We start from the raw sequence: 57,671 nt of genomic DNA, 5'->3' as shown, positions 1-57,671 counted from the left end.
AGCTCTACAGTTGGTTCACGGAGTTTCGTCGTCAGCATGCGGAGGGCGATGCTCAACGTCGTTATCTGAATTTCATCGATTGGCTGAGCCCGCGCCTTCACGATTCGTTGATTCGGCAGTACTTCATTGCGGCCTTGGATTGCTTCGAGCAGATCTGTGGAAAGATCACGGCCCACGGGCTGGCCGACTGGAAAAAGGACTGGCGTATCCTTACCAGCCTGCAAAGCCCTGCCTGGTACGCCAGTAGTCATTCTGGCGATCGCCGGCGCTTGATTCTCGGTTTTAACAGCCCGTTCTACCCCAACGTGCTGGTAGCGACTTCGGTCTTTCAGGAGGGTGTGAACCTGCATCTTCAATGCAGCAAGGTGCACCACTACGGAATTGCCTGGACACCCGGTGACAACGAGCAGCGTGTCGGGCGTGTGGACAGGTTGTTCGGCCGGGTGAACCGGCAATTGCAGGAGAAGGGCGAGGCTGAGCTGGCGATCCACTATCCCTATCTCGCGCAGTCGTTCGACCAGGAACAACTGGCTTCATTCGTGCTGCTCAAATACGCAGTCGAGGCGCGCATGGATGCCTGCCGACATACGTCGTTCGATGATGAAATCGACTTGCGCCATGTTGCCGATGACTGGAAGCGATACCTGCGAACGCCAGTGAAGGGGATGAATTCGGCGGACCCGTTCCCAGCGTGTTTTGGCACGGGATCGGTTCCATTGGAGGCCTATAATCCGAGTGAGTGAGGTTGGGAAGGTAGTTGCTGAGCTGGGCATACGGACACAGCATGCCCAATAAGCGCGGTCTTCCCGTTACTCCCGCGTACGAAGCCTTTCAACGCCCATTGTCGACCACAACCTCACCAAACCCAGGCACCTTCGCCTGGGTTTGCGCTGATCATGCGTCCTGACTGTCGGAAATTCTGGTTATGTGGATCGCGTTCGCGCCATCGTCGCCGGTCAGATAAAGGCGCAGGGCAAAAAGCAGGTCCGGGGTATGATCACCTTCGGGTTTTTCGATATTGATCTGTACCCGGCAAGACAAAGCGACAGTCGATTGTGCAACGAGTTCGCTCACCCGCTCGACGCTGCGGGCCAAGGCCTTGGTAATCTGCTGATGAGGCTGGAGCAACATCCTCAGTTGCATATCCGCTGCATCTCGCGTTCGAAGCACACCCAGCAGGAGTTCAAGTAACTCGGTGGTTGTGCGCATCCAGTTGACAGCAGCTCTGTTGTCATCGGCACCTTTTATCCCCGGGCATGGATTGATCTGCCCCAACGCCAGATTGAGAGACTTCAGCACCATTGTCATTTGGGTCGCTTCGAATTGTTCAACGAAGTGCCGGTCTCGCCAGATCGCACAAGCGAAGGTGCGCAGAACGCTTTCCGTGATGTCGCGCATGAGGCCCGAGAAAAGCGCCCGCTGCCAGGGTTGATCCAGGCGTCCCAGGGCGAAGCCAATGGCTTGTGGGTTGCGAATGCTGCCGTTCTCGAGCTGCCCGGACAGATGCTGGATGAAGCCACGTGGGACGTCCTTGTGCATGCAACACATCAGCACGAGAATTACGCTTTTCACCGACGTTGGAAAATCGTTTTCCTGCAGCAGAGAAATGAGGTAGTCGATATTGCTGCGGGCTGCTTTGGCAAAAGCACCGGGGCAGTCGATATCGTCGATGGAGCGACCATCGCGCCATATCTGGATGATGGGGTAATACACAGATTTGCGGATCTGGATAACGAGATTCTTGCTGGTTGTTTCGTCGAACCGCTTGAGTCGTTCCACCTCCTCGTGATACTCGCTGGCAACCCGACGGCCAGAGCATTTGCCGCCCTGCTCATGGCGTTCGTATGAAATGTTGTCGCCAACGCCGAAGTCCGTGTACACATGTCCGTCCAAGATATTTTTCTGATGGACGAACACTCGTTCCTGAGTGGCTCTGGTGGTAGCGAACGTGAAATAGCCTCCGTTCTTGTCAGGGCGCCACTCCTTGTTGATCACGGCCTTGGCCCTGACCTTGGGACGAATGTAGATATCCTGGTCCAGTCGTGCGATCGCGCGGGTTATCCAGTTGAGCAAGTCAGTGGTTTCACTGCTGCCGGGTTTTGGCAAATGACGCAGATCGGCCCAGGCCATCGGAGCGGGGTACTCCGGAGCGGGGGCATCGGTGACGACCAGGTCCCTGGTACGTCGCCAGGTAGCCTGCACCTGTGCAAAAGCGCCATTGCGCGGTATGAAGGTCAGCTGATAGGGGGCGTCCGCACCGTATTCGAACGTCAGGTGGAGCGCACAGTCGACACTTTCCTTAAGTGGAAACGCGCAGGAGTCCAGGCGGGCCGAGTAGCCCAAGTTTTCGCGGCTGTCGCCCAGGAAGAGGGGGAACTGGTAGAACGGCCTGTCCGCCGGGAGGGTGAAATCTTCCTTTACCTCTATGCTGACTGGCCTGCCACGGATCGGCGTGACCGTCGTGCCACGGGACACCAGTTGGAAGCGCTGAGGACGTCCGTCCTTGAACACCTTGATCGTTAGTTCAGGTATCTCGTCGCGCCACAGGGGGATATCTCCCGCACGTTGTTGCAGCGTATGAAAATGAAGGCCTCCGGATACCGGGCTTTGCGTCAAGGTGATGGCGAAGGCGAAGCCGCCGATGCGCGGGTCCTGTTTCAGCACCGAGTTGTCGAGGGCGGGAGGCCTGGCGACGATAGCTGGCGGTTGCCATTGGTTCTGGCCATCGATGGACGTAATGGCGCAGCCGGGTTCCGACTCATCCGCTGGGGTGTCCGAAATGATCACCGAAGGATGCCGCTCCCAGTAGAAACCTCTCGTTTCCGGGAGTTTGTCCTTAAGGGCCGGGTCGAGCCTGGCGACCAGTTTCGTGACGCAGGTTTTGCCGCCGACATTGTCGATCACGACTATCGGATAGCCAGCGCTCACTTTCGAGTAGTCCACGTGTTGAATCGCAGCGGCAATACTGCGCGGCAGGGGCACTGCGCCCTGGAAGCGAGCATTGAGATTGCGTCGGGTGACGTCGAGTTCGAAATCATTGAGGACATCGGGCACGAGCCAGATCAGCGTGTCGTGCCTGAACATCTCCTGCAGCCTGCCGGTGAAGGCGTGTGCGGCGCGCTCCAAGTGCTCGTGCGCGGCTTGGGAGAAGAACAGGTCCGTCGGGAATAGGGTCGTCACCTGCGGGTGCCGATAGATCGCGTCGGAGGTAAACAGGTCGAGTGCTACCTCCGCATCCTCGCCTTGCCATAGTTGCCATGCAAAAGAACCAGGTAGGTGCCTGGCCATTTTGCCCGCAGCATAGCGTGGGAGTGAGGTCGCCAGATCGACGCACACCGGTGTATGGATTTCGATCCTGGCGCCGCGCTTGATCTTTTCCTGTACCGACTGCATCGCGACGCTGTTGAACCAGGGACGGATCTCGAAGGTATCGAAGTCGAAGAAAACCGGCATGTCCGCCAGGCAGTGGCGGCCCTCGCTCCATATACGGCTGTAGGTGATCCAGCGATGCCGGGTCTGGCGACGTGCGTGGACCTCGGACAGGTCGCGAGCAGTGTCATCCTCCAGGGACTGCAGCCAACGCCAGGCGTCCCATACCTGTCGGTAATCGCGATGTGACAAAAGCGTGTTGTTGGGCGGCAGGTTCTCCCAGCGGCCAATGTCCCGCGCTTCGCCGGAGCGCAGCCAGGACAGAATCGTCAACAACAGGTCGTTCTGGTGTTCATGGCGCTCGGCGCACAGCTCCAGGTATTGCGCCAGACGCACCATGCATGCCTTGAACAGGCGGTTCTCCGGCAGGTCGACGGACTGGGAGCGCCGAACGCCTTGCAGATAGGGGTTGCCTGCCAGCTTTTCCCTCAGTGTGCGTCCCGGGCGATTGCTCAGCTTGATGAAGCTGTTGGCATCGAGTTCGCGTACCGCATGGGCGGGCAGTAAAGCGTGTTCCCTGCGAGGAGCCTCGTTGAGGCAGTGGACAAGCCGATCCACCGCCTCGCTGCAATGTTCGGTGATGCGCCACAGGCGGTCGCGGTACGGGGACCCGGTCTCGGGCGGTGAGTACCCTTCGATCCTGGCCAGAAACACCGACAGCGATTGCGGCAGCGCCTGCCCGCTCCTGGGGTCGAAGTCGACGGCATGGCAGAACCAGTCCGACTGCTCGAGCACCTCGCTGCTGGCGGTTCTGTCGTGCGCCTTGTTGCGGGGCACGGAGTCAAGGCTCGACAGGTGCTCACTGGTCATGGCCGGTGATTCCCCCTTTCCTGGCGTTCTCCTCCAACGTCTTGCGCAGTTCGTCTCGTTTCTCCGGGGACCTCAGGTTCCAAGCCCTACGGCGCTCGTCAGGATCTGTCAGGCCGATGTTGAACAGTGACGGCGGTTCTTCCTGGGTGTTCGAGGCTGTGGGGGCAGGGTGCTCGACTTGTGTCGGCGCCGTTGACGAACCAGGCGCGTTGAGGTAGTTCGCCGATTGCCAGATGAACTGGCCGTAGCCCAGTTCGCAGGCAATATCGAAGTCCTCGGTGAGGTGGAAAGGACGGCCAGCGATGCCCCTGTCCAACTGGTGGCGGATCTTGTCGAGGCAGTCGGTCTTGCTCTTGCCGCGGGTGTCGATGCCGCGGAGCTTGGGCATGACCTTCTGTACCAGCTGGTCTTCGAACGCAGTATGCATCGCCTCGGCAAGTCGGGATGGGGAGTTGTCATTCTTCGCCGCCCGGACCTCCGGGTAGTTGGCCATGTAGTACTCAATGGATTGCCATACCCGATGGCCAAGTGCCCGGCCAGCCACGCAGAGTGCTCCATTCAACGCCTCTATGAAGGCCATGTACGGCTTGACTTCGTCTTCCGAGAAGCTGCTGCCCTCTGCCAGCCAGCTTTGCCAGACGGATTTGTGCAGCGCCGGGCCGCGATTGCGCTCATCGAGCGGCAGCAATTTCAGGCGGCGTTTCAATTCGGTCGGCCGCGGGAAATTGACGATGATGGAGCGGTCCAGCACCTTGTCGGAAAGAGACTTGGTGGTTTCATCCTGGTTCATCGTTCCAGTCCACAACACATTCCGGCCCAGCGGTAGTTTGTAGGCTGGCATGCCTGCGCCGACCTTCACCAGCAGCCAGGGCACGTCGCTGCCCTTCCTGCCACGGCGCAGTTCGAGCTTGCTCAGAAATTCGGCAAAGTACAGCTCCGGATGGGCAAGGTTCATCTCGTCGAGCAGGACCAGACACATGGCCTCGGACAGGCCGGGGTAGTCCTCGCTCCAGGGCTTCTGGCTCTGTGCGAGGAAGTTCAGCACCGGTTGGGCGTCGAATTTGTTGTCGATTGAGTTGAAGAAGCCGAGCATGGACTCCTGCGAGTCCCAGTTTGGCTGCACCGACAGCGGCTCGAAGAAAATGCCGCCGAAGTGGGCGTACAGGCGCGGCAGTTCGGACTTGCCGGTACCGGAGACGCCCGAGAGCACGGTCAGGGGCGACCACTCTGCGGTCTTCAGGGCCGTGTGGAAGGCGTTGAGGATCCGTGGGTTGAAACTCAGGCCGTAGTGACTGCACGCATTGCCGATACCTTTGAGCCAGGTCAGCTCGTCGATCTGCGTCTTCACCGGCGGCCTGGCTCGGTCCACGGCAAAATGTGGTCGTTCGATTTCCTTGTGCCGCGCCTCGACCTCGGCAGGGCGTTCATAAGCGGCCCGCAGCCGGTCGAGCTCGACTTGCGCTTCGTTTGCCGCGCCTTCGAAGATCGAAGTCTTTTGCATCAATGACTGGTTTTCCGCAGTGAGCTCGGAGTTCTTCCGGCGTAGCTGAGCGACCTGCTCATACTCCGCTTCCCTGATCGCGATCTGTCGCTCAAGCTCATCCGCCCGGGCCTTGTGGGCCTTGGTTTCGCTTTCAAGCGCGCGGGTTCTGTCGCGCATCTCCTCGGTGGGCCGGTTGGCGAGCTCTTCGCGCAGGCGCGTCAGCTCATCTGTCTGGCTGTTCAGGTCTCGCAGGATCTCGGATGGGTCCGTGTCCCCGAGCTGGCGTTTCAGCAGCTCGAACACGCCCAGCAAGTCGGCCTGTGTGGAGACGGTATCACGCAGACGCCGGTTGTCCTCGATGCAGGACTGCTTCTGCATTTCCAGTGAACGGCGCGCTTCCTCCAGGTTGCTCTCGAGTTCGTCCGCGAATTTGTCACTACGCCGCCTGGCTTGCTCTTCGAGCCGTTGCTCCTTGCGTTCCAGGTTGCGCTCGGCGGATTCCAGCTCCATCGCTCGCCCGTGCACTTCGCCCTGCAGCGCGGTCAACGCCCCCTTCTGCCTTGCCAGCTCGGACACTTCTGCATCCAGTCGCGCGCGGGCCTCGTCCTGTTGTCTGGTCCAGGCCTCACGCTGCCTGCTGAGTTCGTCTCGGATGCGTTCGCGCTCGGCGTCGCCGGCCGCGGACACCTCCGACAGGCGCCTGGCCCGTAGCTTGGCAAGCTCTTCTTCCAGAGCCGATAGCTGCTGCTCCCGGATTTCCGAAATCCTGCGCTCGCCCTCGGCGCGTTTCTGGCGTAGTTCCGCGCTCAAGGCGACGCGCTCTTCGTCATGGATCGCTGCGCGTTGCCGTTCGGCGGCCTTGAACTGATCCACTTGCTGGCGGAGATCTGCAGCCTGGTTGGCGAGCTTCTTGCGCTCCGTAGCTATCCGCTGTTTTTCTTCCTCCAGGGCATGCTGGCTCTTGGCAACGGTGGCTTCGCGGAGCGCGATCTCGGTGTCGCGCAGCAACTGAGCGGCGACATCCTGCTTCAAGACGTCATCCCTGTTGTCGGAGTGCTCCATTTCCTATACCTCAATCAGTGCTTTGATGATTTTGTACGATGCCTTGCGCAGCTTCGCGACATCCTTGCTTGCCAGTGGCAGTGGCTCATTCCCGTGCCCGCGTCTGGCGATTAGCGCGGCTACATCGTCGACGAAAGACGGTTGGGTCGCCGAGATGGACTTCAGGGTCTGATCGTCGGCCATCAGCAGGAACGCGATCATGCAGGCCCCGAGCGACTGGCCGTTGCCTTGCAGCGTCTGGCGCACAATCGAAGACCTCACAGTGTGCAGGCTTGACGGCAGTCGATGGCACAGGCCGGCCTCGATGGCCCTGTCTTGTGCAGCCTCGATCAGCAGCGCATCTGCCATGTCCGGTGGCAGCCAACGGTTCAGCGATAGCTCGAGGACGGACTGCATTGCCGCATATAGGTCACGGACGAACGCCAGGGCATCGTCTCCTTCATGCCAGGAGAGAAAGACCCGTTCCGCATGGACGAGCCGCTCTTTCACGTTCGTCCCGAGGCGATTGAACGCGCCGAAGCCAAACGCGTCCTGGATGCCGGCGCGGGCATCCAGCAACACGTCCGCATAGGTATCTGGGTTGCTACTGGCGGTCGGCTCGCGGGAGAAGGTCACCTCCGGCAGCATGGTTTCGATGATCTCGCGCACCAGCGGTTCTGCCAGCAACTCCGATTCCGGGGCGTCGGCACTGCCTTTCCCATGTCCCTTTTCGTCACGTGCCCTTTTGATTTCGAGCAGATGGCTGATCAGTGCGGGATCGAGCGCGGCCAGGCGTCGCAAGGGATGAGAATCATCGCCCTGCGCGCGAAGGATGCTCAGGGCGAGCAGTGTTTCCAGCTCCGCCTTTCCCTTCATGAAGTCCTGTAGCTTACCCTCCCGAACAGGCCTGAAACCGGCTCCAGGTGGTAGCAGCCCGACCTCGCTGGCCGCGAGGCCAAGCAGTTGCGCGTGCTCCGCCTGTGGGGTGAACTTCAAGCGCTGGATATCGCCTTCGAAGGGACGCCTGGCACAGGCATGGAACAACGACCACTCCACGGCGGCATAGAGCTGGGCGATGGAGCGGAACGCGGCGTTCGGCAGCAGCCGCAAGTTGCTGAGAAGCTTGGGGTAGTGCAGCTGGTTGTAAGGCGTATCGAAGGGTTCTTTTACACGCTGATCGGGAGAGGGCGAGCGTGGCTGATGCAGTGCTGCCTTCCACCTGCCCAGCCAGTCAGCCGTGGGTTCGTCCTGTTCGAGCAACTGTTCGAATGCCCGTTCAAGTACCAGAGAAAAGCCGTTGCCGAAGGGGTCAGCGATGCGGAACTCGCCGTCGCGTCTCTGAATGGCGATAGGGCAGTCCAGATAGTACCGTTCCGGCTTGTCCATGATCACGATCTGATGCAGTGCAGGTAATGGCTGCTCCTTCCCGAAAATCGCGGATCTTCGCTGCATCGTTCGCGCCACCTTGATCACATCACGCTGGGTGAGCGGCGTGGATTCGGCACTGGCGGATGGGATCTTGTAGACGGCCGGCTTTTGTTCCTGCTTGCGCAATGGCTGGTGCTCCAGCACTTGCATGAAGGGCAGAACCTGCCCGCTGACCCGTTCGCGAAACAGCAGCGCGGTAACGAATGCGGGGCTGTCGACGCCGCTTGCCGTGTTGCTGTCGGATGCTTCGAGGACGCTATTGAATTCGTCGATCAACCCCTTGTCCCGAAGGCGCAACAGAATGCTTTCGACCAGGTCGCGCGGAATGCACGTGTCCTCGGCAAGTGCCTGCGAGTTCATCTTACCCAGGGCGAGCAGACTGAGGATGACCTGCTCGAACGGGTTGAGCCTCAGGCCATCTTCTTCAGGTCTGGGCAGGGTGATCCGGTAGGCATCGACGGGCCAGGACAGATTGCGGCGTCGGCCGACAATTGCTCCGAACGGATCAGGGGTGCCGTAATCCAGAAGTTTCAACATTCCAGTACGACTCCTTGTTCGCGGCAGAGCTTATGGAAATCAACGAGCCCGGGAATGAACTCGGCTGCAAGATCGCCCTCCAACAGTCTCGGGTCGCCGACCACCACCAGTAGTTTCTTCTGGCGGCTCATCGAGACATTCAGGCGGTTGTAGAGGCAAAGGTGACCGTACAGTGATTGCGCCTGTTTTTCGCGGTCATCGGTAGCGGATTTCCACGACTGCGGCACGGTCCTCACCGTCGATAGGAACACCACGTCGAACTCCATGCCCTGGAACGAGTCAACCGTGCCTATACGCAGTCGTTTGTCATTGTCGCCGAGCGTGCCGAGCTGCTGCCTGATGTAGTCGGCCTGCGCCTTGTAGAAGGAAATCACCCCGAAAGTCAGGTCCTTACCTGCCGCGCAATTCATCCATGCGAGCAGTTGGTGCACGATCACCGTGGCCTCGATCGGGCGAATCCAACTGGTCCCGCTGCGTCGGTGCTTGCCTTTTTCCAAGGGTACCTCTAACCACGCGGCGGGTTTTCCGCCTGTATCGGGGAGGGCGTGGGCAAAATTGACTGCTGGCCTTGCTGAGCCGAACTTCTCGGAGGGGTCGAAGCGCTCGTAGAAGTTGCGGCTGATGAAGTCGCCCAGCAGCTCATGCATGCGGTACTGCCTGTCCAGCGTGACCCGGCGAGTGATCTTGTCGCCTTCCTCCAGGGTTTTCAGGCGTTCCGAGAACAGGTAGTGGAACATCGATTTCTTCAGCCAGTCGGTTTCCGACGGGCCGTTTTCGCCGTCTTCCATCCGGCGTGCGACCTCGTCATCGATAATATGCGGCAGCTGGCGGTGGTCGCCGACAAGGATGATGCGCCTGCCCTGTGCCATCGGCACCATCAGGTCACGTGGCGAGACGCGAGCGGCTTCGTCGACGATCACGTATTCGTATTCCAGGCGCTGCTGGTTCAGGTTGGTGTCACCCCCCTTGATGCCTTTCTGGAATTGCATCCTGCGGTTGACACTTTGCTGGCACGTCGCGGCGAAGGCGAAGCTGTAGTCGGATACAGCCTCCAGCATGGCGCGCGGATTGTTGCCGAGCTGGGCGAGAAACTCCGCCAGCGCGGCGGATTTCTTGTCCCGGCCCGAGTGCCCCTTGCGCTTGATCTGCTCGATCGCCACGTCTGCCAGGGCGACGATCTCGTCGTTGGCTTTTTCGATGCGGAAAATCGGGGGAGCGCTGAAGCGGGCGAGCAGCGTCCTCTTCAGTGTCGCCAACCGCTGCAGGAACGGCGGAAGGCCATTTTCGTTACGCCACAGGCTGGCATCGTCGAGCAACGCAAGGTCCTCGCTGTCCAGCACCTCACCGAGATCGGCCAGCGCATCGGCGGCGCGTTCGGGACCATCGTCGGCAAAGCTTTCCGGCCGGCAACGAAGGCGACGCACAACGTCGAGCCACTGGTGGCTGGCATCATTGAGCTTTTCTTCCAGGCCCATTTTCTTCTTCAGGTTTTCAGCCTGACGTACCTGCTTCTCGCCCAGGATAGCAATGCCGAGCGCTGCGATCCGGGAGGCAAGGCTGGCGGCGAGTACTCGTGTCGGTGTCTGGAGGTACTGCAGGTACAGGTGCCTGATCTCGGTTTCCTGCTCGATTTCGGCGATCTGCGGGTTTCGGTCACGCAGCTCGGTGGCGAGCTTTCCACACCAGCGATCGAGCCGTTCTTCGAAGAGGCTAGCGTCATCCGTGGCGGCATTGGAGCGCTTGCCGAATTTCGGAACGGGAAGGCTGTTGAGCGACAGGCGCTCGATCATGTTCTCGACTGCGTCGTGCTGAAACCCTGTCAGCAGCACCTGGCCCTTGATGGCGATGCCACGCTTGTCCGCCATTTCGTTCAAACGCTCGAGAATGGCCGCGATGACCGTAGTCTTGCCGGTTCCGGGAGGTCCCTGGATAAGGGCGATGTCCGGGGTTTCCAAGGCACAGCTGATGGCATCCAGCTGTTTTGGCGTGGGCGTGTTTTTGAAGACCTTGCTCAGGACGAACGCCGTCAGCGGCTTGACAGGTGACGGCCTACGGGTCTGGGTAATGACGCCTTTTTCCTCGATCAGCAGGCCGAGCTGGGGATTGGCGGCCCGGCCTTCGAGAATCATTCGGCGCGCCACCAGGCGGCGCTTGATCTGGGCAACCTCGCCTGCTAGGGAGAGGATGAGCTTGCCGGACTTTTCCGGCAGTCTTTCAGTCTTGAGCTTGAGCGTGTTCGATGCCTTGTCGAACTCGCCCACCCCGTAATGCCTATTTCTGACCTGTGTTTCTTCCTGGGCGGGCGCGGGTTCCCGTTGCTCCCTGTGCTCGATGCCGCTGGCGAAATCCTTGAAGTGCAGGGCGGGATCCAGCAGATAGTCCGGGAGCTCCTCTACCCACCGGAGCTCGCCGACCTGGCCTTTGTCCAGGGCCTTGAGTGCGGCCTCGGAGGCTTGGGTCACGCGTACGGCCACGGTTCCGTCCCTGTTCTCGACGCCGCCGGCGACGTGCAGTACTCCCACCACGCGCGCCTTGTCCAGCAGCAGTTCACCTTCGAGATCGCCGAACTCATCCCATTTCCTCAAGTAGCTGACGTGGTCCTGAGTCAAGGCTGTCATCTGGGCTTTGGCAAGGAGACGGATATGTCCGGCCCGGCTCCAGTCTGCGAAGTGAAGCTTGCCTTTGACCAGGCGTAGTGCACGGTCCGGATGCTTGCGGGCCTTGGTCATGCGGGTGGTAAGGAAAATCGATTTGCCTTGGGGCAAGGGCGTCTCTGTCGCCACGAAGCGCAATCCGTCCCCGCTGATGCAGAACGAGTTGCTGCGGGTTGGTTGCTGGATTCGAGCGAGCTGCACGTCGCTGGGCGCTGGCTCCTGGCCAGCTTGCGATTCCGGATCCGGAATCAACTCCTCAGGGTCTGCTACTTCCTCTTCCGGGACGGGGTCGGGCTTGAGCATCTCGTCGATGGCCGGACCTGCGGTCAGAAAAAAGAAATCGCTGTCGCCTTGTCGAAAGCAGAAATGGCGCTCCAGCAGCTTGTAGAGTTGTTCACCCTTGGGGCCGTTCCTGCGGTGCTCGAGCTCTGCAAATGCTCGTTCGGCATAGTCGTCCACGCCGATTTCCAGTTCACCCATCTCCAGGCACGGTCCGGAGAAAAAGGCGATCTGTAGCTCCATGCTGCCGTCGGCAGCACGATTGGCCAGTTGCGCGAGCAGTGCGCGGCCAATGGCGAGTTCGGCGCTCAGTCGCCGGTTATCGATCGGTGTGACGGTCTGCACGGCGATCATTGCGACCTTGAGACGCAGGTCGAACTCATCGGGGCGCGAGAGATCGTTCTCGATCGAATAGACGGCCTGGTCGCGCCACTCTGCCGAGCCTTGACCAACCGGTCGGACGCGGATGGTAAGGATATCGGCTGGTATGTCCTGGAACTTCATTGCACGCCCGCCTCGAAGGTGAAGGTCAAGCTATCGGGGAAAGCAGGGGTGCCTCGGACAGGACGTGCCGTCCTGGCGGTGAAGTCGAGGTCGACTTCGTACGCCTGCGTCTCGTTATGCTCGAATGAAAAAGGATGGAAAAGACGGTGCGGCAGGGTGAAGTGCCGGGTGGTGGCGGGAATCACGATCTCGCCCCGCGATGTCCGGGCGCAGGCAAAGGGTGGACGAGGTGCTCGGCAATAAGGGCATTGGGTGTGTTCGTCGAACAGGTAGCTCATCGCGCAGGTATCGCAGTGCAGCGAGTGGTCGAGCGCCTTTTTCAGTTCCAGTGCCCAGAAGGCCATGCTTGGACGGCGATGCGGCTGTAGTCTTCCTGCCCCGAAGGTTTCCTGGAAGAGCCGGCGAAGCCCGGCCGTGGCGACCAGCTCACGCGGCAGCCCTCCAACCCCGGCGTTGGAGTCGTCCTTCGTGTCATCGATAAAGGGCAGGTAACCCGCGTACGCCTGTTCGTCTAGGTCAGCAGTCTGGCCGTCGGTCTCTGGCTCGGAGTCCCAGCCGCTGTCATCTTCCTCGGGTTCGAGCACGGCCTTGCCGATGAATGGATGGCAGAGGGCAAGGGTCTTGAAGGCCATCACCGCAAATGCCCAGCAGTCCGACCGCGGGCGCGAAGTATCGGTGCCCCGCACCACTTCCGGTGCGCCATAGGCCGGCGTATAGACCGAGATGCCTCCACAGGGCATTTCAAATCGCAGGTTGTCGGCATCGATGAGCCAGACATCGTTCGATTGCGCACCGAGGAAAGCGTTGTTGCTGGAGATATCGCCGTAGACCATCCCCGAGCAGTGCAGGCGGGCGAGGATAGCAGCGCACTCAGACAGTGCGAACAGGCGACGGCGGGTCGAGCCCGTACGAGCGTAATGGACCAGACGCAACGCCAGGTCCTTGTCAGGGACGTCCACCAGCCACCCAGGAAGGATGAGCTGCAGCTCTTCGAGGTCCTTTTTCGTCTTGCCGTCGAGATCGAAGACGCTGAAGGGCGTCATGTCGTTGAGCAGGCGCATCACGTACCCTGGCTGATCCCGCAGGATGGCCAGCGGTAACGACAGTGGAATGCGTGGCGGCAGCGGCAGCAGGCGGATGTTCTGGAAGCGGTGACGAAGGTCGCTGCTGGTGTCCGGCTCACCCTTGGGGTTGAGCGGTTGCTTGATGGCCAGGTCCGCGTCCTTGGTGCGGAACACGACGCCTTGGCCGCCCCTGGCGAGCTCATCGGCAAGCGTGTGGTGATTACCGTATTCGTCGCACAGGGGCTTTATCCCTTCAGTCTTGTCCATGGGTAATCTCCTCGCGACAGAGAAAAGTGATGGTCTTGTCGTCGCTGTGCTTTGGGGTAGGCCATTTTTCGAGCATTGTTTGAAGACACTGGTTGGCGGTGACTGCGGCCATCGAACGGTGCGCGTCGATCACGCCGGTCACGAAGCCGGGAATGTCCTCCACATCGTCCGCCACGCCGTCGGAGCAGAGCAGGATGGCCAGGCAATCCCGCTCCGGCAGCGAGGAGAATTGCCAGTCCCGCTCGGATACGCGCTGGGACAGTGCTGCCGTGATGTTGGAAAAGCCTTGCGACTTGTCGTCCGCCAGGGACATCACCGAACCATCCGACCTGATTGCCGCGACCAGGCCATCGCCCAGCATGCCCAGGTGGATCACGCCGTTTTTCGTGCGGAAGGCGAACAGGCATGTGGCGGCGCAATCACTGGGTTCGAGTGGTGCGACGAGGGACAGCCAGTTCGACGTGATGCGCTGCAGCAGGGACGCCGGGTTGGCTTCGGCGCGGGAGCGGCAAGCCTGTGTTACAGCCTGACAGGCCGCCTTACTGCCGAAACTGGAAAACGGCTTCGAGCCGAGGCCGTCCGAAACTACGATGCCGTCTCCCCAGTCGCGGTGGAAGGCTGACCATGCGTCCTGGTTGGGGAGTCCGGCAGCCAGGTGCGCGGGGCCTGGAACGCTGGCGCCGAAGCTCTTCCACAACGTCATGCCGAGGGCACTTCCAGCCATCCGTCCAGCGCTGCGAACAGGTCCTCGGCAAGGAAAACGTCCGAGCCCTTGAGCTGCGGATTGGCGTCCACACCAGTCTTGATAACGCGTACCGAGTCGTCGCGAAGCACCGCACGCCACTGTTTCAGGTGCCGGGCCTCGGTGCTGGACCAGAAACCGTCGGTCAGCAGCAGTACCTTTCCGGCCGGTGAATCACCCAGCAGACGGGTTAGCGCGCTTGCGCTGGATGTGCCGCGGCACACCAGCATATGCTCCGGGTAGTCGTCGGTCATGCTCCAGTCGCTGAAGACCGCTTCGCTCCCCCAGGCACACAACCTGATCTGTTCCTGCCCGCCCGCCAGATGCATCCACTGGGCGATGGTCATGACCGCCGTCCTTGTGATGAATGGTTTGCCCCCTTCACTCATGCTGCCGGAAGTGTCGCACACCAGGAAGAGCGTCATGCAGGCTCCCCGGCCAGTCTGGCGCGCGCGGCGATCCCGCTCATCAAACCATCGAGCTGTTCCAGGAAGGAGCCTCCGCAACAAAGTGCCAGCTTCGCGTCGATGATTTTCTTGCGCACCGAGTCCGACCTTGGGGGGAAGCAGCAGGCGACGATGCCGCGACCTTCGACACCACCATAGAAGCGGACAAGGTTCTGCAATTTCATCACTTGCTCCTGTGTGACCTTGCCCGCCTTGCATTCGACGATGTAGAGCGAATGCCCGTCGGTGAAGGTGACGTCGAGCTCGTTGTGTTGCACGTCGCGATGGAATGAGCCGTCCTGGTTGAGTTGCAGGGTTAGGTTGATTCGCAGGTCCCGAATGACGCCGCGCTCCTCGTAGGGCTTGCATTGCAGGTAGACGAACTCTTCGAACCAGCCACCGGAAAGGTATTTGGCGAAACCCGCCCAGTGATTGAAGTGCAGGTTCAGGCCGTTGCCGACAACCGATGCTTCGGCTTCCCGAGTGAAGGCGAAGACGAACCCGTGGCATTCGATGCGGAACGGTGTCAGTGGCTCCCCTCTTTGCAGGCTTCTTTCGTATTCGTTGCTGTATCTGCACAAGGCGGTGTAGGCATCAGCGACCTTGCTGCGGTATTTCCACAGTGTTTTGGTCAGGCGGCGGCGGTCCGCCGATAGCTCGTCCTCGGGCTCGACGGTAGACACTTTCAGCCCATCGCCATTGAGCAGCAGGAAGGTTTCGATTGAGTCGATGGGGCGGATGGCCTCCCGAAGCAGGCTATCGACATAGGTCACGCGCTGGTTGCGGCTGTCGAAGTAGAAGGGCACGGCCCCCAGTGCCCGGGCTGCGGACAGTGCGCCTGCGAACATCAGCTTGGTACCGCCGGTGAGGTTCACACCGATACGTGCGCCAGGCGGCAAGGTCCTGGCGTGGGCAATGATCCTTTCCTGCACGTCCTTGGCGTCCCACGGGTCGACCGGGAGTTCTTCGAAGTTCGCTTCCTGGGTGAACGCGCGCATGCAGGTCGCCGGGAAGTCTTGGGAGTTCACGAACACATGCCGGTTGGAGGCGAACTGGCGGATGCCCAGCAGCGATGGCATGCGTTGCTCGCCGAACAGGTGATAGGTCACGGCGAACCCTTCGTGGGCATTGCCGATCGCCGCCTGGCTGGCGCCGTGGCGCTCCAGCCATTCGGCAGGCAGGGCAATGGTTTCCGGCGGCTTGCCGACAACGGGAGAGACTATGAGGCGTTTCTTCAGGTGAGGATGGGCCAAGGCTGCCAATGCCCACATGAACGCCATGACCGGGGTACCAGGGCTCAGGTACAGCGTAACGAGTTTTTCGCCGGCGGCCTTGGCGACAAAATCCAGGGCGCGCATGGCACAGGCGTAGATGCCTTCGGAGTCGTTCAGTTCGCGGAGCGTTTCGCTCTTCAGCGAAATGTGCGCCTGCCTGCCGAACCTCGGCAGTTGCGCCTCCAGCCAGCAGGCGAAGTGCGCGTGGGCGGCGGGCGTATTGGCAAACGTTGAGACGAAATCGTTGGTCACGGCGCGATCCTGTTGCTGGTTGGCAGCATGGATCGCCGCTAGCCGTGTCGCCAGGTCCGTACAGGAGGGGGGCGACGTGTCATCCTGGAGGTCGTTTCGTGTGTAGCCAAGAATGACGATTTCGCTGTAGTCCTCTGCCGCCAGCGCTGCGGCGATCGGACCTTCCGTGCTTTCGAATCCCAGCGATGCGCGAAAATCCGTGATGCCATACCAGGTGAGTAGAAACTTCTTCATAGGGAACTCTTGGCAACGTAGGGGCGGAACCAGGTGGTCTCACCGGTCATGCGGTTCATCAGAACGGCCCGGTTGGGCTTTTCGAGACCTTTGAACTTGCCGATTCCGGTGGAGATGAGCGAGCCGGCGTCGTCTTCGGTCATGCAATACGCCAGGCGCTGTTCAAAGCAGGAAAAGAGCTCCTTGCATGCCGTTGCGCAGCGCTGCCAGCGCTCGACGAAGACGAACACGAACACCCCCTGGCGCGGACCATCCTCGGCGATCCGCTTGAGCAGATCGCCGGGAGAGGGCGGCTCACCTGGCTTGGGGGCCTTGAAGGCGGTCGGTGGGTGCAATAGTTTTTCCGAGTCGAGACCGTCGATGATCAAGGCGACGCGGCGACTACCGATTGAGTCGGCTATGGCTTGCAACGGAAGAGCCGCGATGTCGTCGAACACTTGCACGGGACCGCCAGGCGCATGTGACCCGGAGGTGAATTGGCCTTTCGCAGTGACGCCGCGTGCGTTGAAGTAGATGATCTCGTCGAAACGGCTGGATGCCACCAGACTGGACAGCGTTGCGTTGAGCAAGCCGTCGTGGATTGCATCGTTGTAGCCGCTGAACAGGACATTGAAGGCCGGGCGCTTGATGAGCGGAACCGTGAGCATGTCGGCGTCGAACGTCAGCTGTTGCCCGAGCAGCAGGGCACCGTCTCCTGAACAGACGTTCTGGTAGGTAGTGGCGCAAGGCGGCTCAGGCAGGTGGGCACCATCGAAGATCCGGGTCTTGTCCGCCATGCCTTGACGCGAAGCATGTTGCGCCAGCGTGCTGATGTGTTCGCGGCAAGTGTCGCTGTCTGCTAGGGGTATCAGGAACTTGACGTTGCCGGACCTGGCCCCGTTGGCGTTGTTGATGATGCCCTCGGGCGGGCTCTGCAGTCCCGCCGCTGCCCAGTTGTTCGCGCCCAGGATCATCGCTGAATCTTCCTGGCCGCAGGCCAAGGCGATGCGGCAGCCCAACTGGGTGATGATGCTCCCCAAGGACATGGCATTTATACCCTTGAGAGTCTGCGTCGCGAGCAGGACATGAATGCCGAATGAGCGCCCCTGCTTCAACAGTTGCGACAGGAATTGTTCTGCTGCCTCTGCCACTGAGCGTGTGCCGGCGAAGAGCACCTGGAACTCGTCGATGACCAGAAGGACTCTGGGTAGCTGCTCACCTGTGCTGGCGCGGAAACTGGCGAAGTCAGAGACCTTGTTCTCCTTGAACATGTATCCGCGCCTCTGCAATTCACCCACCAGGTGGCGAAGGACTGTGGTGCCGTATTCGGGATCGCTTTCCGTGGCGACCAGCCGGGCATGGGGAAGGGGCGGGTCGGCATAGACACTGAATTCCGTCGATTCCTTATAATCCAACAGATAAAGGTCGACTTCCGCCGGTGAATAGCGCTGACACAGGGAGTGGATCAGGACATGCAGCAGGTTCGACTTGCCTGACCCGGTCTTGCCAGCGAGCAGTGCATGGTGTTCGGACGTTGTGGCACCGAGGACGAAGGAGGCGGGCGCGCCGGCGGCTGTCCATCCGATTGGGATGTCAAAGCCTGCGCAGGTCGTGGCGCCCCTGGAGAAGCCTGACCAGAGATCCTTCATCGACCGGCTGAACCGTGCCTGTCGGGCGCACTCTTCGGCGAGCGCCGAAAGGTAGGGGCCCAGCTGTTCCTGGGTGGGCCATTGTTCGGACTTACAGGTCAGTGAAAGACCGTTGCGCGCGACGGACGATGTTGCGAAAAGGGCATCGAACGCCGCGACCGCCTGCGCTGCGGTCGAGCGGAGTTTTTCGTAGCGTTGGTCCTTCAAGCGCTGCTCGTCGATCGCGATGATTGGCAGGACGCCGCAGCGCGGGCCGTTCTCGCATAATCGCTGGAGGAACCACAGACTTTTTTCGGACAGTTGCTCCGGCGCATCGAAAAGCACCAGCACTTTGTACGTAAGACGGCATTCGGGGTACTTCGCGTTGTACGCCGACCAGTTCGCGGACTCGTTACTGAAGCGATGCTGGAGCAGTTCTTCGATGTCATTCGTCAGTTGGCCGAGCGCAGACTCGATCTCGTCCGCGCGCGTCAGTACCCGTTGTGCCGGTACCAGTAGCTCGACCTTGAGCAGGGGCAGAAACGGCTCGACCGATTGTCCCAGTCGCATCGGATCGATGAACGTCAACTCCAGCTGCGCCGGGGGCAGGGCAGAGAGCAAGCGCAGCAGCAGGCCGGATATCCACTGCGTGTGGCCCGTGTGGCCTTGAGAAAACGCCAGGGCGCTGGAGAACGGGAAGGGGATGGCGTTTGGCGTCGAACAGCAGAGATCCTCGAAGCCCAGTTGCCGAGAGCCGAGATACAAGCGCTCAGGCATTTCCGTGACCGCCCATGACGCCTTAGGGACCAGATCCGTCAACGCAGGCTGTTCGCGGCGAAGCCGCTCAGCCGAGCGCATCGCGTCTGTGGCAATACCTTCCCAGTGCAGCACAAACGTTGATCGCCAGGCCGTTGTCCGCTGCGCGCGGCTGGCGTTCGTCTGTCGTTCTTCATCTGCCAGCCGCCGCAAGGCCTCTTCCGTCGAGGCAGCCTGGGGTGTTTGCAAGTCTTTGCGCAGCCCCCGAAGGTTTTGCTCTCTTCTGCTCGCGGCGGCATTGAACTCACGGTCGATGCGGGTCAGGCCTTCCTGATAGTCGGCGATGGCTTGCATGATCCTGGAGACGATTTGGTCCGGATGCTCGGGCGATCCCTTCATACATCACGCTCCCCTTGTGAAGTTCCTACGTCTTGCGCTTCCTCGAGGAGGCCGTCGATGGCCGTGACCTGGCGCTGGTAGTCTTCGCTGAAACTGCGCAGGCAGGCGATGTTCTCCTGGATCGGGGAGAGCACTTCGTTGGCGATGGAGGTGCCGAATCCATCCCGCACCCCAGCGTTGAACCTGTTTGCACAGGCCGCCATCAGTCCCATGACATCGTCAAACATCGACATCTCCCGAAACATCGTCCATGGGGAGTTCCAGGACATGCGCATCGGTGGCGATGCCTGGAAGCAACGAAGCACACAGCTTGCCCGGTAGCAGGTAACGGGATTCAAAGTCCGGATCCTCGCACCTGATTTCGCTCAGGAACCTCTGCCACCGCTCTTCGGACAGGTCGATCGAGCGGCAGCCTGCGGTCAACTCCAGCAAGTGCGCCGTGGCTTCGTCTACGTCATCCATGTCGCCGGTATCGACCGCGCGCTGCAACTGCTCCACTCCTGCCCAGACCTGTTCAAGGATGGCAGGCTCCAGTACGGCGAATCGCACTTTCATGGCTGTTTCTCCTCGCTCTGGCGGATGAAATCAAGACAGGACCGGTCTATCTCATTCTTGCTCGGCAGCATGCCTATCAGAGGCGAGCCCGCCTCGCGCAAGGCATCGCGCAGCTCTTTCTCTTTCTCGGGCGAAAGGTCCTTGATGTCCCGCGAGCAGAGCGTGCATTGCGCATCCGCTTGCTTGTGTCCTTCGGCCTGGAACACCATGTGGTCCTTCTGCGCGAAGAGGTACTGGGCCTTGCCGCATTTCACCTCCAACGCCAGCGAGCCGCCCACCGGTGCCCCCATGCCCGGCCCACGCCCCAGTACGACTGGGACACGCAGGTCGGTTATCAGCAGGTCGGTCTTGGTGTAGCGGCCGTTGTCGCCAACGAACGTCCGCCCTTGTGTCTCGATGCGACCACCCAGTGGCGCCAGGGCGTGGCGAACCAGTTGCTCACCGAATTCGCCGCACAGCTCGATGCGGACCTTGCGCACGACCCCGTTGCGCTCGACATCGCCTTTCGCGGCAACCCATTGCTCGCGGAACCTGTCGACCTTCGCCCGATACTCGGGATTTCGTTCGTACAGGTATTCTTGGAGCATCTGCCGATGTTCCGCCGACAGGTTCATTCGATCCCGCAGTACATCCGGTGTGACGACTCCACTCTGTTTTACCGGGTCCCACTTCAGCCAGGAACGGAAGTCCGCAGCGACGGGATGGGTCGCGAGGTAGGCCTCCAGCGCTTGCTGGGCCGCAGAAAGGCGTGCAACACCAAGATCGATGGCCTGGCCGACGCCGAGAAGCCGTGCATTGCACTCCTGCTGCGCTTGCGCCAGTGCTTGCGCAGCCATCGAGGCGGCCTGCCTGGTCATTTCCAGGCGACGTTCCATCGCCATTCGGTTCTCCATGGCCCGTTCGAAGTCGGCCCGTGCCTGCTCCAGCGCGTTGCAGGCCTGGTCCACCTCGGCCCTGGCCTGGTCAGCGCAGTCGTGCTCCCAGGAGCAATCAGGACTCGACCCGTCTTCGTCGAGCGGTTGGGCGATACAACTGGACAGCGAGCTCTCGGCGGCGTAGAGACTGGAATATGCGGTGTCCACGGTCTGCTGGGCGTCCTCGGACGCCTGGCAGGCGTCCAGTTCTTGCTGCATGGCGTCGTCCAGCAAGCCCTCGCTGCGCTGTGAGGCGTTGTGAGCGTCTTCGTACTTGTGATCTGCCAGGGCAACCTGTGTTCGGCAGGATAACTCCAGGGCCTCATGGATGGCCTGCAGATCGCGTACGAGGTCTTCGAGATTTTCCACTTGCCCTATGGATACGAGTGCCATTGCCCTTGCGACATCCTCAGCTCTGAAGGTAATCGCGCAGGCGTGACGCCAGGGCGATCAAGTAGGGCACCTGCTCAGTCGCATTCGCGTTGAACTGATGGAGTTGCTGGACGAGCATGTTGAACTCGTCTTCGAACTGCGAGCGCTTCTCGTCCTGCCAGGTGTCACCGAGCGACAGGAATGCGCCATCCAGGGCGCCAACACTGTCGTTCAGCGCGTCGGTGAATCTTTGCAGTGCATACGCAAAGCGCTCTAGTTCTTCCGGATCGCCAATTGCCTGTGCCATTACCAGTAGCCTCCATCATCTGCATCGGGTGCCGTCGGCACCGCTGACTCCTGTCGGGCGCCAATGGTCGTTGGTTGGGCATCGATCGAGCTCGCTGGCGGTATGGCGTTAGGTGCCTGCGATTTGGTGCGGAAGGTCACCGACATGGTCACAAACTTGAAGAAGTCTTTCATTTGCCGGGCATTTTCTGCGTAGAAAAGCGGGTTTTGCGTGCCCTCGATAAATGCTCCAAGAACCGCCTCGTCGGCATCGGCACCGATGGCCATGGCCATACGATCGCATTTCGCGGAGCGTCCTTCGTTTACGAAGTCACGCAACGCGCCTTTCCAGCCATCGTTCGGTTGTCCGTCCGAGACCAGCACCACGGTCGGGCGATAAGCGCGCGATGGCACAACGTCCTTGTCTTCAATCATTGCCTTGGCCATTTCAAGCGCGACACCCAGCGGGGTCATGCCGCCGGCTGCAAGTGTCTGCCACTGAATGTTGTTGGCACTGGCCAGGGGTTGATGCAGCGTGACCTCTGAGCCGAACGTGATGATCGAGACCCAGATTTCGGTCTCGCTGGTCTCGTTGCCACGGAACACGTCGAGCATGTCGCGCACCGCGTCATTCATGTTGTCGATCTTTTCTCCGCCCATGCTGCCGCTGACATCAAGCAAAAGGATAACGGGCAGCGGCTTGGCTTTTGGAGTCGTAAATTTCGATGGGTCAAAGGGAGTGTTCATGCGCGATACTCCTTGGAAATGATGATGAATAGGCCGGTGTGCAGGCCGCGCTGGTCGCACGAGTTCATTGAAAAACGGAAAGTATTAACGAAGAGTGGAAAGGGCGCATCGGGGCTGATGGCAGCCAGTGATGCCGGGAAGGCTTAGAGAAAGGAGTAAGGGCGTTAAAGGAGGAGAAACAGCCCGGGCAGCGTGTGACCATCTGGCGCATAAGACTTCCTTGTTCTTAATCGTCGTCTACCGACATCAGGTTGCGAGAGATTAGGCCATGCTACCCATATAGGTAGCAAAGCGCCACTTTTCTGCGGGGGCACCAGCACGTGGTCGATAACGAGTCCTAGGCACTGTACGAAAAGAGGTGTCGTAAGCACCGCCGGCAGCAGGCCAATGTGACCATTGCTGCATAACTTGTTGCGAGCTGCAGTAGCGAGTCGCCAGGCGGCGGTGCTCCTTCTTAAGGTGTGTTCGCCGGCCCCTTACGGTTGAACATGGTGGCATGGTCCATTGAAGGAGTGACGCCATGGTCAGTGGAGTTGATTTGACCCGAGCCTGTCTCAGTTTATTGTAAATGGCCGGCGTAAGCCGGCCCTACATTACGGGGTTATCAGGTAACGGAAAGGAAAACCTGGGTGTTCTCATCGCTGGCAGCTACAACTCTGCACCGGATATGTTCCAGAATTTCCTCTCCAAGTCGACTCGTTGCGAAGTCGAACTTGAGCATATAGGACTTCTCGCTACGGTCGGCCTCCCAATACGAAAGTCCTTGATCAAGCTGGACCGTCAGTTTTTTGCCGGAGCGGAGTTGCAGGTGCAACTTGCGGAAGTGCGGCAAGGAAGAAAGGCTGAGCACCTCGCCGCTAAGGCCGCAGTATTCCAATGCTTGGCATATGGCATCGTCGCGCTCGCGAGATGAGTGCCAGTCATGCCGGCATTGCCATGGCGCCCGGTTGTCATCCTTTTTATACTGGCGACCCTGGATGCGGATGGCGAAGTTGGTAGCACTGACTCGTCCAAGCTCATGAATCACGTTGACCAACTGATTCACGACCAGCGGGCTGCATACATATCGATCACTGTAGACCAGCTCTGTAATAGGGTCATCGCCTGATAGTGCCTCATTTAGGATGCTACCTGCCTCATTTCTGAGATGTTCCCAGAATCGTTTGGCAAAGCCGCTGAGCGAACCATCCAACTGACCTCCGATCTCAACCTTGATCAGGCCGGGGGTTGTGGTCGGCATCAGGTCAGATGCATTCAGTATTCGATCTGATAGCAGCGCGGGTGGTGCTCCCCGAACAGTCCGCGCACCGGCCGCAGCTAGATCCCAAGTATGGCCTGGGATAGTCAGGTGCACATTGTCGCTGGCCCAGGCGGTGTTGCATCGCGCGCCCTGCAGGGTGATGTTCAGCGCTAGAGCACCAAGATCCGGCATGGCCTCATGGAGGCAGATCTGGATGCCGCTGAAGGTGAGTCTTACAAGCCATTCCTTCTGGTCAGCTGGCAGGGCTGCATAGGTACTATCCAGTATGTGCAATTGCACCTGATGCCCGGCTGCTTCCCAGCTTTGCAGTTGATGTCGCAGACGGCGTGCGACGGCCAGATCCCAGTCTTCGGCTGGAGCCGAGAGATAAACAGCAAGGGTCTTCGCTGTGTCGTCCTGGGTGAGAGCCTGCTCGACGGCTTCCTGTAGGGTGGAAATTTCCGCCCGGCTTTGCGGGCCGAAGACCGCGAGCTCGGTTGGCAGTGCCAGGCCGGCAAGCCAGGCCTGATTGATCCATGCCAGTGCGGCATGGCGATCGAGGCGATCAGCCTCAAAGCGAGTGTCGAAGCTGAGTAAGCAACGCTGGCAGGCATGCGTGCAGTTGCAGCTGTCGAGACGGCTGATAACCCGCCGCCACAGGCTGGACTCATTCAGTCGCTCTGCTGCCTGTGTGGTGTACCCACCGCTACGCAGGTCGAAGACCCGGATGGCACTGGCAGGATAGCCATCAACCCTGATCGGGCGGCAGTCACAACCCAACTCCTCAGTTTGCACGCCCAGTTCCGCTGCGATCGCTTCCCGAAGTGCTACCGCAATCGAATAGCCAGAGACATCATCGTACAAGAGCTCACCGCTGGAGGGATTGCGTAGTACCAACTCAAGCGCATCGGTGAGACTGTCATGGCCTAGGTGGATACCTTGCTTGATTTTCCAGTTGTTGTGGCTGCCGGGGCAGATATTCTCCCCATCGTCACTCTTGCCGCCGCGCAGGCGTTTGTGTTCCGCCTTCTGGCGGAAGATGGCTGGCAGATGCTGTTCGTTGGCTGGAGCAGCCGTATCGGGATGGCTTAGCATGGGCTCTGCTTTCCCGCACTCAAGACAGATGGCGAAGCCCTTCTGGCTGGCTCCTGAGGTGTAGTGGAACAGGTGGGCCTGCTGACTGAAGCGGAACTGACCGAATGCCGGGTTGGCCAGGCATATCCAGTTAGCACGTACATTCAGCCACGGAGCCTGGACAGGCACATATTGCAGCTGGCTAATGTCATTGTGCGGTTCGTCGAAGAAGTCCACGGCAAAGCCTGCAGGCACCAGATACTCCCGGATATCCTCCCGTCCGATAGGGGCACCGCATTCCTGGCAGTTGATTTCCAGTCCTGGGTTGATTGCGGTGTCGCTGGCCCCACAATGACGGCAGAACCAAGCTTTTTTGAAGAGCTGCAGCTCCTTAACGTTTTCGGCAGATGCTGGGGCGTGCCAGTTCAGCGTGATGCCGGATGATTTGTAGACCAGACCGTCCATGACCAGTTCGGCTCCTGGTGCATATTCGCGTAGCCCGGTGATACGGTCTCGAGATGCCAGCGAGCGATAGCGGGCGCGGTTGTCCTCGCGTTTGTCAGTTTCTTCCTGCTTCAGGGTCTGCATACAGCGATTGTCGAAGCTGACGATGTCCGTCGGGAAGCCATACCCCGGGAGGAAGCGCCGGTTAGCCAGCTCGCTGAGTAAGTATTCCTTCTCAATGCGACTGAGCTGGGCTTCCATGGCGCGGGAGGCTGCGGCTTTCTTGTCGTCAATCTGCTGCAGTTGCGCGTAGCTGGCCGAGTGCTCCTGTTGCCATGCCTGCGTGACTCCGCTCAGGTTGGTGCTGGTGCGCTTAAGCAGTGCAGGCTGCGGAGTTGAATCAAGAATGCTGCGACAAGTGATGTCTTTGAGGGCCTGAGCCACCAGTGGCTCCACTTTGCTTGCCTGATTGTCGCACCACAGACAGAAACGAGTCGCCAGCGACATGGGCATTTCGCCTTCGAGGAAGAACGTGCCAGCAGTCATCGACTTGATTTCCTGGGCTGTGACAACGTGCTTGAGCCAGTGCGAGAGCAACCAGGCATTGACGTGACGCTGGATCAGATCGGGGCTTTGCAGAGACACCTTGGGCATGCGCATGGGGGTGTTGAAGGGCCAGAGTGGGCTATTGAACACGCTCTGGTCATGCGGGGTATTCTTGCAGACGGCCAAGGCCAGAGAGCGTCCTTCGCGGCGGCGGCCTGCACGGCCAGCCCGTTGCAGGTAGTTGGCTGGGTGCGGTGGGACGTTATTCATGGCCACCACGCTAATGCCGCCGATGTCTACCCCCATCTCCATTGTGGTCGAACAGCTAAGCAGGTTCAGCTTGCCTGTCTTGAACAGGGCTTCGTAGGCATCCAGTTTGCTTTTGGATTGTTGGGCCGAGTGCTCGGCTGCACGGAAATAGTTTCCGCCCTCAATGACCAGATCCATAACGTCCGACCAGAGAGCAGCTTTACGAAGCTGCTGAATATCAGGGTGCTGATTTAGCCATTCGCGGATCGCCAGCAGTCCATCATCGCCGGAAATATGCAGAAGGGCTTCCGGTGGGCGGGGCAAGGTGTAGGGCAACACATTTACGACCATGTTACGGTCGGTACGGGGGGTGTAAGGGCTGAGCTGCTCAAACGGCGTGTCGATAAAGCGCCGAGATACAGGGCAGAGATAGACCTCGTTGGGCAGACGAAAACTCACGTCCTTGAGATCAAGCTGATAGCCGTCGCCGGACGAAATCAGCAGCTTCGTCTGCTGGGTAAGTGCATGCCAGGCATCCCTCAGGATCGAGTCAATTTGATCCCTGTGTGTAGACGTGGAGTAGTTGAAAGCCTTGCAGAGCATCAGGATTGCGCGTGATTGAATGCCATTGACCGTATTGACTGCCGGCCAGCGCGTGTAACGGCGGGAAAGCTTGTCCGCCTTACCATCGAAAATAGGCTCTACCACCCACTTGGGACTGATTTTGGCGCCGATCAGCGATTGCCACCGCTTGTCAATATTCAGAACGGTGTTTTCACGAACGAAGAAGTCCAACAGCACCTTCAGATAAGAGCGCCAGGACTCGACCGTCTGGTGCGCAGGCCAGGCCATGGGCTTGCTGCTGATGCTTGCCAGCTTGGGATAGCAAACCTGCACCAGTCCCAGTGTTTCCAGGCTATTGGCACGTTTTGGTCGGCGATAGAACTCGCGTGCGAGAAGCATGCTGGCTAGGGCGATGCTGTCTTGCTTGCCAAAAGTCTTCGGGGCGAGGCTGTGATAATAGTCCAGCATGGCCATCTGCAGCTCCGGCGTGCCGGCCAGATGGTTGACCATATCGGTCCAGCTGATTTCTGCACCTTTGGCGTACTCAGCCTGCTTTTCCAGCAACTGTTGTAAGTACTTTTGCTCGAAGCGCCCCAATTTCTCCGCTGCCTCAAGTTCCAGCAGCTCATGCAGTTCGTGCTGTTCCTCCCCTGATAGAGTGCAGGCGGGCTGCGCTTGCAAAAGGCGGTGATAAACCAGTCCTCGAACTCTGTTGCGCTCGGAGTCCTGCTGCAGCTTGACCGCAATACGAGCGGTACCTTGGCGGCTGTCAGTGAAGGAGATCAGCTTGCGGCCCTGGAACGGCTTGCCTGTCGGCATCGAGTCTGGCGTGCAGAACTCCAGCAGGGTTCCAATCACTGTGCTCAGGGTGAAGGGGGTGCCAATACGTGCGGGGCGCAATAGGCTGCGCCCTTGAATGGTTGCACCACAGCATGGGCATTCATTTTTGTTGCTGCTGAACAGCTGCAGCCCGATGTATCCGTCCTTGGGGCCGTCGAACATCAGCTTCTGGCTGGTAGGATCCAGAAACTCCGGGTAGCTGTAGTTGACTGGTCGGTTGGTTATCAGGGTTTGGGTTAGTGAGATGCGGTCTTCAGTCGGATCATTTGTATCGGCAGTTTCCTCGTCCAAGGAAAATTCATCGACCTGCTGTAGTGATGGGTCGATCAGTTTCCCATGGCTGGTAGCAACAGCCTGCAAGAAGCTCTCGTTGCACTCTTCACAGGAAACTAGCGGCATGAGCGGCGCGCCGCAGTTGCAATGGGTTCGCTCCTCCGTATACACCAAGCCAAATGGCCAGTCGGCATGGTTGAGTGCGGTGCTGGCCTTGTGTGTACAGTTACGGTCCACGCAGGCTCGGATCGCTGGGATCACGTTATGGAAGAGATGGGCACGTAATGGCAGGAAGGAAATGCCAGCGGCATTCTTGGTGCCTGACATCAAATCCAGCCAGGCCAGCAGTTGGACAGGACTTAGATCGGACTCCCGGGTCATCCCTTTTAGGCTTTGTGGTTTCACTTGTCCCGCAGGAATGAACAAGGAACGTAGACGCCTGGCTGTCGGGCTGGACTCGAGGCGCTGGTAGCGCGGAGCGGATTGTTCCTGCTCGGCATCGATGGCTGCAATGGCGGCAGGCTGGTCATGCTTGGCATCGGGCGTCACATCCAACAGGCCGGGGATATCCCTATGGCCCTGCACTACCTCTACCTGTTCCGGAGTAACTCCGCCTATGTCAGCGAGGAATTTGCGCAGGCTTTCGATGGTCTTTTCATCCGAGCCAAAGGTGGCCGAAGTCGCAACTAAACGCACATCCTTCGCTTCAACCTTGAAGGCAAGCATCACACGCCGTAGCAATAGTGCCATCTCGGCAGCCTGGGAGCCGATATGGGTGTGCGCCTCGTCAAGAATGATCCACCGCAGTTTGCCTGCAGATTTCTTCAGGATGGGCTCATCGTCTTTGCGTATGAGCATATATTCCAGCATGGTGGCATTGGTTACGAGCATCTGTGGCGGACGTTCGCGCAGGCTCTTACGGTCGATTACCTGACCTTTGTACTGCTGGTCCGAAGCCTTACGTTCATTTTCCAGGGCACCGGTGTACAGACAGTGTCGAATCTGGCCGCCAAAACCATCGGTCCAGGCATCCAAGCGGTTTTGCTGCGAGTTGATCAGCGCGTTCAGCGGGTAGATAAACAGGGCGCGAACACCTTCTGGGTCTTCACCAGCCTCGATCTCTTTTGCCAAATGGTTGAGGACGGGCACCAGAAAGCATTCGGTCTTGCCCGAACCGGTGCCGCTGGTCACAACCAGAGATTTCCGCTCCGGACTGTTGAGGATTTTCCAGGCCGCCAATTGATGGGTGAATAGATGGCGGTCGCCGGGGAAGGAGTACTCCTGGGCAAGATCCTTGGGCGGGGAAGCCATGGCCTCGGCAAGTCGTCGGTGCAGCCAGCTGCCTCCTGCCAGAGAACTCATGGTTTCATCGCTTTCATCCCAGCCAAAGGTCGGCTCGAAAACCGGATCCGCAAGCCAGGCACCCGGAGTTCCGGGAGATGCGGTCAGCTGATCATGTAGGAACTGACGCAGATGGGGATTGCCAAGGCTGAGCAGACCCTGAGCCGCACGTTCACTGCGGGTGCTGAGGTTGGTGGTCAGGGCGGAAAAATAATTTTTTTGATAGAGCATGGGATTCATCACTTCTGGATCGAGTCGACTTGTGCCATGACTAGGCCTAGCTGATAGGCCAAATCAAACCAGACCGTATCGAACTGGCGAGCGTTTCTGAGACTGAACAGGCGCGTCGGGTCGGCTTGCCATTGTTGGCCATGACCGGCATGGGTATCGAAGGCAGCCATGAAAGGCAGCATCACTACGGCCAACTTGAAGTCGTTGGCAGGAAGCTTGCTGCGGCGGAGTAGTATTTGGCCGTGAGTAGTTTTCAAGAATGCCCCGATATCTGTATTCCCTGCGCCAGGATATTGATGGGTTTCTGCAGGATTACGGTGGAACATCTGCTGCATGGCAGATTTCTCTCCATCGTCAAAAAGTCGATCTAACCAAATTCCCGTGAGCATTGAGGGATTTCTCAGGAAGAACCCAACATCCGGACTTTCGAGATCGAAGTAGCGGTGAAAGCCCTGCTCGAAAATGAAGCGCAGTGCGGGTTGCCAGCGGGACAGGTACTGGCTCTTGCTCTGGATGTCGTTGCGAATGACCGACAAGAGGCGGGCATCGCTGGCGGCAAACTGCTTGCGAATTTTCGCGAAGGTGTCGAACCAGTGGTTTGGTGCGATAAGCAACCACTCGAAGGGCAACTCGGAGGGTAGGCGTTCAGCCAGGCGGGTGGAGAAATCGTCCAGCAGCAGTGTTGCCATGGCAAGAGCCTGCGGCTCACGTATCAGTGCCTGGCAAATATCCAAGCTGGCCAGCGGCAGGTGGTGCAGTCGGTCCAACAGCAGCTCCAACCTTTGCCAATCCGCGGCCTGCGGATCAGCGGTCATCGAGTGTAGGGCCGATCTGAGCAGGAGCATGCGCTCTTTATCATCCGCCTCGCAGAGCGCCTGGGTCAGCGGGGTAAATGCCTTCGAAAGGTCGCTTGTGGTCGGAGGGACAACGGTCGGGCGACTGTGCAATAGTGAGTCGTCGGGGGTGTACAGCAGCCAGGGGCCTAGTACATCTGTCGGCAGTCTAACTAGCCAGCTGCCGGTGAACACTTGCTCGGAGAAATGTAGTGGCAGTCTGACCGGCTCATGGTCTGGCTCCGCCAGTGGCAAACCCAGCATCAGGCCTTCGGCCTGGGTCTGTTCAAGCAGAAGATCGCGACCACCATCGCTCAGGGACGCCATTTCTCTTTGGCTGTGTAGGCGGATGCGTGTCGAATAGCGTCCTACTTGCAGGCGAGCACGTGTCTGGTGAGCATGCATAAGCTCCAACTGGACAGCATGATCGAGTCCTGGGTGACAGGAAAGCATCTGCTGGATCGCCGGGATCAGCTCGAACAGGCGAATTTCGCGAATCCCGGTGTAGCGAATTTCCTGGGACAGAGTGGAGCGGGCGTCGATCCCACTGGACGTTAGGCGAACCTGCCAGTGTTCAGCGCCCTGTGACGACATCAGTACAGCGCGACAACCAATCAACTCCTCAATGGTCAAGGCCTGATTCGGCTTGAGAGGGGTACTGTTGCGCAGCAGAGTGATCCCATTGCCAGGGAATGGCAGCGTGATCCTTTGCTCGCCATCGGGCCATTGCAGGCATAGCGGCACCGAGGTTTTGGGCCGGGCGCTCGAACTCTTTAGTATGAGAACCAAGTCTTTCCCATCATGGCGGCTTTTCAGCTCAATCTCTACGTTCTCGCAGCGTACGGGCAAGTCAGGCCAGTTGGTGAGACGAATACTTCCTTCAAGGGCGCAGGCACCTGGCACGTAGGTGATGGACGCGCCCTCTGGGAGGAGCACGGCGCGGGTGTTTAGCAGGCGCTGGCCATTCCTGCGCCAAATTAGCCGACATAGCCCCGGTGACTGGGCCTGGGCGAGCGGTAACTCCTTGCCTTGCGTGCGAACAAACAGCTCATGGGCAGGTGCGAAGTTGGATAAGCCTGCACCTTGTTCTACTCGAAGGCGCGGTGTGCCGTGGTACAGCAGGCCCGGTATGGAGAGTGCCTCCAAGCTGTTGCCTTGCCAGTAGGCTTCGGGGTGGTGGGGAGCGTTGGCGCTTATGGTGACGATGAAAGGTTGTTTACGGTAAGTGAGCCGGGTTGTGCCGGCCGGAAGCTCCATAAGCATTTGCCCATCGGAAAGGCAATCGTGAAGCTCGCGAACCTCGCCATCCTCTGTAAACACTATGGTTTTTGCCGGCATGACTGCCAGCGCCGATTCTCCCTTGACCAGCGCATCGCCTTGAGCGAGCAATCGAGCAAAGGGATAGGCATTCTCGAATATCAACGGCTCGTCTGGGCTCAGCGCTTCGCCTCCAGGCAGGTCGGCGATGTGCAGTGTCGCGCCCCAGCGGCTGACGATCAATTGCGCGGCCTCATGTAGGTTGTGAATGGCCGGCAGCTGCCTGGCTATCAGCTGATATTCCTCATCCCTGAGCAGGGCTTCGCCGACCAGGTATTCCCGCTCGCCGATGCGTAGCAGCATCTGGAAGTGTGGTGGCAGTCGATCAGAAGCTAACCCTAGTGATGCGGCAACCTGATCTCGTTTGGCTTGTGCCTGCATTGCAAAGGTCAGCTCGTAGACGGGTTTGGATCCGTCGGAGCTGAAGCGTAGGCCACGCTTAATCTGGAAAGGGGGACGTCTGGAGTTGGGCGTGATGGTGACAATGCCCCGGACCAGACCCTTGATGAGGCTGGCTGCGGCCTGACTGTCGAGCGCGATGGGAAAGAGCTCTTCCCACTGAGGGCATTCCTCCTGCAGCTTTGCAATCGGATCATCGGCACCTTGCAGGGCATAGGTCCTGCGGATATGAAGCATCGCCTTAACCAGATTGTCCAGCAACTCATAAACCGGCGCCTGCTGGTAGCAGGCGGGCAAAAGCGCTGCCTGGGCCTCGATCGCCTGACGTAGTTGCTCATCGTGCAGGCCGTAGCCCAGCGCCTGCTCGGTGACCATGCGCAGCAGGCCGGATAGCGCGCCCTGCGCCGATTCGACCAGGCGCATGGGCAAACCGCCATTCACCGCGACCAGGCCAATGAAACGCTTACCTTCATCCTTTATGTCGGTCTGCAGACGCCATAAGCAGCGCCCTTCAATGACCAGCTTGCGAGTCTTATCGTGGGGCATTCCCCGCTGGCCGGCGGCCTCGCACAGCGGCCCCCAGCGCCATGCGCCACCGGGATATTCTCGTTTCCACCACTCAGCGGCGAACAGCAGCCAAGCTTGAGGGTAGCAAGGATTGATGTTTTGCCCTGCGGGAAGCTTCTGCAGGAGTTGGCGGAGTACCTCAAACTCTTCAAAAGAAGTTTTGTAAGCGAAAAGGGGGCGTCCATCTGGCTCTTTCAGCCCACGCCCGGACAGAAAGTCCGAGATCCATTGATCAAGTGGCACGTAGAATTCCCTTTTTCGTGAGCAATGCACCACGGGTGCTTGCGCTGACAGGATTTTGATCAAGATTGATGATTGTGACTGTCCCATGAATCAGCGCCCACGCGCGTTCCTTAGATAGCACTTCACTATCCTCTTCCATGTCTGCAACTGATCCTTAGGTCATGAACCATTCTGATGGCTAAGGGCTGCCATCAAGCATAATCCGGGACCCAATCTGAAGGGAAGGTCGAGAGACAGAAACGGTCGTGGACGCTGCACGAACTGGCTGTTCGCTGGCACGCTACGCAGGGCAAACAGGCAACAGCAATCATGAGTCTGATCTAGCGCGCATAGAAAAGGGCCATGATCCATATGACTGCCTGAAGGATATGCTGCAGTGGCTGCCGACGTAGCCGGCGAGTGAGATCGGCCAACTGCTGCGGCATCAGGGGACTTGGCACCAGCAGCGCCCCAGGTGCTCCAGGCTACTATGGGGCTGATCGCCGATCGAGTGTGCGGTGACCATGCAGAAGGGACACTGGACGCATTGAATATTAGAGACCTGCTTTATGGTGCTTCGCGCGATGAGCTGATCCGCGATGATGTTATCGGTAACGCACGAATCGCCCCTAGTTTCCTAGGCACTCTCACATTTATAGTCTCGACGTGCGGATCATAAGCTCTCAGGCAAGCCAAAAAACATTTTGACAGAGCTCTATGCCGGTGTTTTCAGGTCGATAAGGCTTTTATTTGCCCCCACTTCTGCCCCCATTCGCACCGAGTGTGTGAGTGATCGCGAATGGCGACCCCGACTGACTCCAGTATGGCGGTGGCTGGTATTCAGTTCGCCTCCGTATACTGGATGAGCAACCCGTATCTGGAAAATACTTGGCCGTGCGGAAGAGGAAATGGGTAATGAGTCGATATCCAAGCGGATAGTTCGGTCAGACCCAGAACCCACTACTTCAATCGACGCCCGAGTCGGCCGGCAGCGAGGATGCTCGGATTGCAATGTGGAGGCGGCGCCTTAACTTCGCTGGAGATGGCCAGTTAAGCCATTGGGAAGGTCGCTGATCAGTCATTAGGCAAGTGCAACTGCACGTCCATGGCGTCATGAAGGAGTCGGACGACCTCTATCACCTCGTCATTTGCCACACGATAAAATACGACGTGGCGTGGATTTTTGACCGTCCCATGAGGGTGTTTAGCTTGCTGGCGTGAATGGACGAGGTGATAGCTGCGAAGGCCTGGTGCAAGCTCATCGCGCTCGTGGCTGCCGATGCGATAAGGCGTGCCAGCAATCGCGTGCAGCGCCGCGAGGATCAGCGCTTGATACCGTTTCCGTGCTTTATCACCGAACTGCGTCTGGGAGAGCCTAAGGAGGTCGACAATGTCGGCGCGCGCCGCATTGGAAATCCGATACTGCGACATACTCAGTGTTTCTCTTTCGTCGGGATCGTTGCCTCCAGGCTCAAGCCCTCAAGGTAATGCGCCAGATCCCCTTCGTTGAGCTCAGTGAAGTGCCCGTGCTCAAGGTCCATGATGCCAATCGAGGTGGCCTGACGCAGGGCCTCAATTTTGGCAGTGTCTTCGGCGACGCGCTGTTCCAATAGCCGCAAACCTTCCCGCATCACTTCGCTGGCATTCTGATAGCGGCCAGACTGAACTAGGTCATGGATAACCTGTTCCTGGTGAGGGGTGAGCACAACGTTTCGCGTCGCCATAATGAGCTCCAGCTTTCGGCAAACAGGGTTCTATCGAGCATTGGCATCTTATGCCATTTTGCTGACGGACATATAGTTTGGGATTTGAATCTGACCAACTCTGTCGTACGGGGTATGAGCGAACGCGGGATCCACATCGGCTTCCGCGACGATGGATTTCATCTTGACTTTGGCATTGATAAAACCGTAGTCAGCCAAGACGAGAGGGTGGTCGCAGCGGCTGACGGCACTCAAGCATTGCTCCTGAATGGCTTCGGCATATCCAGCAAGCTGTTCCGCTTCCCTTGGATCTGCAGCTTCAACTCCACACATTAGTGCCGGCAGCGATCATCGCATCCATGAGGGTGACCCATTTCGTCCAGAAATCTACGTCCATGATGCGCTCCAATGCTCGTCACTTCTTTGCAAGTGTTCGCTGAATCGTCGGCTGAATGTACCGCGCCCGTTCGGTGCGTCCCAGGCGCTTAACGAGTCGCGCTGCCAGTTCCAAGTCGCCTGCGCCGTCCCTACGATGACGATGTGTGAGGGCATTCAAAAAAGATGACTTTTTGAGGGCTGTAAAATCAATAGGTTGTGCATCTTTTTTGACATGACCGCTTCATGGGTTTTTCAGTTTTGTTGACAAAACCTCTGAAGTTTTCGAAATAAATGAACCAGCTTCGGCTGGTTTTTTATCAACCTCCCATGGCAAGAAGAAATCGGCCGGATGCACACGTTCGTGACCATCCCCCAAAAGCCGAAGTTTCAGTCTCAAGGCCACTCCCGGCCCGAAGTCGGTTGCTCATGCCTTCTTCTCCTTGGGGTTCAGCCAATCAAGGACCTCCTGGCATATAGCAGGATCGCCGAGGTCGGCGATCAAGGTATCCTCGGCTTTTTCGCTAGGTCCGGCCTTCACCCATGCGAGCGATGAGTGATTGTCGGGAAGAAGCTGCTCGATAGCTGACCTCGAAGATTCGTCAGGTCCTACCGCGGGCCAAAGCATTAAGAGGAGAAGAACTCGCCGCTTACCGTTCTCCGATATTCCGCGCGCAAGCTCAAGGCGCTCCTGAAGATCCATTCGACATGCTGCGATGAGTGTCAACATGGCTGCGATTGATGGGTCGCGCTTTGCCAAGAGATCTACAGTGATCTGGCCAATTACTGCAGAGTCCAGTATTTGTACCTCCACCAACATCGCGCGGGCTGCCGCGCGCCTGACGTGAATGCGACCGGGCGTAACAGCGAGCTCTAAAAGCCGTTCTTGGAATGTGCCTCCGCCCTGCGCAGCGATGATCCTGAACAAGTTAGCGCGGACCAGCCAGTCGGAAGTCCCAAGTGCGATCTCCTCTAGCTTTTCAAGGATTTCAGCATCAAGTGGCGTAAGAGTGGCGATCGCATCGACTGCCGAGCGCGCGATGGGGAATTCGTCTTCTTCGCCATAGGAGCGTGATGATGAAGACCATTGATCGTGCGCTAGGTGCAGCAGCACTGGAAGATGGTTCAGGTGAGGCTTGGCCCCTAACAGGCGGACCAAGGCCTTCCTCACCGGGCTGCCCTGGGCATGTGCCAAAGCGAGTAATTCGGCCGGTAGGGGCACCGTGATGATGGCTCCAACTTCAAGAAGCGCCTTTGCCACGACATGGGAATATCTATGGTCGAGTGCCCCGGCGGTAATATCCTTCATTCCCAGCGTAATGGCGGCGTCAATTGCTTCGACGCATGATTCGTGATCGTCGCTGTGGGCGAGGGTCCACTCTATGTCCGCGCGTGCAGAGCCTGGAAGATCAAGGTGTCGACGAATGCGCAACGCACGCACGCTCTGGCTTGATCGGACCGGCCTGGCCAGAAGGGCGATAGCGGCCGAAGATAAAGGTAGCGCTTCTTCTTTCACGCTTTTCTGGGCTGCTCTGCAAAGCTCGCGAAGCTCAGGATCGAGGTGGTTCAGAGCAATTGTAGCGGCTGCTTCATGCTTGTCGCCGTCGCCCTTGTGCCGGTCGTGAAGATGTGCAAGGTCGATCATGAGTTCGACAACTCGTTCATCCTTTCCAAGCTGACGAAGATCATCGGCAATCGGCGGCAGTATGTCTGGTGTTTTTTCAATGACGCACGCCAGTGCTGCATGCCGTACTGCGGCTAGTGAAGACCCCTCACGGACGCGGGAAAGAAGCTGCTCCCGATACTGCTCGTCCCAATGCTTCACCATGATTAACCATAGGGCATCCTCTTCGTCGCTACCGAATGCGGCGGCGAATGCACCAGCGACTTCGTCGTTAGACGGCGGCTCCGTATCTGCTCCTCTCATGAGAGAGTGCATCCAATAGGGTAGGAGCTGCTCGGCGTGTCGGTGCTGTGCGAGATTGCGCCACCCGTTCACTTCACGCACACGATCGGCATAGGCTTGTAGAAACTGCGCCGCCGTATAACCATCATCATTTTCGGAGAGATGTTCGGCATAATCGCTGTTGTAGACGCCATTGATGATGGCAAGGTGGGTCGCGCGCGACTCCGCCTGCTCGTCGGGTGTTGGTGTGAGTACTTCGATCGCTGCGTCTACGATAGGCTCGAAACCGTCAAGGTCGCGCAAGGCGCCGGCAGCGATAACATCGCAGGAGTGGGTGACCCCATAGCGGACGATGGCCGCAGCTGTTTCGAGATAGGCTGACGTGAGATCGGGCGCCAAGCGATTGAGGTCGTCGACAAAAGACAAACTGTAGTGATCGTGACCATTTGGCAACATCTCCCTGATGTAGCGCCCGGCGATCACCGCAATCGTTCGATCCGCGTGCAGGCGGTCATACCAGGCATCGGGATGTTCAGGACGCTCCCAGAAAAGCATGCCAGCAAAGCTCTGATCTGGTCGGTGTAGAAGGTAGCGAGCAAACTCGGCAGCATTGGACGCAGGTGACCCCGCCGCAGCTGCAAGCTTTGCATACTCGCTCAATTTGAAAGAAGGGTCGAGGAGGCGATCAGATAGCCAGGCGTCGATCTTAGCTGCCGCTTTAGGGCGCGGAAAGAGCCTCAGCTCTGGGATACGCTGTGCAGCAGCGACGATGCGCGCGGCGACCCCTGCTCCCCAATCTTCCCCAGGTCCATCTGGATCGGTCAGTACGTCGAGGAGCGTCCGCAATGCGAGGGCTACGGGAATCGAATGGCGCTTGAGTGCCGCTTCTACACCGGCTTCGACACGGGGATGATAATAACTCACGTCCCCTGCGCCTGAACGCAGGTTGCGTGCGGCGACGAAAAAATCCACCAAAGGCATAATGCCTTTTTCGAAGGCCGGCAGCGATTCGGCAAGATTAAGCTCCAAATTGCGAAGCATCTGGAGTGACAGATGATCGCTTGCCTTCAGGAACCCCCAGATAACGGCTGCGGCTCGAACATCATCCCGCTCTTCAATTTGCTGAGCGACTGTGAATTCAATCGACTGCTCATGAGCTTTGGCGATCGCGTCGCCTATGAACGCATGCTCACCATATTTCTGTGGACGCCCCATGGTGCGCAGCGCATCGAAAAATTTTTCGATTTCAAGCGGGGTTGCCAAATTATCGAGTACCTGCGGCTCTGCCCCGACCGCCAGTAGGCGTACGTCCCTTGGCAGAGTATTGATTCTTGTGCGATAGAGCCGCTGTCGCTCAGGCTTGCCGTAATGTTCTGCCTCGAGCCGAATCACCCACGGATCAACCGACTTAAGCGCGCCTGACGACATGGCCACGTCCCGCCGGCTCGTCGCTATGATCATTCTATCGGCACGTGCTCGCCCAAGCCATTGGGCAAGTTCGTCGTTCCAAGGCCGGTTTGCAGGATCGAAATCGTAGCGGCCCCACGGATCCTCGATGTCATAGAGAACAGGCGGCGACGTCACGTCATCGCGCAGCTGTTGCGGGCTGCGGATTGGAACGCGGGTCAACTCAGGGTTCTCGCGGTGAAGCTCTTCGTAGAGTTTGCTTGTCGCGAGCGTTTTTCCAGTCCCGGATTGACCAATGATGATAGCGGCGTATTTAGGGCTTCCCATCGCGTCGCGCAGATCTTGCCAGTTTCGGGGGTGGACATAGTTGTCGAGTTGCGGCGAACTCGCGAGGTAGCCGTCGTGGCTGCGGATCACCTGCGCGAGATCTTCCCGGCGCCAGCGTCCTTCGCCCGCGCGCCGAACGCGCAGCCGTGCCTCTTCGCGGAGCGCGCGGAGGCACTCGATCCAGCGTGAGTTCGGGACCCCAAACCGTTCGATCAGGAGTCGTTTAATTTCTTGGATTAAGTGTTCTACGCCCAAATTGCCAATGACGGCGACGCGCCCCGCGGCTCCTGCCGGTAACTCCTTGACCATCGAGGCAGGCATTCCGCTGCTATTAGGCCAACTCCCAGGACGCTTGATTGCTAGCCCTCTCGTTTTTCCGTTTAAAGCCGCGCTTGTTACTAAAAGGTATCGGATAGTAGGGGAGGCCAACCGCCGCGCTGCCGATAATCGGGTTGCACTTCCATGTTTCAGGACACGACTGATGCCCTTGACGGTCCAGGCGTCGCCGCTGCGGAGTTTTGCCTGCACGACGAGGGTGTAGCCATCCAGACCAACTTTTGTTGCTACGCGCCCGGGCTCGTCGTCTGCCAGTTGCGCTTCGAGATCCTCCTCGCTACTGGGCTCAAGTTCGACCATCTGAGTCAGGCCAGTACCAAGCATTAGATCGAGGGCCAACCAGATGGAGATGTCGACTTGATAGTCATAGCCAGCGAGAGAATGGGCGCCTGAACCTGCTTCCTCCCCAGCGTCACGGTCTGCTGAGAACATCGGCTCCTCATCCTCTTCCATATCATTTCACTCCGAATTGAGCGCCTGCGTTTCTACAACGATAGGCATATCCTACTTGAATTCCTATAAGCCCCTGTACAGGGCAAAAAAGGAACGCATTCCGTGCATTTGCAGAGAACGAGGCACCTCCCAAGTCCTAAAGGCTGAAGTGAAAATGCCTAACAAAGGAAACCTCTTGTAAACCTATTTTTTTCACTGTTAACCAAACTGGTTAACAGTGAAAAAATTAGGTTTACAGTCTCAGCAGTGCACCGAGTTGACTTGCTTGGTTGGGAGTTGCCGAGACGCCCATTGCATTGCAGTCGATTCGGTCATCGCGGTTCATGACTATAAGCTGAAATAAAAACGTGAACGAAACAATGGCCAGCTTTTGCTTCGGCCTAGCGGCAATGCTGAAGGTCAAAGCCTGAGCTGACCATGGTAGGGAGCGCTATGAATTGCACCTGTGAGAGGAGTGCTTCTTCTATACGTTGGCTAACCTCAAACAGGAGCGCCGGATCTATCATCTTCTCTCGACGGCGGAGTCGATGGGACGACTCGAAGCTGCGCCCAAACTATGCAGGCAGTTGGCTTTGCTCCGATCCGTTCCCGACGTACAATCAGTTTGACATTTCGTGGCTGCAGAGGCATATAAGATGACGTTGAGTGGTCTGGCTGGGCCTTTTACCTGACTGCGTCGCGGAGGGTATGAACATTGGATTTGTTCGAGGACGACCTCCCGTCGAAGGCACTGAACGCCACCTTAAGCCCGCTGGCCTCACCACTCGAAGCTCCATCCGACCTACCTGCGGAAGTTCGACTTGTCGCAGCTGTCTCGCGGCTCCTTGATTTCCACCAGACCCGAAGCTCTGGTAGCACTGTTTCAGTCCCCGAAGTGCCAGAGACTGCCGCGTACAACCTTCATCTTGCTATCTCTCTGATCACCGCGCTTGGGCAGTGGGAATTGGAGCAAGGCCAAGCTCTGGTTTCGCTCAAACAGCTAAAGCAGCTTGCGAGCGAGGATGTGCAGCTTGTAGGTGATGCAGTGCTGGAACACTGCGTCCTGTCGCTCTCGAGCCCGCGGGAGATCCGTTTCGGCGTGAAAACTACAGAGGGCATTGGAGTCGCAAGTACGAGCGATACTACTCCACTCCTCTTTTTCGACAGCAGCCTGCGGCAAGTAGGCCTGACCGATAACGCTCGGATGTTCATTCGCGTCGCTGAGCTGAAGGATAGCTGGCTCTATAGCGACCTAGATGCCCAGCGTTTGCTGGCGGCTCTCGAAAGGCGCCAGTTTGGTGACATCCCTCGTTTCTGCCGGGAGATGCTCAGGGACCTTGCAGCCAAGGCCCGGCAAATCGCTGATGTGTCTGAACGACCAGCGTACACTGATCTGCGAGATGGATTGATCCGAGAGGGTGCCACTATCAGCACTGCTCTTCGAGAAGCCACGGGCCTTGTGGATAAGGCAATGCAGCATTTGTTTTCACCAATTGTGATAGACGCTTTTGAATTGTGGAAGGCCTCTAACGGTATCTCTTACGAGCTGAGTAACCTCCAGGCTGAGATGGAAAGGGTTCTCCAGGCAACGGAGAGTCTTTCAAGACGGTTCGTGCGTTTTCTGACAGATGCGCAGAAGGCCCAAACCGTCCGTAGCCCATCAATTGGTTTCCTGGAGCTCGTCAACTCCCTGCATTCGCGAGCAGATGGATTCCTCGAGCTGCTTGAGTCAGCAACTGCTGATTTTGTCCCTTGGGCCCCAGATATCGCCTTCTTCAGCCCTGACCTTATTTCTGGCGAGGTCAGTCTGTCAAAGCTCTATGTCCAGAGTCTTCCCGCACCGCCCAAGTCCTCGTTCCGCCAGACCGACCAGGTGGATGACCATGTTGAGCAAGTGCATGAGTTTTTACTGCGCAACGCCGAGTTGATAGTCGGTTCATTGAAGGCCGGGCCCAAACCACTCGAGGAACTGCTGCAGCTTGAAGGGCTGGTTTACGAGGAAGCGGAAGGGCTTGCTGACTTCACGGGTGTCTACTCCTACCCCGAAGTCTTCGAGGTAGGCGAGCAAAATATTCGCGTCATGCATCACGACGAGCTGATTGAAGTCTCTTCGGACTGCTCCATTCTGGTCACCAGCAATCCAATTCTGTCTCTAGAGGTAGCTGATGTCCCCAGCTGAGCAAGGCTTTGTGTTCTCAATGCTGCTCAAGCATCGGGAGCTCTCCACACGCCCTATAGGGCGATCGGCATATCCGGATGAGATACGTGCTGCCCGAATTTTGTTCGATTGCAGGCAGTCCGTGCTCAATGACTTCGATGAGTTTCTCTCCGGACAAGGCCTGGGCTTACGTGTGCTGGAGGGTATTGCAGATCTGGGGGTCCCTGACCAGAACGGGCGTCCCATCGTCTACTACATCCTCTGTCGCCGATTTGGTGAAGAGTCGCCGTCCTACGTTGACGCCAAGGCGTTCTTTTCAGACTTCCGGGATCGTCGTAGAGAGCGGAATGCTGATGAAGAGATAGTGGAATTGAACAAAAACTCGTCTGTGTTCTGGATTGCACGACTTTGGTTGACCCTTCAGTACTTCTTCTACGACCGCATCGATCGGCAGGTTGGCAACCTCTACGACTGGCGCAATGCTCTGGTGAAAGAGACTGACTTCATTACACAGCTCAAGACCGATATCGAGACAATGGGGAACACAGGTCGCCCAGAAGGCGAAGCAGGCTTGCTCTGGGATGATTACTGGCAGAAGCGAGCGAGCATTCCGCAGATCGCCCGCCGGTTCTTCAAGCTAATGAAACAATACCGAATGATCGAGCAAACCGATCAGGATGGCATTTGGCGGCAGTCACTGGTGGCTGCTGTCGACATGTCCGGTATTGCTGACCGGTCTTTGCGTTATCTGATGCCGGCGGTGGATCAAGCGCTTCTAACTCGAGCCCAATCGCTGATCAACGGTTATGAGGAGCTTTTCGTAGGAGAAGAAGATGCCCCTGATTCACGCGATTGAGGTCTCAAACTTCCTGAACCACCGGCGCAAAATTCCCTGGACGCCTGATTGGCGCTGTAATCGGCTCTTGCTGGGTGGCTACCATGGTGCGCTCAACATCCCCAACGGTCGTGGCAAGAGCACGATGGTGTTGATGATTCTGGCGATGCTTGCCGGAAAGACGAAAAAGCTCAATGAGCTTATGCGAAAGCACGCTGCACCAGAATCCACCGGCTCGTTCACGCACCTGCGTATTGAGATCACACATCGCAATCCAGACCAAGAGGATCTGCTACAGGAGCTCACAGGCCCCAGCGACGGCGAAAGAATGGTTTTTGGCCTTTACGGCAATGTCAGGGATGGCAGTACCTTCGATTTCTATGCGTACCGGGGAACGTTTGATAACTGCCCCTTAGGTACACAAACAGGTCCGATCATCGACCTAGCTACTCGTGAAGAATTTCTAGAATGCCTGAGGAAGCGCCCGGGCCTATATCCATCCAACCAGAAAGAGCGGCAAGTCGAGGAGTGGTGTCGTTTCATTGCTGAGCATTTTGACTCCGCATCGATTCTGCAGCAGTACGCCTACCAGGCGGCGAATGCTGCGGAAGGCTCAAGCACCTACTTCGACGTTGCGTCGAAGGCGGGTAACTACAGTGCTCAGTTGTTCTACAAGCATCTGGCTCCTGAGCTTCTTGCAGATGTAATGGGCAGCTACGGCGAGGAGGATGAGCGTGGAATCGAAGACACTATCCATGAAAGGGCCAGCAGCGTGGTTCGGGCGCGCAAGCGAACCAAAGAGACCGCGCGCGAGCTGGGGGAGGTCGAGCGAGTCCTTGAGCGCCTGAGGGATCTCGACGAAGAGGTGCAGCAAATTGATGCTGCGCAAGCGGATTTGCACGCCACACGGCAGCCATTGATTGAAGAGCTTTGCGTTCTTGAAGATGCCGTGCTTAAGAATCCTATCCCAGGCTCTCCGCATCCGCCTTCGGCAGAAGATCCTAATCTGTTCCACTACATGATTCTGCAGCGCGAGGAGTGGTGGATCACCGACCAAGGGCTCGCATTCTTGTTGAATGAGCCGGTAAGAGCTCTCAATCAGCGAGTGGTACGGGCCTTGAAAGCACGCCCGGATACGACTGCACAGAAAACGCAAGCTATTGATTTATCTTGTGACCTTGCTCGTTTTGTCCCCGCCCGTGGCGGCCATCCAGCAAAGCTTTATAACCTGCCTGATGCGATCACGCTTTGCCTCGACGCGATGAGCGATGAAGCCGAATCTGATCGTGACGTAATGGTCGCGCAGTTGAAGGCAGCTTTTGCTTGGGCAAGGGATCACGCGGATACCAACCCAGCACGTCGTGAAATCCGAAACAGCAATTTACAGCTAGCGGCTTTCGCTGCGCAGAACCGTATCCTGGGGGAGGAAGCCGAGTCGCTCCAAGGGCGGTGTACTGAGTTGAGGAGTGAGGAAGAGTCGCTCAGAAGCGGAGGTATGGCGTGGGAGACGCTCCAGAAAAGCGGCTGCTTTAGCGAGCAGGAACTAGCCGACCCCGCACGAACGGCTGCAGCGGTAGTTGAGGAGTCATCATGCGCAAACCTAGCCTTCGATCAACATAACCAAGTTACGTCAGAGCACCAATCAATCTTCTTGCAATGGCAAGCGTTCCAGGCCGCGAACGGTGAAGATACAGCACCCGGTACGTTGGCAGCCGACTTGGAGCGAGAGGAAGTCGAGGCCAGGCAGCAAGTAGAGGAGGCAGATGGTAAGCATGCGGCCCAAGCAAACCTTGTAGCCGGGCTGATCCAACAACACAAGCAAGCCAAATCCGATGTCGAGCGGCTTCGAGAGAGTCACTCGACGGTCACCCACCACCTCCCCGGTACTCGGCTTTTCCATGAGATTTTCGCCGGTGAGTCCGCGAAGGGATTGGAGCAGCAAGTCCACAGTGAACATCATGAGGCCAAGTCGCAGTGGGACCAGTGTTCTGATGAGTTGAGGTCACTCGCCGGACCTATCAACGCGCTGGAAACGTTCAGCCGAACGTATCCAAACAGTGATCCTGCTCAATGGCTTCACGCTCGAGCGGTGGAGAGAAAGCAACTAAGCGAGCGGGAAACCAACGCTCGTCTTGCATTAGAACGTGGTCTGGAATTGTTGGCCCGCGCGGAAGAACATTGGCAGGTCGCAACATCGTTTGAGTTGCGCTTCGAGGGGGCTACGACCGAAGGGTTGGAAGCTCAGGTACAACGCGAACTGGAGGGAGCGCAAGCGTCACTGCGCCAGCATGAACAAGCCTTGGCAGCTCTTCAGCCTCACTTGGTGGCGATCGAGCAATTTCAACAACGCTTCCCTAATGTGCAGCCTCGGGAGTGGCTGACGTACCGATCTCAACAGTCAGTTCATGCTGGAGAGGTGATTTCCGCAAGCAGGCCGCGTTTGGACTCTATGCTCGTTCAGCAGCATACCGTCGCGGAGCATCGCGATGGGGCTGAGGCCTATGACACCTATTTCCTGAATGAAGATCCGTACGGGCTGACTGGCAAAGTTTTAGCGGAGCTCGAATCCGCGAAGCTTCGGCGGGGAGATGCCCTGCTTTCTTTGATACATATCCAGGCAGATCTTGATGCTGTGGAGGTTTTTAGATCTGAGGTGGTTGGCCTGGAGCCGGGGCTATGGCTTGAGCAATGGCGCGAATCTCGCTTCGCCGCAGAGCAAGCGTTAGCTGAGACGCGCGAGGAGTATGAACGCGTTGGTGAGCGGCGAGGCATCCTCGACAAGGATCCGGTGGTACCGAGCTCGATCGCTCGTGCTGCGATGGAGGTCGCGGGAGTACCTGGTCAGCCGCTTTACGCCTTTATCGATTCGCTTGAGCTTGGTGAAGCACGCAAGGAAGCGGTTCTATCACTGTTCTCTGCTTTGATTTTTGCCCCGGTGCTTCCCAGCGTCGAAGCGGCTGCCGCCGTCGCAACGCGTTTGGCTCAGGCAGATATCGACGTCCCCGTTCTTGTGTCTGGTCCGCTCGCTGAGTTTTGCCGAAGCGGCTCGATTTCCTATTACGACGGAGTGGCTGACACTTGGCTCGTCGGTGTCAAAACTTGGCCGGTGGCCTGTTTGCTGGATCCTGGTCTGCTGCAGCAAGAGCGTACTCGACTTGATGAGTTGCTCAGTGAGTTGGTGGCCCAAATTGGCGAGCGTCAGGCGAGCTTCGATCGATTCGTTACTGAGGAGCCGTTCGCTCACATTGCAGAGCAGGCGCTAGAGGCGATTGAGCGCCGAGTTCCAGAGCGTGGGGCTGAGCTTAAAGCCTTCATTCAAGGGTTGGACGAGGATCTTCCCAGGCTCGAACGGCGCGCCTCGGCTGAAGCTCAACGGGCTATTGAATTCCGTCTGATCACGACTGAGGCGCTCGGCCTAGGGCCCAATGCTGGCTGGGATTCTATTTTGCATTCTTTGGCTGAGTTGGATCGTCTTATTAAGGGGCTTCGAGCTGGAGTCGATGAGGCGCAGGCCGTGCTTGTCGAGCTTGAGCGGGACGCTGATCAGGAGCCCAATGCTGCAATCGCTGCGAAGGCCATTGCCGATGGCAGTCCATCTTGGGCCGAACAGCTGCGTGGATTCGTTTCGCGGCTTTGCTCTGAATTGCCTGGCCTAGAGGACAGAGCGTCTAAAGAAGCGCTGCTTTCCATTCGCGCCATGGCAAACCTTCAAGGCTTGTTCCGACTTCCTTTCGATGCCACCTGGCAAGTCGTTCTGGATGCGTACACTCGGATCGAAGAGGATCTGGCTGTCCAGGACGCGACGCTGCAAGACGTTCTCCAATCCATAGAGCGATGGGATCAGGCTTTGTCGATTGAGCCCGTAGCGCGTGAAGCAGCGGCGGCTATCGAAAAAAGGATTCCAGAGCGGCATACGGTGTTGCTCTCGCTCACCCAGGAGCTTGACCAAATCATGCCCCGGCTAGTGACAAGAGCATCGTTTGACGCCGTTATCTCCATTCGTGCGATGTGCGCCGTTGAGCAGGAATTGCAGGGCAGATCGCTTGATGAACTGAGCTTGGAGATCAAGGAGGCCGGTACCAAGCTCGATGGTTTTACCGTTGGCCTTTCCGGCCACGAGACAGCGCTCGAGACGCTGGTGCAATTTAGGGAAAGAAGCCAGGAACGGCTCGTTCAGGCCCTTGAGCGATCTCGTCAGATTGATGGGTTGAGGCGTCTACAAAGCTTTGCAGACCACCCTGAACATGGCCCGGACTTCATGGAAAAGGCTGACGAAGTAAAGGGCCTGCTCGAGAGTGCCCGTGAGTATGCTCAGCGTAGAGCCGCATTTAATTTCGAGGGGGCGGCGCAGTTCGTGGAAAGTGGTGGGAACGTCCGACTGACAGCTATCCAGATAGAGTTTGGATTGGCAGAAACGCGCCTTCATGCGATTGCTGGTCTTCTGAAAGAGAATCAAACGAAGGATGAACAACTGCGCTCTGAACAGGAGACGCTTAGAAGAGCGGAGCGACTCATCGACGAGTCGATCATACGAGTGCGGCGTGGCTACTTGGAGCGCAAGAAAGTAATACCTGAGCCGATCTCAATCAGCCTTGAGCAGTTGCGTAACCATGAGCTCTATCGCGCGCTCCACCCCATGGGTGATTGCTCTCATTTGGATCTTGGCCGAAGCATGGATCAGGCCTGTGAGACGCTCTCGTCCGGAGACGCTGAGCTGTTGCGGCAACGCTACAGCGAAGCTGGAAAAGCCCTTCAGCTTCACACGGACAGTTTCATCAGGCTTACCGACAAAGTACTGGGCGACACTTTTATCAAGTTGCCCGAGGTGGCCCGTACCCAGCTAAGACAGGCTCGCGAAAATCCTTCGCTGGTCACCGTGATGCTGCAGGCAAGCCAGGTGTCGTTCGAGGAGAACATGAAGGTTAACAGGATTGCTGATGAGCACCTTGCAGAGGAACGTGCCGGACTCAGTAGCTGGCTTAAAAACTTCACGCTAAGACTACCTGACAACCTCAAGATACTGCGCAGCATTTTCGCGCCTAAAATCGATCAGTCGACCAAGGTTATTACTCGGGCTGGGTTTATGGTCGAAGCCAAAGTAATCGACTCAGACGGCATCCAGGCACTGATCGAGTCGATCATCCAGGACGTTGAGAATTACGAGGATAATGAACTGGCCAAAGAGTCTTCTATACGCGATCACCTGAGACAAAGCCTGCGCGACGACATCCGCAGAAACTTCTATCAGAAAGTGATCGTGAATCCCCGCATCTACCTCGTTCTACCTGCTATGAGCGAGACCCACCTTGAGATGGAGCGCGATATGGCGAGCTCAGGCCAGGGAATCGCGATTACCTTCCTCTGGATCCTGCGGCTGTCAGAGTTCATCACTGAACGGGAGATCCGTCGGCAAACTATTGGGCGCGCGCAGCGTCAGCGGCTGCGAGATCGATCCACGAGCTTCACTATCCTGGATGGCGCCTTCTCCCACCTGTCCTCTAAAAGCCTGATTGACGAAACCTTGAAGGGAATTGAAGAGGCGATTGGGCGATTCCAGTTGATTGTTACCGTCCATGATCCCGCATACAAGAACGATTTCAATCGATTCCCTGCTCTTGTGGTGGCCAGAGAGATGCAGGGGCATTACATGCACGCATGGTCTCACCTGAATGAGGTCGGTGAGAGAGATGCCTTAGGCCAAGATAGTCTCGCCACCTTTCAAGCCATACAGGTGCCTCGTCCAACAAAAGCGGCGAAGGATAGCCAGTGAGCATTGATGACCGGATACCAGAGCTGCAGACAGCGATTTGGAAGCGCCTAGGGAAGGGGACGTACTTAAGACCAACCGGCCTGTTGGAGAAGCTGGCGAAGGACTTGGGCATTCATCATAGCGATGTCCGGCGTGGATTCATCAGGCTCAAAGAGCAGGGCTGGCTGGGTAACGTGGCCGCAAATGGGGAGCCTCTGGGCCAAGTCAAGGTCTTGGCTGCCAGGCCGTCTGTTGCCGAGCCAGAGTCATTGCTGGCTTGGCGTTCGGCATTGCAGTGCAGTGCGCTGGACGCAGAGTCGCAAGTACTGCTTGAGTCCCTGCACCTGGCAACAGATGGATTGTCTCCTGAGATGCTTGATCGACTTGCAGCTGGCCTCGGCCGCCTACGAGAGGAGCTCAGTCAGCCTACAGATGAATCGTCGTTCGTTGTCAGTACCAAGTATCTGCTGGGTTCGTCGAAAGTCATCGGCAAGCTACCGGCTGCTCCAATGCGCCAGTTCTGTCCCGCGCTATTCGCTCAACCTGATCGCATCCCCTATGTAGTGACTGCTGGGCCGGCATTGCCAGAGAGAGTTGTGCTCATTGAAAACCCTTGGGCGTTTGAACGTGCCGTCGAAGCTGGGTTAGCAGAGCGGTGTGGATTGATAGCGACATTCGGTTATGGGCTTTCCAGAAGCGGAGAGGCGTATGGAAAACAGCTCCTAGGCCTTTTGGGCGGCAGTTGGGCTGCCCTGATCCAGTTGCGGAGGAACCCCGAGGTAGCTGAGCTCAGTCGCTTGCTCATGCATCCGGTAATCGAGTTTTGGGGGGACTTCGACCTGGAGGCCTTCCGGATCTATCGAAGCTTACTCAAGCACCTTCCTCAACTGGTGCTCAGCCCTCTCTACACAACGCTGCAAGCTCACCTGCTGAAGGGGGAAGGGCACGAGTACCACTTGATTACCGGCAAGGAAGGCCAAGCTCCGCTGGGAATGGATGAGTTTGCCGATATGCCGGAGCTGAGAAAGTTCGCTGAGTTGTGTGCGGTGCGCGGCCTTGATCAGGAGTATCTATCGCTGCCAGAGATCGCAGTCCTGGGCACTGATGGAAATCTGCGACTCAAGTAAAGGCGCGAACAGTTAACTCACTGATATCTATCGTGATCTTGCTGCTTTAGGAAGGCTGTTTGGGGGTAAATTCTGAGGGAGAAAGTTAGCTCCCTCACTCCCAACAGCTAATAGTCTAGAACCTCAGACATCGTCACGGAAGGATCCGAAAGATCTTGCGATTCAGAACTAAAACGGTACCTATAGCAACCGCTGCTCAATGATGTCTGGACAGGCAGGGTTCTGAACGACATCAAATCCTAAGGCCGCATGGGCGGCTAATGACGCAGGGCGAGGATGACGATACCGAGCGTGTGTTCCAGCAGAGAAAAAGGCAATTGGCTTATGAAGCATTCCCCACGTATGTGGGAATGGTACATTGCGAGCGCTCTCCAAATCTCCATGATGGGGAACCACTACAGCCGAATATTGCTGAGATGCAAGAGCACGCAAGTCCATGTCATGATCACTATGCATCCGAGCATACACGTAGTCACCTGGCAAAAGCGCTTCTAGCCCACCGCAAGCAGCAACCACAACAATTCCTTCACCATTTTGGTCACTATAGGAAGGCTTCGTCCTGGCCAATGCTAGATAATTAGTGCTATCAAATCTTACCGTGCATGAGTCTAGAGCTTTAACTTTTTTAACTATTGCGGAAGACCTATGTGCGAGAAAAGAAGTACCTATCGGAAAAAAGATCGTTGCCACTTGATTGCAAATGGCGGTATCCCATTCAAGCAAGCGCCAGTGATCGGAGTCCAGGTGTGAAATAATTGCTGTAAGGTTTTTTTGGGTTAAGATCGACCGAAGATCATTTCGAAAAATACTGCCACCTGAATGGTAATTGCGTTGATAGTCTTGCCTTGTGACAGGCTTCCCAGCACCAGCGTCTATTAAAAACTGTTGATCCGCATAAGTGTATACGGAACACATGCCCTGTCCCACATGAAACGTGCTGAGCGATGCAACTGTCCATGGGTTGTTCATCGCTATGGGTTGAGCTTCATCAAGAGGAGGTAAACGAATTTTTTTATTTAAAACATTGATGGCGCGGATATTAATGATTGTGGTCCGGACTCAATGAATGCTTCATAAGCGTAGCTGCTCGCTGAGCGCGCTGTCGGCTCGAAATCAACATGAATCCAAAGGCAGCCTAAGTCACTTAGAAAATCTCCATGCTTAATAAAACTATCTCCCCATCGGAAAGATAATTGAATGGCTTTCCAAAATACCATTGCTTCAATGTCAATCACATAGGTTTGGCATCCTCTCTCGTCTAGAAAGGATTCGTTCTCGAAATCATTAGATGAGACTCCGAATAGTCGAACGCACTCTTGTTGGGGAGGATAGTCTTGGATTGTCTCAACTTTATCTAGCTGTGCAAAAAATCCTCCCGCAGGTAAGGAATTTGGGGGGAGCTGATCATTAGATAATTTTCCTCGCACGGCGAATGTCCTCTGGGTCTAATCAGCATAATTTGCGAATTTTGTGTCGTGGCTTATGCCTATCACGGCTAGCGAGCGATTTTCAATCTGATTATATTCCGCAAGTAGGTTTTATGATCGAGATAGAACAATTTTTTTGAATCTCTCGTTGCCCAGAAACTCGAATTTTCGCTGAAACAAGGCGGCCAACCGAGCATCTGCTGTCGCGAAGAAAACCTGCTTGCGCATACTAACGGCAAGATCACGCAGATAGTCCAGGAATGACAGCGCGTTCAAATCATCAATGTGCGCAATAGGGTCATCGATCAACAGCACCGGCGGGGCAGTTTCTGCGCTGCGGTTCAACGCTAGAAATATCGAAAGCGCTAAAGCGGCACGCTGGCCTGTACTAACCTGCGTAGCTGAATGCGTACGATGCCCATCTCGTGTGATGAGGAGATGCTCTCCATTGAAGTCTCCCAGCGTGTACTCTGCTGGAGAATGAATCCTGGCGAATATCTCGCTGACATGTCCACGTATCGACTCAAGAGCTTCCTGCGTTGCTTTCTCAAGGGAATGGTTTTCAACGATGTCCGCCAGTGCGTTAATGGCTATTGTGAGATTGTCCCTCCGGGTCGTTGCAGCCTTGAGAAGGTCAGAGCTCTGTTGAAGCTCCAAGGTTTTTGCGCTTAGCTCGGTGCGCGCTTCTGTTTCCATATTTTCCGCATGCAGGGCACGGTCGAATGCATTAATTGCATCCTCGACAGCCTGCAAAATCGGTTCTAGTGGTTGATTTTCCGCAATAGTAATTAATTGGGCGGCATCCTCGAAGAAAAGCGTTGAAGCGTGGTGTCTTTCCAACTGCCGTTGGACCAAAAGAATCAGCTCCTTGGCGTTTTCCGCTGAAAGTCCTGTTGATACTGCAATTGCGCTCACCTGTGCATTCGTAAGCTTCAAAGCTTCGCGCACATCAACGGCAGATTCGTTCGTTTCCTCTGTGCTCGCCTGAATCTCTGCGATGCGTGTATTTATGACTGCCAGACTCGAATAATCCTGTTTAGTCCCCAACCATTGGATTGCGGCTGCCTCTGCGCCAGAGAAACCTGCTTGATCGGCCCCATACTGGTCGAGCGAACGCATGGCTGATTCCAGGCTTTCCAGCTCGATACTCGCTTCGATGAACTCATGATGTTTCACAAGCAGGCTTTGATGTAAATCGCGTACGGTAGTCGAATCCTGTGCGCCATTTGCATCGTGAAAGCGCTGCAATACCTGGAGCGCAGCTATCACTTCACGCTCTCGTTGGACACGATCTCTAGCAACCTGTGCTGCCTGATGAAGACCATTGGTGAAGCTTGAATTGTCAGAAGAGGTTAGCAATTCGATTTTATTAAGCAGCTCCCCATCTAAATGGGGGGTAGAGCAGACAGGGCAATGCAGTGCATCGCCTGTGTGATCAATGATGGATTGGACAAGTCCGCGTAGATCAGCACGAAGGGAAATTAACGACTGACCAAGACGCTCCTGCTGCAACAGGCTTTCGGAGGCTGATTTCTCCTGCTGCTCAGCGAGAGCGAGGCTGTCCGTGGCGACCTGAAGAGCTTCGGAGAGCCCACGAACGGCATATTCAACAGGTAGCTCATGGACGTCGTCCAAGGACGTTCCCGCGAGGGCGATTCTTGCATCAGAAACCACACGCTTGGTCTGCTCAATTGATCTGGCAAGCGCTGGTGCACCGGCCTCGCAGTAGATCGACCATATTTCTAGATCACCGAGTTCTTCCTTGTAGCTCTCAATCAGAGCTTCATACTCGCGGAGCTCCTGGCGCTTGTGTAGGTCTGACTCTTCCAGTTCCCGAATTTTTTCGAGCGCGGTGAGCAAAGCCTGCGCGCTCTGGCGTAGTTGAGTAATTGTGGCAGGCGAGGTTTGTGCCAGATTAATAGCTTGGTTTAGCCCTCGCAAAAGCGATTCAAGGCGAGTTCGGTCCGAGGGAGACAAAGGCTCATTGTCACCTTCTTGAATCCAGATAGCCCCGAGCTCACGCAAACTCGCACGAAATGATTTTGCAAAGGTTGAGGATTCAGTAGGGGAGTCCTGTAATCGCTTGACCTCGTTACCTAGCAGTTCGGTCTGCTTAAGCAGGGAAGGAATGCGTTCGCTGAAACTCGTGCGCTTCGCCACGGCGTCATCATGCAGCTTGTAGAGATCGGTCCAAAGTGCCGATGTTTCTCCACCTACCAGCAACAAACTCAGGTCTTGTTTTAGTTTATCTGGGGTCGATTCACCGGAGAGGCGGAATGCAGCATCGGTGTCCAAAAAATTGAATCGAGTGAATGACTGGGCGAGTGCGCCAGTATTTGGATTTGAGCGTCCATACCAGGCGAGATTGCGCGCCTTAAGGGTGGCCGGCAATGTGGTGCTCTTAACAGTGAGTAATTCACCGGATGCAGTGACGACATCCGCTTCGATATTTTTGAATGTGGCTTCAGGATCGCGACGGATACGCCCGCAATACAAGGCTTCGATGGACTCAAGCAACGATGTTTTGCCCGCACCGTTCTGTCCGAATATCAAATTCACATCGCCAAACTGAAACTGTTTTCCGCTGATGGCCGATCTAAATTCGCCTACCTGAAACCGACGAATCAACCCAGCGCTCAGAGGATCAGAGAGTGGCTGAGGAAGCGGCCGCGTTACCGGAATTGCATCGGCACTAAAGGCTTCCCCTGAACCGATCAGTTCGATTTGTTGGGTTCGCGCGCGTTTCTTCAACAAGCTGCTGAGAGCTGCCGCTCGTAAAATTTCTTCCCATTGAACGCTAGCATCTGTGGATACCAATGCGCTGTGTTCTTGAGTCGAGAGGGTATCAAAACGACCGAGGAGATCCTCCTCGGTAAGCACAAACTTTCTCGCAAAATGTCGATCCCCCTCGATGCGTGCTTTTGCTTCCAAAAAGCGATCGTTGATCTGCGATTCAGGGCCTGCCCAAAAGTACAGATAGCTGTTCCAGCGCTGGTCGCCATCAGCCGTGAAGAATTCACTCCCAAGCAAGCTTTCTTGAAATTTCGCAAGATTCGCTGCCCGCTGGATGACACTGTCTGAAAGGTCGATGTAAGCCGTGGCGAAGGTTTTTCCTTGATAGATGCGTTCCCCACGAAAAATGCCGTTGCCCAAGTCTTGAACCCGGGAGAGTTTTTCCGTGATCGTGCGACGTAACGAGGCTGAATCAACCATATGAGGGTTCCGTGTGATCGAGCGGAGTAACAGCGAGAAATTCGGTCTTGTCGTCTGCTGGGTCATCGAAGCGGGTTAGAGCATCAATTCCCGCAAACTTGAGTTCACCAAACTCCCGGTATGCAATGCACAACCGCTTTTGGTGGGGGCCACCGGCCTTGCGAAGCAGCTCATAAAGTTTGTCTGCGATCGTTTCTAATTCGTGAGGTGGGGGCAAGTCACCTAGGTAAGCGATGAGCGTGGGTTTGTTATCTGATGTCATCACATTGAAATTAGGATCTGCCGCGTCCCATCGCAAAATAGACGTTGCATCGACTCCGTCCACCTGCGGAGGCCATTCAACGCGGTTCAGTATTTCATGGTGAATTTGAGCCGCTGTACTAAGTCGTTGATGACGAAAATCTCGGCTTTCACGGTCCTGAGCGACGGTCAATCTGCGTACTACTTCGTCAGGGCCGATTTTGCAAGAGTCGATATCCTTCAGTGCCCACCAATTTGGGCGACCAGTGATTTGTCCGGCGCTTAACGCCAATGCACGCTCAATGGACAAGGGGTTTTGGGTGGCAATTACATGCTGCAGCGCTGATTGTGCCGGCGGGTTACCAGCAGCAAGCGCGGCGAACCCCGCATCAGGTGTCTCACCTGCTACCCACTCTTGATTTGCAGTTGCCCATACGTATCGCTGCAATGCAGTTGGGCCGTTTCGATTGGCCATGATTGCTTGGCCAATGGTTAACACTTTCGGTACTCGTAGCTCGAACACCGCTTCGTCATAGTGGAAAACAAGAGCGTGGCGTCGCTCGGTCATGTAGGCGTAGTAGAGGCCCAGATTGTGATTCGGTATGACAACCTCATCATTGGATGAGCAATCCTCCGCGGAGCAGTACCACGTCGATGCAGCGACGTTCCGCCAAGCTTCGGGAGCGGTTCCCGGAGTACCGTACTGAACGATGGACTGCGCCCAATTTAGGCAGACGATGTGGCAATTACTCGAGCGCGGGTCTGTGTTGAATGTTGTGGTGCGATAGTTTCGGTATGCTGCGTTACGCGGACTGGGATTGAGCTGAATATGAATCAGCGTAGAGCGATCATTGAAGTCAGCAAGCCAATCATCCCTTAACGCAAAGGCATCAGAACAGATGATCACGGCGGCGGAAAGACGACCACTACGACCGCGAAACCTATAGATCTGAGTTCCTCGACGTAACCATCGTTCTTCCAGAAATAGGGCGTCTCTGGAAGGGAATGTTTTGAATTGAACAAGCGCGACCAGTCTAGAAGACCCATCTGGTCGTGTGGCCTGAAACATCAAAACTACAGGATCGAAGAGATTTCGATCGATTTCCAAGCCTTGCCATGGCTCATGAATAACTAAGCAGTGGTCTGTAACGTTCTGTTGGAATTGCACCAGCGCCTCTTGGGTGATGCTTTCGCAGCCCAAAACCCAGAGGACCCCTTCAGCTGGCGTGATGCCAGTTGCTATAGCCTCCTCCAGCGCTGCCCACGGCATGAAGTATTCAGGCGTCACGGCAAGGTGCGCGCCTCTTTCACGCGCCATCCTTAGCATCGATAAGCTCTTGGCCCTGGCGAGGGGCACATCGTAGTTACCAATGCGCTGCTCTGAGGCAAAAATCGGCCCACAGGGTTGCAACAGTAAGCACGTGTAGCTGGCCTCCGTCGGCCGCAACATTTCCAGGTCGGGCTCTTGAAGACCGTGTTCCATGAGGGCTAACGATACATCGCGCGTCGGCATACTTTTTTGTCTTCCGTGAGGAGCCTCAACAATAGCCGCAAAATGGTGGCGTTGGGAGTCAGTCTGGCGAATGATTTATTTGCCGGACTCCAGCGTAAATCTCTCGCATGCGGCGCGCAGTTAAATCACTTGACCCAATTGGATCGGGTGAAGGTTTCTGCTTGGATCAGATTGGGATGCGCTCACCACCTGCGGTGTGCTGTCAATTGTGATTGCTGGGATTTGCACAATTAAGATTGTCTAGCGTAGTCTTTGTAGAAGGCATCCGGTAGGTGCCTGCCATCCACCACCGCAAAGCCAAGGCACTACCGTGACCGTACTGAACAAACCCTGTATTGGGTTCTCGTAGTGGATGACAGGCCCAGCCTCGGAGGCTGCAATGAAACGCACTCTTACATTCGCTGACGTACAACGCGTCAAGCATCTCGCCAGGCAATTCAAAGCCACTAACCCTGAATTGCCTCACACGAAACGTTTGGATTTAGCCGCTGCTGAACTGTTTGGTGCTCGAAATTTTCACGAATTGAGCCGATGGTTCGATGTGGTCATCAATCAGCATGTGGACACACCCGAGGGTTCTCATAGTGTTAGCCACTGTCTCTACTGTGATTATCGTTTCGCCGCTGACCTGAAGTCAGATCAAAAGCTGCATCGAGATTTTCACGAGCGCGTCATGGAGGCGGAAGAAAAGCTGAAGTACCGACCAGGTACTTTTGTAGAGCGCGAGCTAATGAAAAAAAACGGGTACGAAGAGGTGAACCACGGTAAAGAGGTGGCTGATCGGGTCGAAGGTCTGCTGATAGTCACACGTGGTTGGTTTGACCGATCACTACACAGAGCGATCGACTCGGGGTATTGGAAAAAGCACCCCAGCTTCGAAGAGTACGTGGCAATGATGGTTCCCGAATTGGAAATCCTGCACTCGTCGCTGACTCCTATTCTGGTAGATCGCTATGGTCGGACTCCAGGAGTGATTCAGGAAGGTGAAGTCTGCTGGTCTCCGCGCTAACTCACACGTTAGGTTCAGTCCTATTTGGCTGAGAAGCTTTCACCTTTTTAGCCCCTTGCATCGTGCTGAGGCAAGGGGCATTTAAGCATCTCCCATCATCAACAGATCACGGCTGAAGGGCTAGATAGATGGCATGAGCTATCTGATAGTCGACCAGATGCTTACCGTGCGCGTAGGCGGTAACCGTCCGAGCAACACATCTTCCTGATGCCATCGGTTAAGGCGATGGTGTCCACCTAAATTTAAGTGGACACCATTTTTAGCCTTTTTAAGCGGACGCCCATGCCACAAGAACGCCGTTCCTATTCCAAGTCCTTCAAGGCCCAGGTCATTACTGAGTGCGCCCATCCTGACACTTCAATTGCCAATGTCGCCTTGACCCACAACCTCAATGCAAACCTCGTCCATAAATGGATTCGGGTGCATGCGCAGAAAAACCTGGCACTGCAAACTGCCTTCATCCCGGTCAAGACTTCGCCGCCGGTGCCGATGCATCAGGCCCTTCCTGCCACGATCCGAATCGAAGTGCCGCATCCAAAAGGTGTAGTCGTGGTGAGTTGGCCAGCAGAAAATGCAGCGGCGTGTTCTGCTTTCCTACGAGACCTGCTGCGATGATCCGCGTCGATTCCATCTGGCTCGCCACCGAGCCCATGGACATGCGCGCCGGCACTGAAACCGCGCTCGCACGAGTCGTGGCGGTGTTCGGTGCGGCGAAGCCGCACTGTGCCTATCTGTTCGCCAACCGCCGCGCCAATCGAATGAAAGTGCTGGTGCATGACGGCGTGGGGATTTGGCTTGCCGCCCGGCGTTTGAATCAAGGACGCTTCTTCTGGCCGGGTGTGCGACACGGCTCCGAAGTTGAGTTGGATGCCGAGCAACTTCAGGCCCTGGTGCTCGGTTTACCTTGGCAGCGCGTCGGTGCAGGCGGAATCATCTCGATGCTTTAACATCTGCCATGGCGTGCTTGCCAGCGCAATTGGCCCATCAGTCTATCGTCGCCATCAGCCCTCTCTGGCAAAATCGGCGGCATGACTTTGCATCCAAATCTCGATCAATTAAACCCTGAACAACTGCGTGCCCTGGCGGCGCAGTTGATCCAGCGCGTCGAGACAATGGACAAGCAAATCACTCATCACAAGTCGGTCAACGAGAAACTGGCCCACGAGATCGCGCTGCTCAAACGCTTCAAGTTTGCCAAGCGCAGCGAGCAGTTGAGCCCGGATCAAGCCAGCCTGCTCGACGACTTGATCGATACGGATATCGCCGCTATCGAAGCCGAACTTGAGGCGCTGCAACCGGCACCTGTCGAAGCCAAAGTGCGCCAGCAACCCAAGCGCGCACCGCTGCCACCGCAGTTTCCTCGCACACTGATCCATCACGAACCGGACAACAGCCACTGCCAGTGCGGCTGCGCCCTCAAGCGCATCGGCGAAGACGCCAGCGAAAAGCTCGACTACACGCCCGGCGTATTCACCGTCGAGCGTCACATCCGTGGAAAGTGGGCCTGCGAGCAGTGTGAAACGCTAATCCAGGCGCCGGTACCGGCGCACGTCATCGACAAAGGCGTCCCGACCGCAGGCCTGCTGGCCCACATCATGGTGGCCAAGTTCGCCGACCATCTGCCGCTGTATCGCCAAGAGAAAATCTTCGGCCGCGCCGGGCTGCCCATCGCCCGTTCGACACTGGCGCAGTGGG

General features: G+C 57.2%; 32 protein-coding genes and 1 pseudogene (2 of these 33 running past the window's edge). 9 read left to right on the top strand and 24 right to left on the bottom strand.

The features are described from left to right. On the top strand, window positions 1–743 hold the end of the coding sequence (locus F6S08_RS27380) for a DEAD/DEAH box helicase (protein ID WP_315872607.1). The gene continues 1,981 nt to the left of window position 1, outside the view; the window shows 743 of its 2,724 coding nt (coding positions 1,982–2,724); the start codon falls outside the window, past its left edge; its stop codon occupies window positions 741–743. Window positions 744–894: 151 nt separating this feature from the next. Here F6S08_RS27380 and F6S08_RS27375 read toward each other — a convergent pair whose 3' ends face one another. The 21 genes and pseudogenes from F6S08_RS27375 to F6S08_RS27275 form a co-directional block, all read right to left on the bottom strand. Further along, a complete protein-coding gene (locus F6S08_RS27375; protein WP_315872606.1) occupies window positions 895–4,239 on the bottom strand; it encodes a DUF2357 domain-containing protein in 3,345 nt (1,114 codons plus the stop codon). After that, window positions 4,229–6,784, bottom strand: coding sequence for a chromosome partitioning protein ParA (locus F6S08_RS27370; RefSeq protein ID WP_315872605.1), 2,556 nt, complete (start codon window positions 6,782–6,784; stop codon window positions 4,229–4,231). The genes F6S08_RS27375 and F6S08_RS27370 overlap by 11 nt, the downstream gene beginning before the upstream one ends. 3 nt (window positions 6,785–6,787) lie before the next feature. Beyond that, window positions 6,788–8,728, bottom strand: coding sequence for a hypothetical protein (locus F6S08_RS27365; RefSeq protein WP_315872604.1), 1,941 nt, complete (start codon window positions 8,726–8,728; stop codon window positions 6,788–6,790). After that, window positions 8,722–12,165, bottom strand: a complete 3,444-nt coding sequence (locus tag F6S08_RS27360) for a DEAD/DEAH box helicase (RefSeq protein ID WP_315872603.1) — start codon at window positions 12,163–12,165, stop codon at window positions 8,722–8,724. Before F6S08_RS27360 ends, F6S08_RS27365 begins: the two co-directional genes overlap by 7 nt. Beyond that, window positions 12,162–13,496: a serine/threonine protein kinase gene (locus F6S08_RS27355; RefSeq protein WP_315872602.1), complete on the bottom strand. Its 1,335-nt coding sequence runs from the start codon at window positions 13,494–13,496 to the stop codon at window positions 12,162–12,164. The genes F6S08_RS27360 and F6S08_RS27355 overlap by 4 nt, the downstream gene beginning before the upstream one ends. Next, window positions 13,483–14,199, bottom strand: coding sequence for a PP2C family serine/threonine-protein phosphatase (locus F6S08_RS27350; RefSeq protein ID WP_315872601.1), 717 nt, complete (start codon window positions 14,197–14,199; stop codon window positions 13,483–13,485). The genes F6S08_RS27355 and F6S08_RS27350 overlap by 14 nt, the downstream gene beginning before the upstream one ends. Beyond that, window positions 14,196–14,663 carry a VWA domain-containing protein gene (locus F6S08_RS27345; RefSeq protein WP_315872600.1) on the bottom strand — a complete coding sequence of 156 codons (468 nt, stop codon included), beginning with the start codon at window positions 14,661–14,663 and terminating at the stop codon, window positions 14,196–14,198. Before F6S08_RS27345 ends, F6S08_RS27350 begins: the two co-directional genes overlap by 4 nt. Next, on the bottom strand, window positions 14,660–16,444 hold the full coding sequence (locus tag F6S08_RS27340) for a Card1-like endonuclease domain-containing protein (protein ID WP_315872599.1): 1,785 nt from the start codon (window positions 16,442–16,444) through the stop codon (window positions 14,660–14,662). Before F6S08_RS27340 ends, F6S08_RS27345 begins: the two co-directional genes overlap by 4 nt. Further along, window positions 16,441–19,206 (bottom strand): FtsK/SpoIIIE domain-containing protein, encoded by a 2,766-nt coding sequence (locus F6S08_RS27335; protein ID WP_315872598.1) that lies wholly within the window; start codon window positions 19,204–19,206, stop codon window positions 16,441–16,443. The genes F6S08_RS27340 and F6S08_RS27335 overlap by 4 nt, the downstream gene beginning before the upstream one ends. Beyond that, entirely contained in the window at window positions 19,203–19,433 is a 231-nt protein-coding gene (locus tag F6S08_RS27330; protein ID WP_315872597.1) for a hypothetical protein, read from the bottom strand. The genes F6S08_RS27335 and F6S08_RS27330 overlap by 4 nt, the downstream gene beginning before the upstream one ends. Then, window positions 19,426–19,761 carry a hypothetical protein gene (locus tag F6S08_RS27325; protein ID WP_315872596.1) on the bottom strand — a complete coding sequence of 112 codons (336 nt, stop codon included), beginning with the start codon at window positions 19,759–19,761 and terminating at the stop codon, window positions 19,426–19,428. Before F6S08_RS27325 ends, F6S08_RS27330 begins: the two co-directional genes overlap by 8 nt. Next, window positions 19,758–21,068 carry a hypothetical protein gene (locus tag F6S08_RS27320; RefSeq protein ID WP_315872595.1) on the bottom strand — a complete coding sequence of 437 codons (1,311 nt, stop codon included), beginning with the start codon at window positions 21,066–21,068 and terminating at the stop codon, window positions 19,758–19,760. Before F6S08_RS27320 ends, F6S08_RS27325 begins: the two co-directional genes overlap by 4 nt. Before the next feature lie 16 nt (window positions 21,069–21,084). Further along, on the bottom strand, window positions 21,085–21,354 hold the full coding sequence (locus F6S08_RS27315) for a WXG100 family type VII secretion target (RefSeq protein ID WP_258641893.1): 270 nt from the start codon (window positions 21,352–21,354) through the stop codon (window positions 21,085–21,087). Further along, complete coding sequence (locus tag F6S08_RS27310) at window positions 21,354–22,079, bottom strand: vWA domain-containing protein (RefSeq protein ID WP_315872594.1); 726 nt, start codon at window positions 22,077–22,079, stop codon at window positions 21,354–21,356. The genes F6S08_RS27315 and F6S08_RS27310 overlap by 1 nt, the downstream gene beginning before the upstream one ends. Window positions 22,080–22,416: 337 nt before the next feature. Then, window positions 22,417–22,532 (bottom strand): annotated as a pseudogene (locus F6S08_RS27305) (IS5/IS1182 family transposase); the annotation flags it as partial. 151 nt (window positions 22,533–22,683) lie between these two features. Then, complete coding sequence (locus tag F6S08_RS27300; protein ID WP_315872593.1) at window positions 22,684–28,881, bottom strand: DEAD/DEAH box helicase; 6,198 nt, start codon at window positions 28,879–28,881, stop codon at window positions 22,684–22,686. 8 nt (window positions 28,882–28,889) lie between these two features. Then, window positions 28,890–32,240, bottom strand: coding sequence for an STY4851/ECs_5259 family protein (locus F6S08_RS27295; RefSeq protein WP_315872592.1), 3,351 nt, complete (start codon window positions 32,238–32,240; stop codon window positions 28,890–28,892). A gap of 1,053 nt (window positions 32,241–33,293) precedes the next feature. Next, entirely contained in the window at window positions 33,294–33,650 is a 357-nt protein-coding gene (locus F6S08_RS27290; protein ID WP_315872591.1) for a type II toxin-antitoxin system RelE/ParE family toxin, read from the bottom strand. 2 nt (window positions 33,651–33,652) lie between these two features. Next, window positions 33,653–33,943 carry a type II toxin-antitoxin system ParD family antitoxin gene (locus F6S08_RS27285; RefSeq protein WP_315872590.1) on the bottom strand — a complete coding sequence of 97 codons (291 nt, stop codon included), beginning with the start codon at window positions 33,941–33,943 and terminating at the stop codon, window positions 33,653–33,655. A gap of 48 nt (window positions 33,944–33,991) precedes the next feature. Then, a complete protein-coding gene (locus tag F6S08_RS27280) occupies window positions 33,992–34,177 on the bottom strand; it encodes a hypothetical protein (protein ID WP_315872589.1) in 186 nt (61 codons plus the stop codon). 547 nt (window positions 34,178–34,724) lie between these two features. Beyond that, window positions 34,725–38,726 (bottom strand): hypothetical protein, encoded by a 4,002-nt coding sequence (locus F6S08_RS27275; RefSeq protein ID WP_315872588.1) that lies wholly within the window; start codon window positions 38,724–38,726, stop codon window positions 34,725–34,727. Window positions 38,727–39,420: 694 nt separating this feature from the next. Between F6S08_RS27275 and F6S08_RS27270 the strand changes: the two genes are divergently transcribed. From F6S08_RS27270 to F6S08_RS27255, 4 genes are read left to right on the top strand one after another with little or no spacing between them, the layout of a single operon-like run. Next, window positions 39,421–40,884 carry a hypothetical protein gene (locus tag F6S08_RS27270; RefSeq protein ID WP_315872587.1) on the top strand — a complete coding sequence of 488 codons (1,464 nt, stop codon included), beginning with the start codon at window positions 39,421–39,423 and terminating at the stop codon, window positions 40,882–40,884. After that, window positions 40,871–41,719: a hypothetical protein gene (locus F6S08_RS27265; RefSeq protein WP_315872586.1), complete on the top strand. Its 849-nt coding sequence runs from the start codon at window positions 40,871–40,873 to the stop codon at window positions 41,717–41,719. Before F6S08_RS27270 ends, F6S08_RS27265 begins: the two co-directional genes overlap by 14 nt. Continuing rightward, the gene (locus tag F6S08_RS27260; RefSeq protein WP_315872585.1) at window positions 41,697–47,468 is read left to right on the top strand and encodes a hypothetical protein; all 5,772 of its coding nucleotides are present in this window, start codon (window positions 41,697–41,699) and stop codon (window positions 47,466–47,468) included. Before F6S08_RS27265 ends, F6S08_RS27260 begins: the two co-directional genes overlap by 23 nt. Next, window positions 47,465–48,574: a hypothetical protein gene (locus tag F6S08_RS27255; RefSeq protein ID WP_315872584.1), complete on the top strand. Its 1,110-nt coding sequence runs from the start codon at window positions 47,465–47,467 to the stop codon at window positions 48,572–48,574. The genes F6S08_RS27260 and F6S08_RS27255 overlap by 4 nt, the downstream gene beginning before the upstream one ends. A gap of 180 nt (window positions 48,575–48,754) precedes the next feature. Here F6S08_RS27255 and F6S08_RS27250 read toward each other — a convergent pair whose 3' ends face one another. The 3 genes from F6S08_RS27250 to F6S08_RS27240 all read right to left on the bottom strand — a co-directional run bounded on the left by F6S08_RS27250 (window position 48,755) and on the right by F6S08_RS27240 (window position 54,967). Continuing rightward, window positions 48,755–49,543 (bottom strand): hypothetical protein, encoded by a 789-nt coding sequence (locus tag F6S08_RS27250; protein ID WP_315872583.1) that lies wholly within the window; start codon window positions 49,541–49,543, stop codon window positions 48,755–48,757. 569 nt (window positions 49,544–50,112) lie between these two features. Then, window positions 50,113–53,214 carry an AAA family ATPase gene (locus F6S08_RS27245; RefSeq protein ID WP_315872582.1) on the bottom strand — a complete coding sequence of 1,034 codons (3,102 nt, stop codon included), beginning with the start codon at window positions 53,212–53,214 and terminating at the stop codon, window positions 50,113–50,115. Next, window positions 53,207–54,967, bottom strand: coding sequence for a hypothetical protein (locus F6S08_RS27240; protein ID WP_315872581.1), 1,761 nt, complete (start codon window positions 54,965–54,967; stop codon window positions 53,207–53,209). The genes F6S08_RS27245 and F6S08_RS27240 overlap by 8 nt, the downstream gene beginning before the upstream one ends. A 379-nt stretch (window positions 54,968–55,346) precedes the next feature. On the opposite strand from F6S08_RS27240, the gene F6S08_RS27235 reads away from it, so the two are divergent. From F6S08_RS27235 to tnpC, 4 genes are all read left to right on the top strand, one after another. Beyond that, window positions 55,347–55,976 (top strand): hypothetical protein, encoded by a 630-nt coding sequence (locus F6S08_RS27235; RefSeq protein ID WP_315872580.1) that lies wholly within the window; start codon window positions 55,347–55,349, stop codon window positions 55,974–55,976. A gap of 282 nt (window positions 55,977–56,258) precedes the next feature. Next, complete coding sequence (gene tnpA, locus F6S08_RS27230; protein ID WP_003173944.1) at window positions 56,259–56,591, top strand: IS66-like element accessory protein TnpA; 333 nt, start codon at window positions 56,259–56,261, stop codon at window positions 56,589–56,591. After that, a complete protein-coding gene (gene tnpB, locus F6S08_RS27225; RefSeq protein ID WP_003177794.1) occupies window positions 56,588–56,923 on the top strand; it encodes an IS66 family insertion sequence element accessory protein TnpB in 336 nt (111 codons plus the stop codon). The genes tnpA and tnpB overlap by 4 nt, the downstream gene beginning before the upstream one ends. Window positions 56,924–57,004: 81 nt before the next feature. Next, window positions 57,005–57,671, top strand: partial view of an IS66 family transposase gene (gene tnpC, locus F6S08_RS27220; RefSeq protein ID WP_042944682.1) — the beginning only. It continues 863 nt past the right edge of the window; only the first 667 of its 1,530 coding nucleotides appear in the window; the start codon lies at window positions 57,005–57,007; its stop codon lies beyond the right edge, outside the window.

Origin of the sequence: Pseudomonas sp. JV449 (assembly GCF_032424295.1) — a bacterium.
Lineage (GTDB): Bacteria > Pseudomonadota > Gammaproteobacteria > Pseudomonadales > Pseudomonadaceae > Aquipseudomonas > Aquipseudomonas marginalis.
The sequence above is the reverse complement of the archived record's forward strand: the minus strand, read 5'-3'. Positions and strand labels throughout refer to the sequence as shown.

Bases quoted from the DNA above. Each gene is read 5' to 3' on its own strand.
- F6S08_RS27375 (WP_315872606.1), bottom strand. From the start codon at position 4,239: ATGACCAGTGAGCACCTGTCGAGCCTTGACTCCGTGCCCCGCAACAAG.
- F6S08_RS27370 (WP_315872605.1), bottom strand. From the start codon at position 6,784: ATGGAGCACTCCGACAACAGGGATGACGTCTTGAAGCAGGATGTCGCC.
- F6S08_RS27365 (WP_315872604.1), bottom strand. From the start codon at position 8,728: ATGTTGAAACTTCTGGATTACGGCACCCCTGATCCGTTCGGAGCAATT.
- F6S08_RS27360 (WP_315872603.1), bottom strand. From the start codon at position 12,165: ATGAAGTTCCAGGACATACCAGCCGATATCCTTACCATCCGCGTCCGA.
- F6S08_RS27355 (WP_315872602.1), bottom strand. From the start codon at position 13,496: ATGGACAAGACTGAAGGGATAAAGCCCCTGTGCGACGAATACGGTAAT.
- F6S08_RS27350 (WP_315872601.1), bottom strand. From the start codon at position 14,199: ATGACGTTGTGGAAGAGCTTCGGCGCCAGCGTTCCAGGCCCCGCGCAC.
- F6S08_RS27345 (WP_315872600.1), bottom strand. From the start codon at position 14,663: ATGACGCTCTTCCTGGTGTGCGACACTTCCGGCAGCATGAGTGAAGGG.
- F6S08_RS27340 (WP_315872599.1), bottom strand. From the start codon at position 16,444: ATGAAGAAGTTTCTACTCACCTGGTATGGCATCACGGATTTTCGCGCA.
- F6S08_RS27335 (WP_315872598.1), bottom strand. From the start codon at position 19,206: ATGAAGGGATCGCCCGAGCATCCGGACCAAATCGTCTCCAGGATCATG.
- F6S08_RS27330 (WP_315872597.1), bottom strand. From the start codon at position 19,433: ATGTTTGACGATGTCATGGGACTGATGGCGGCCTGTGCAAACAGGTTC.
- F6S08_RS27325 (WP_315872596.1), bottom strand. From the start codon at position 19,761: ATGAAAGTGCGATTCGCCGTACTGGAGCCTGCCATCCTTGAACAGGTC.
- F6S08_RS27320 (WP_315872595.1), bottom strand. From the start codon at position 21,068: ATGGCACTCGTATCCATAGGGCAAGTGGAAAATCTCGAAGACCTCGTA.
- F6S08_RS27315 (WP_258641893.1), bottom strand. From the start codon at position 21,354: ATGGCACAGGCAATTGGCGATCCGGAAGAACTAGAGCGCTTTGCGTAT.
- F6S08_RS27310 (WP_315872594.1), bottom strand. From the start codon at position 22,079: ATGAACACTCCCTTTGACCCATCGAAATTTACGACTCCAAAAGCCAAG.
- F6S08_RS27300 (WP_315872593.1), bottom strand. From the start codon at position 28,881: ATGCTCTATCAAAAAAATTATTTTTCCGCCCTGACCACCAACCTCAGC.
- F6S08_RS27290 (WP_315872591.1), bottom strand. From the start codon at position 33,650: ATGTCGCAGTATCGGATTTCCAATGCGGCGCGCGCCGACATTGTCGAC.
- F6S08_RS27285 (WP_315872590.1), bottom strand. From the start codon at position 33,943: ATGGCGACGCGAAACGTTGTGCTCACCCCTCACCAGGAACAGGTTATC.
- F6S08_RS27275 (WP_315872588.1), bottom strand. From the start codon at position 38,726: ATGGAAGAGGATGAGGAGCCGATGTTCTCAGCAGACCGTGACGCTGGG.
- F6S08_RS27265 (WP_315872586.1), top strand. From the start codon at position 40,871: ATGTCCCCAGCTGAGCAAGGCTTTGTGTTCTCAATGCTGCTCAAGCAT.
- F6S08_RS27260 (WP_315872585.1), top strand. From the start codon at position 41,697: ATGCCCCTGATTCACGCGATTGAGGTCTCAAACTTCCTGAACCACCGG.
- F6S08_RS27250 (WP_315872583.1), bottom strand. From the start codon at position 49,543: ATGAACAACCCATGGACAGTTGCATCGCTCAGCACGTTTCATGTGGGA.
- F6S08_RS27245 (WP_315872582.1), bottom strand. From the start codon at position 53,214: ATGGTTGATTCAGCCTCGTTACGTCGCACGATCACGGAAAAACTCTCC.
- F6S08_RS27240 (WP_315872581.1), bottom strand. From the start codon at position 54,967: ATGCCGACGCGCGATGTATCGTTAGCCCTCATGGAACACGGTCTTCAA.
- F6S08_RS27235 (WP_315872580.1), top strand. From the start codon at position 55,347: ATGAAACGCACTCTTACATTCGCTGACGTACAACGCGTCAAGCATCTC.
- tnpA (WP_003173944.1), top strand. From the start codon at position 56,259: ATGCCACAAGAACGCCGTTCCTATTCCAAGTCCTTCAAGGCCCAGGTC.
- tnpB (WP_003177794.1), top strand. From the start codon at position 56,588: ATGATCCGCGTCGATTCCATCTGGCTCGCCACCGAGCCCATGGACATG.